This window comes from Ruegeria sp. ABM4_193 (genome assembly GCF_056158705.1).
The window spans coordinates 1-57,671 of sequence record NZ_JBSWTT010000004.1 but is presented as its reverse complement, the minus strand read 5'-3'; the positions used below and the strand labels follow the sequence as shown (position 1 = coordinate 57,671).

48 protein-coding genes (1 of these 48 running past the window's edge) are annotated in these 57,671 nt (G+C 55.6%); 27 read left to right on the top strand and 21 right to left on the bottom strand.

Annotation, left to right across the window (positions count from 1 at the left end):
• The 6 genes from ACXADZ_RS22925 to ACXADZ_RS22900 form a co-directional block, all read left to right on the top strand.
• Positions 1 to 109: the 3' end of a glycosyltransferase family 2 protein gene (locus ACXADZ_RS22925; RefSeq protein WP_475200242.1), read on the top strand. It extends 818 nt beyond the left edge of the window; 109 of the gene's 927 nt are visible here — the last part of the coding sequence; its start codon lies beyond the left edge, outside the window; its stop codon occupies positions 107 to 109.
• 13 nt (positions 110 to 122) lie between these two features.
• On the top strand, positions 123 to 1,085 hold the full coding sequence (locus tag ACXADZ_RS22920) for a lysylphosphatidylglycerol synthase transmembrane domain-containing protein (protein WP_475200240.1): 963 nt from the start codon (positions 123 to 125) through the stop codon (positions 1,083 to 1,085).
• A complete protein-coding gene (locus tag ACXADZ_RS22915) occupies positions 1,082 to 2,518 on the top strand; it encodes a protoporphyrinogen/coproporphyrinogen oxidase (RefSeq protein WP_475200238.1) in 1,437 nt (478 codons plus the stop codon). Before ACXADZ_RS22920 ends, ACXADZ_RS22915 begins: the two co-directional genes overlap by 4 nt.
• Positions 2,519 to 2,521: 3 nt before the next feature.
• A complete protein-coding gene (locus ACXADZ_RS22910; RefSeq protein WP_475200236.1) occupies positions 2,522 to 3,265 on the top strand; it encodes a polysaccharide deacetylase family protein in 744 nt (247 codons plus the stop codon).
• Between the two features lie 93 nt (positions 3,266 to 3,358).
• On the top strand, positions 3,359 to 4,330 hold the full coding sequence (locus tag ACXADZ_RS22905) for an NAD-dependent epimerase/dehydratase family protein (protein ID WP_475200233.1): 972 nt from the start codon (positions 3,359 to 3,361) through the stop codon (positions 4,328 to 4,330).
• A gap of 34 nt (positions 4,331 to 4,364) precedes the next feature.
• Entirely contained in the window at positions 4,365 to 5,894 is a 1,530-nt protein-coding gene (locus tag ACXADZ_RS22900; RefSeq protein ID WP_475200231.1) for a GMC oxidoreductase, read from the top strand.
• A gap of 16 nt (positions 5,895 to 5,910) precedes the next feature.
• On the opposite strand, the gene ACXADZ_RS22895 is transcribed toward ACXADZ_RS22900, so the two are convergent.
• Both ACXADZ_RS22895 and ACXADZ_RS22890 read right to left on the bottom strand, forming a co-directional pair.
• On the bottom strand, positions 5,911 to 7,020 hold the full coding sequence (locus tag ACXADZ_RS22895; protein ID WP_475200229.1) for a formylglycine-generating enzyme family protein: 1,110 nt from the start codon (positions 7,018 to 7,020) through the stop codon (positions 5,911 to 5,913).
• On the bottom strand, positions 7,010 to 8,308 hold the full coding sequence (locus ACXADZ_RS22890; protein ID WP_475200227.1) for a glycosyltransferase: 1,299 nt from the start codon (positions 8,306 to 8,308) through the stop codon (positions 7,010 to 7,012). The genes ACXADZ_RS22895 and ACXADZ_RS22890 overlap by 11 nt, the downstream gene beginning before the upstream one ends.
• A gap of 240 nt (positions 8,309 to 8,548) precedes the next feature.
• Between ACXADZ_RS22890 and ACXADZ_RS22885 the strand changes: the two genes are divergently transcribed.
• Positions 8,549 to 9,694, top strand: coding sequence for a glycosyltransferase family 4 protein (locus tag ACXADZ_RS22885; protein ID WP_475200225.1), 1,146 nt, complete (start codon positions 8,549 to 8,551; stop codon positions 9,692 to 9,694).
• A gap of 4 nt (positions 9,695 to 9,698) precedes the next feature.
• On the opposite strand, the gene ACXADZ_RS22880 is transcribed toward ACXADZ_RS22885, so the two are convergent.
• The 3 genes from ACXADZ_RS22880 to ACXADZ_RS22870 all read right to left on the bottom strand — a co-directional run bounded on the left by ACXADZ_RS22880 (position 9,699) and on the right by ACXADZ_RS22870 (position 13,404).
• Entirely contained in the window at positions 9,699 to 11,330 is a 1,632-nt protein-coding gene (locus ACXADZ_RS22880) for a GMC oxidoreductase (protein ID WP_475200222.1), read from the bottom strand.
• A gap of 3 nt (positions 11,331 to 11,333) precedes the next feature.
• Complete coding sequence (locus ACXADZ_RS22875) at positions 11,334 to 12,254, bottom strand: glycosyltransferase (RefSeq protein WP_475200220.1); 921 nt, start codon at positions 12,252 to 12,254, stop codon at positions 11,334 to 11,336.
• Positions 12,255 to 12,351: 97 nt separating this feature from the next.
• Positions 12,352 to 13,404: a Gfo/Idh/MocA family protein gene (locus ACXADZ_RS22870; RefSeq protein WP_475200218.1), complete on the bottom strand. Its 1,053-nt coding sequence runs from the start codon at positions 13,402 to 13,404 to the stop codon at positions 12,352 to 12,354.
• Between the two features lie 155 nt (positions 13,405 to 13,559).
• Here ACXADZ_RS22870 and ACXADZ_RS22865 point away from each other — a divergent pair, with 155 nt between their 5' ends.
• The 4 genes from ACXADZ_RS22865 to ACXADZ_RS22850 all read left to right on the top strand — a co-directional run bounded on the left by ACXADZ_RS22865 (position 13,560) and on the right by ACXADZ_RS22850 (position 18,080).
• Positions 13,560 to 14,648 carry an NAD-dependent epimerase/dehydratase family protein gene (locus ACXADZ_RS22865; protein ID WP_475200215.1) on the top strand — a complete coding sequence of 363 codons (1,089 nt, stop codon included), beginning with the start codon at positions 13,560 to 13,562 and terminating at the stop codon, positions 14,646 to 14,648.
• A 67-nt stretch (positions 14,649 to 14,715) separates the two neighbouring features.
• Positions 14,716 to 15,891, top strand: a complete 1,176-nt coding sequence (locus ACXADZ_RS22860; RefSeq protein WP_475200214.1) for a glycosyltransferase family 4 protein — start codon at positions 14,716 to 14,718, stop codon at positions 15,889 to 15,891.
• A 221-nt stretch (positions 15,892 to 16,112) separates the two neighbouring features.
• Positions 16,113 to 17,483, top strand: a complete 1,371-nt coding sequence (locus tag ACXADZ_RS22855) for a nucleotide sugar dehydrogenase (protein WP_475200213.1) — start codon at positions 16,113 to 16,115, stop codon at positions 17,481 to 17,483.
• A gap of 384 nt (positions 17,484 to 17,867) precedes the next feature.
• Positions 17,868 to 18,080, top strand: coding sequence for a hypothetical protein (locus tag ACXADZ_RS22850; RefSeq protein ID WP_171236680.1), 213 nt, complete (start codon positions 17,868 to 17,870; stop codon positions 18,078 to 18,080).
• Positions 18,081 to 18,083: 3 nt separating this feature from the next.
• Here ACXADZ_RS22850 and ACXADZ_RS22845 read toward each other — a convergent pair whose 3' ends face one another.
• Positions 18,084 to 19,091 (bottom strand): replication initiator protein A, encoded by a 1,008-nt coding sequence (locus tag ACXADZ_RS22845; RefSeq protein WP_475200211.1) that lies wholly within the window; start codon positions 19,089 to 19,091, stop codon positions 18,084 to 18,086.
• 386 nt (positions 19,092 to 19,477) lie between these two features.
• Between ACXADZ_RS22845 and ACXADZ_RS22840 the strand changes: the two genes are divergently transcribed.
• Positions 19,478 to 20,905, top strand: coding sequence for an AAA family ATPase (locus tag ACXADZ_RS22840; protein ID WP_171136238.1), 1,428 nt, complete (start codon positions 19,478 to 19,480; stop codon positions 20,903 to 20,905).
• A gap of 77 nt (positions 20,906 to 20,982) precedes the next feature.
• Positions 20,983 to 22,005, top strand: coding sequence for a ParB/RepB/Spo0J family partition protein (locus ACXADZ_RS22835; protein ID WP_475200210.1), 1,023 nt, complete (start codon positions 20,983 to 20,985; stop codon positions 22,003 to 22,005).
• Positions 22,006 to 22,027: 22 nt separating this feature from the next.
• On the opposite strand, the gene ACXADZ_RS22830 is transcribed toward ACXADZ_RS22835, so the two are convergent.
• From ACXADZ_RS22830 to ACXADZ_RS22810, 5 genes are all read right to left on the bottom strand, one after another.
• The gene (locus tag ACXADZ_RS22830; protein ID WP_475200208.1) at positions 22,028 to 23,830 is read right to left on the bottom strand and encodes a hypothetical protein; all 1,803 of its coding nucleotides are present in this window, start codon (positions 23,828 to 23,830) and stop codon (positions 22,028 to 22,030) included.
• Between the two features lie 297 nt (positions 23,831 to 24,127).
• Positions 24,128 to 25,057, bottom strand: coding sequence for a tyrosine-type recombinase/integrase (locus ACXADZ_RS22825; protein WP_475200206.1), 930 nt, complete (start codon positions 25,055 to 25,057; stop codon positions 24,128 to 24,130).
• A 442-nt stretch (positions 25,058 to 25,499) separates the two neighbouring features.
• The gene (locus tag ACXADZ_RS22820) at positions 25,500 to 27,488 is read right to left on the bottom strand and encodes an acyltransferase family protein (protein WP_475200205.1); all 1,989 of its coding nucleotides are present in this window, start codon (positions 27,486 to 27,488) and stop codon (positions 25,500 to 25,502) included.
• A gap of 250 nt (positions 27,489 to 27,738) precedes the next feature.
• A complete protein-coding gene (locus ACXADZ_RS22815; protein ID WP_475200203.1) occupies positions 27,739 to 28,059 on the bottom strand; it encodes an arylsulfotransferase family protein in 321 nt (106 codons plus the stop codon).
• A gap of 403 nt (positions 28,060 to 28,462) precedes the next feature.
• Positions 28,463 to 28,876, bottom strand: coding sequence for a hypothetical protein (locus ACXADZ_RS22810; RefSeq protein WP_475200201.1), 414 nt, complete (start codon positions 28,874 to 28,876; stop codon positions 28,463 to 28,465).
• Positions 28,877 to 28,899: 23 nt separating this feature from the next.
• Between ACXADZ_RS22810 and ACXADZ_RS22805 the strand changes: the two genes are divergently transcribed.
• The 6 genes from ACXADZ_RS22805 to ACXADZ_RS22780 all read left to right on the top strand — a co-directional run bounded on the left by ACXADZ_RS22805 (position 28,900) and on the right by ACXADZ_RS22780 (position 34,336).
• Positions 28,900 to 29,088 (top strand): hypothetical protein, encoded by a 189-nt coding sequence (locus ACXADZ_RS22805; RefSeq protein ID WP_475200200.1) that lies wholly within the window; start codon positions 28,900 to 28,902, stop codon positions 29,086 to 29,088.
• Positions 29,089 to 29,199: 111 nt separating this feature from the next.
• Positions 29,200 to 29,520, top strand: coding sequence for a hypothetical protein (locus tag ACXADZ_RS22800; protein WP_475200198.1), 321 nt, complete (start codon positions 29,200 to 29,202; stop codon positions 29,518 to 29,520).
• Between the two features lie 37 nt (positions 29,521 to 29,557).
• On the top strand, positions 29,558 to 31,021 hold the full coding sequence (locus tag ACXADZ_RS22795; RefSeq protein ID WP_475200197.1) for a glycosyltransferase family 39 protein: 1,464 nt from the start codon (positions 29,558 to 29,560) through the stop codon (positions 31,019 to 31,021).
• Between the two features lie 215 nt (positions 31,022 to 31,236).
• Positions 31,237 to 32,601 carry an arylsulfotransferase family protein gene (locus ACXADZ_RS22790; protein ID WP_475200195.1) on the top strand — a complete coding sequence of 455 codons (1,365 nt, stop codon included), beginning with the start codon at positions 31,237 to 31,239 and terminating at the stop codon, positions 32,599 to 32,601.
• Positions 32,598 to 32,861 carry a hypothetical protein gene (locus tag ACXADZ_RS22785; RefSeq protein ID WP_475200194.1) on the top strand — a complete coding sequence of 88 codons (264 nt, stop codon included), beginning with the start codon at positions 32,598 to 32,600 and terminating at the stop codon, positions 32,859 to 32,861. Before ACXADZ_RS22790 ends, ACXADZ_RS22785 begins: the two co-directional genes overlap by 4 nt.
• Entirely contained in the window at positions 32,858 to 34,336 is a 1,479-nt protein-coding gene (locus ACXADZ_RS22780; RefSeq protein ID WP_475200192.1) for a sulfotransferase, read from the top strand. The genes ACXADZ_RS22785 and ACXADZ_RS22780 overlap by 4 nt, the downstream gene beginning before the upstream one ends.
• A 105-nt stretch (positions 34,337 to 34,441) precedes the next feature.
• On the opposite strand, the gene ACXADZ_RS22775 is transcribed toward ACXADZ_RS22780, so the two are convergent.
• Together ACXADZ_RS22775 and ACXADZ_RS22770 are read right to left on the bottom strand one after the other, a co-directional pair.
• Entirely contained in the window at positions 34,442 to 35,695 is a 1,254-nt protein-coding gene (locus ACXADZ_RS22775) for an arylsulfotransferase family protein (RefSeq protein ID WP_475200191.1), read from the bottom strand.
• Between the two features lie 198 nt (positions 35,696 to 35,893).
• Complete coding sequence (locus ACXADZ_RS22770) at positions 35,894 to 36,892, bottom strand: glycosyltransferase family 2 protein (RefSeq protein ID WP_475200304.1); 999 nt, start codon at positions 36,890 to 36,892, stop codon at positions 35,894 to 35,896.
• Positions 36,893 to 37,038: 146 nt separating this feature from the next.
• Between ACXADZ_RS22770 and ACXADZ_RS22765 the strand changes: the two genes are divergently transcribed.
• Positions 37,039 to 37,707, top strand: a complete 669-nt coding sequence (locus tag ACXADZ_RS22765; RefSeq protein ID WP_475200189.1) for a GtrA family protein — start codon at positions 37,039 to 37,041, stop codon at positions 37,705 to 37,707.
• A 125-nt stretch (positions 37,708 to 37,832) separates the two neighbouring features.
• On the opposite strand, the gene ACXADZ_RS22760 is transcribed toward ACXADZ_RS22765, so the two are convergent.
• On the bottom strand, positions 37,833 to 39,605 hold the full coding sequence (locus ACXADZ_RS22760; protein WP_475200187.1) for a glycosyltransferase family 39 protein: 1,773 nt from the start codon (positions 39,603 to 39,605) through the stop codon (positions 37,833 to 37,835).
• Between the two features lie 799 nt (positions 39,606 to 40,404).
• Between ACXADZ_RS22760 and ACXADZ_RS22755 the strand changes: the two genes are divergently transcribed.
• Entirely contained in the window at positions 40,405 to 41,772 is a 1,368-nt protein-coding gene (locus ACXADZ_RS22755) for an arylsulfotransferase family protein (protein WP_475200185.1), read from the top strand.
• A 468-nt stretch (positions 41,773 to 42,240) separates the two neighbouring features.
• On the opposite strand, the gene ACXADZ_RS22750 is transcribed toward ACXADZ_RS22755, so the two are convergent.
• Entirely contained in the window at positions 42,241 to 43,542 is a 1,302-nt protein-coding gene (locus tag ACXADZ_RS22750) for a right-handed parallel beta-helix repeat-containing protein (RefSeq protein WP_475200183.1), read from the bottom strand.
• 430 nt (positions 43,543 to 43,972) lie between these two features.
• Here ACXADZ_RS22750 and ACXADZ_RS22745 point away from each other — a divergent pair, with 430 nt between their 5' ends.
• Together ACXADZ_RS22745 and ACXADZ_RS22740 are read left to right on the top strand one after the other, a co-directional pair.
• Positions 43,973 to 46,048 (top strand): right-handed parallel beta-helix repeat-containing protein, encoded by a 2,076-nt coding sequence (locus ACXADZ_RS22745; protein WP_475200181.1) that lies wholly within the window; start codon positions 43,973 to 43,975, stop codon positions 46,046 to 46,048.
• 126 nt (positions 46,049 to 46,174) lie between these two features.
• Positions 46,175 to 46,972: a sulfotransferase family 2 domain-containing protein gene (locus tag ACXADZ_RS22740; RefSeq protein WP_475200179.1), complete on the top strand. Its 798-nt coding sequence runs from the start codon at positions 46,175 to 46,177 to the stop codon at positions 46,970 to 46,972.
• Positions 46,973 to 46,978: 6 nt separating this feature from the next.
• On the opposite strand, the gene ACXADZ_RS22735 is transcribed toward ACXADZ_RS22740, so the two are convergent.
• Positions 46,979 to 47,839 carry a capsular polysaccharide synthesis protein gene (locus ACXADZ_RS22735; protein WP_475200177.1) on the bottom strand — a complete coding sequence of 287 codons (861 nt, stop codon included), beginning with the start codon at positions 47,837 to 47,839 and terminating at the stop codon, positions 46,979 to 46,981.
• Between the two features lie 253 nt (positions 47,840 to 48,092).
• Between ACXADZ_RS22735 and ACXADZ_RS22730 the strand changes: the two genes are divergently transcribed.
• Together ACXADZ_RS22730 and ACXADZ_RS22725 are read left to right on the top strand one after the other, a co-directional pair.
• Positions 48,093 to 48,812, top strand: a complete 720-nt coding sequence (locus tag ACXADZ_RS22730; protein WP_475200175.1) for a sulfotransferase family 2 domain-containing protein — start codon at positions 48,093 to 48,095, stop codon at positions 48,810 to 48,812.
• Positions 48,813 to 48,844: 32 nt separating this feature from the next.
• Positions 48,845 to 50,188: an O-antigen ligase family protein gene (locus ACXADZ_RS22725; protein WP_475200173.1), complete on the top strand. Its 1,344-nt coding sequence runs from the start codon at positions 48,845 to 48,847 to the stop codon at positions 50,186 to 50,188.
• Between the two features lie 14 nt (positions 50,189 to 50,202).
• Here ACXADZ_RS22725 and ACXADZ_RS22720 read toward each other — a convergent pair whose 3' ends face one another.
• From ACXADZ_RS22720 to ACXADZ_RS22700, 5 genes are read right to left on the bottom strand one after another with little or no spacing between them, the layout of a single operon-like run.
• Positions 50,203 to 50,883: a polysaccharide deacetylase family protein gene (locus ACXADZ_RS22720; RefSeq protein ID WP_475200171.1), complete on the bottom strand. Its 681-nt coding sequence runs from the start codon at positions 50,881 to 50,883 to the stop codon at positions 50,203 to 50,205.
• Positions 50,880 to 51,923, bottom strand: a complete 1,044-nt coding sequence (locus ACXADZ_RS22715; protein WP_475200169.1) for a lipid II:glycine glycyltransferase FemX — start codon at positions 51,921 to 51,923, stop codon at positions 50,880 to 50,882. Before ACXADZ_RS22715 ends, ACXADZ_RS22720 begins: the two co-directional genes overlap by 4 nt.
• On the bottom strand, positions 51,923 to 52,867 hold the full coding sequence (locus ACXADZ_RS22710) for a sulfotransferase (protein WP_475200167.1): 945 nt from the start codon (positions 52,865 to 52,867) through the stop codon (positions 51,923 to 51,925). The genes ACXADZ_RS22715 and ACXADZ_RS22710 overlap by 1 nt, the downstream gene beginning before the upstream one ends.
• Positions 52,864 to 53,934 (bottom strand): glycosyltransferase family 2 protein, encoded by a 1,071-nt coding sequence (locus tag ACXADZ_RS22705; RefSeq protein ID WP_475200165.1) that lies wholly within the window; start codon positions 53,932 to 53,934, stop codon positions 52,864 to 52,866. Before ACXADZ_RS22705 ends, ACXADZ_RS22710 begins: the two co-directional genes overlap by 4 nt.
• Before the next feature lie 14 nt (positions 53,935 to 53,948).
• Positions 53,949 to 55,460: an oligosaccharide flippase family protein gene (locus ACXADZ_RS22700; RefSeq protein WP_475200163.1), complete on the bottom strand. Its 1,512-nt coding sequence runs from the start codon at positions 55,458 to 55,460 to the stop codon at positions 53,949 to 53,951.
• 353 nt (positions 55,461 to 55,813) lie between these two features.
• On the opposite strand from ACXADZ_RS22700, the gene ACXADZ_RS22695 reads away from it, so the two are divergent.
• Positions 55,814 to 57,076: a nucleotide sugar dehydrogenase gene (locus ACXADZ_RS22695; RefSeq protein ID WP_475200161.1), complete on the top strand. Its 1,263-nt coding sequence runs from the start codon at positions 55,814 to 55,816 to the stop codon at positions 57,074 to 57,076.
• Positions 57,069 to 57,671, top strand: a 603-nt coding sequence (locus ACXADZ_RS22690; protein ID WP_475200159.1) for a glycosyltransferase, incomplete at its 3' end; no start/stop codon positions are given. The genes ACXADZ_RS22695 and ACXADZ_RS22690, both read left to right, overlap by 8 nt.

Here is a 57,671-nt window from a genome sequence, read left to right as displayed (position 1 = left end):
CTACTGGAACCTCAGTGAAACGGCGGTGTTCTCGTTCCTGGCGGCGATCATGATCTGGTCGCTGGGGCTGATCGCCGACATGATCTCGCGGCTGCATCTGAGACCCTGACAGGAGCGGCGGTATGCTTTCCGATCCAAGTCAACGGCGCTGGCTGATCCGGGTTGCCGGATCGGTCGTGGTGCTGGCGATCCTGTTCTGGATTCTGCCTGCTGATGCAATCGTGGCCGCGCTGAAGGCAATCCCGATCTGGGTATTTCTATGCGTGCTGGTCCTGTTCCTGCTGGCCCATGTCGCGGCGGCGCTGAAATGGTGGCTGCTTCTGGGGCGCGGATTTGCGGCCCCGCTGGCCATCCGGGCGCATTTTGCCGGGTTGGCGGCCAATCTTTGCCTGCCCGGAGCAATCGGAGGTGACACGGTACGCGCCGGCCTGGCGCAAGCGGCAATGAAGGACGGCGCGCGGGTTGTTGCGGGCGCAACCGTGGATCGGCTGATCGACATGGTGGCCCTGCTGACACTCTCTTGTCTGGGGTTGGTCCTGACATGGGGAAGCGCTGCGGGCGGGCATATGATCTGGCCTGTAGCTCTGGTCTTGCTGGCGGCGCTTGCGGGGATGATCGCTTTGCCGCGCCTACTGCCCCTGCCCTGGCGCTATGTGCCGTCCCTGCCCGGCAAGGGCTTTGCCAACCGTCTGGCCGAGGCGCTGGCCGGGATGGGGCGCAAGCCCGGAACGCTGGCTGTAGCTTTCATCGCATCTGTGCTGATTCAGCTGTTGCTGATCCTGCTGGCCTGGTGGCTGGCCATTGCGGCGGGGGTCGATGTGGCGGCGGGCCCATGGATATTCGCCTGGCCACTGGCCAAGATCATTGCCGTGCTGCCGGTATCCCTGAACGGGCTGGGCCTGCGCGAGGCGACGCTGGCCGGTTTTCTGGCCCCCTTTGGTGCCAGCGCCGCCGCGGTCGTGGCCGCCGGGCTGGTCTGGCAAGTTGTTTTGTTCACGGCGGGCGGGTTAGGCGCGCTGGTTCTGACCATGTCCGGGATGCGGTTCAGCACCCCGGCAAGTTCCCAGAAGGAAGAGTGCAAGTGACGGATGTTTCCCGACCCAATGGCGACAAGCCAGAAATCATCATCCTCGGCGCCGGACCGGCTGGTCTGGCCGCTGCCCATGCCCTGACCGGGCAGGCCAAGGTCACCGTGATCGAACGTGCGCCTGTTGCGGGCGGCAATTCGGCCTCGTTCCCGGTTGAAGGCGTGATCTGCGACTATGGCTCGCACCGGTTTCATCCGGCGGCCGAGCCCGAGGTTCTGGCTGATGTAAAAGCCCTGCTGGGTGACGATCTGCTGCTGCGCCCGCGCCATGGGCGCATTCGGTTGGGCGGCAAATGGATTCACTTTCCGCTGAAACTGACCGATGCGCTGATGCGCCTGCCCAAACCCTTTGCCGCGTCGCTGATCGGGGACATGGCGCTGAAACCCTTCCGCAAGAAAAGCGAGGGTCCCGAGACATTCTCGACCGTGCTCTATGACGGGCTGGGACCAACGATTTCGGACAATTTCTATTTCCCATACGTGCGCAAGCTGTGGGGGCTGGATCCGGACAAGCTGGCGGTGAAACTGGCAGAACGTCGGGTCGGCAGCGGCTCGGTCGGCAAGATCCTGATGAAGATGCTGCGCCTGCTGCCGGGGCTGCGCAGCGAAACGGCGGGGCGGTTCTTTTATCCGCGCAAGGGGTTCGGACAAATCTCGGACGCGATGCGGAACAGTGCGGAAAGCAACGGTGCCAGCTTTCTGTTCAACACTGAAATCACCGCCATCGAGCGGGATGGCAATCGTATCACTGGGTTGACGATCCGTGACGAAGATGGCGAGCGGCACATGACCGGCGATCTGATCCTGTCGACCATCCCGCTGACCGGGCTGACGCGCCTGATCGGCGACGCTCCGGCCGAGGTGGTCGAAGCCGCCCGCGCGATCCGGTTCCGGGGCATGATCCTGCTGTACCTGGTGCTTGAGACCGACCAGTTCACCGAGTTCGATGCGCATTACTTCCCCGAACTGTCGATCCCGATCAGCCGCATGTCAGAGCCCAAGAACTATAACGCCAGTGGCGCGCCGAAGGGCGTCACCGTTCTGTGTGCCGAGCTGCCCTGCGACCCGGATGAGAAATGGTGGTCCATGTCCGACGAGGAACTGGGGCAGGAATTCACCAAATGGCTGGGCCAGCTGGGCCTGCCCGTCACCGTACCGGTGCGCCGCTGCGAAACCCGACGGCTGAGCCATGCCTATCCGGTTTACGATGTGGGCTATGAAGAGCGGTTTGATACGGTGGATCAGTGGCTCTCAGATATGGACGGATTGCTAGTATTTGGACGGCAGGGGTTGTTTGCCCATGACAACACCCACCACGCTTTTGCCATGGCTTATGGCGCGGCGGATTGCATCGACAGCAAGGGCCATGTCGACCGCGCGAAATGGAACAGGTATCGCGAGGTCTTTGCCACCCATGTGGTGGAAGACTGACCCATGCCCGCCTGGCAGGCCGATATCCTGATGTATCATTCGATCTCGGATGCGCCCGGACCGACCTCGATTGCGCCCGAGGTGTTCAAAGCCCAGATGAAGGCGCTGGCGGCATCCGGCCTGCCGGTGGTCACACCGGATGCGCTGGCCAACCCGCCTGCCCCACGCGTGGTCATCATCAGCTTCGATGACGGGTTCGAAGATTTCGCCGACACCGCCTGGCCGATCCTGCGCGATCATAATTTCACCCCGATCGTCTATCTGCCTTCGGGCCGGATGGGCGGCAGTGACAGCTGGGCCGGCGGACATGTCCCCCCGCGCCCGCTGATGGGCTGGGACAAAGTTGCGGCATTGGCCGAAGAAGGGGTCTGTTTCGGCGCGCATAGTATCAGCCACCCCGACCTCACCACGCTGGACCCTGAGGCGCTTGAAGACGAGATAACCGGCCCTGGTCAGGACATCACCGCCCGGCTGGATCAGCCCATTCGCCATTTTGCACCCCCTTATGGGGCATCGAACCCGGACATACGCGCGCGGGTCGCCCGGAATTACGACACCTCGGTCGGCACAAGGCTGGGCGTGGCAAAAGCGGGTGATGACATGCACGATCTGCCGCGGCTCGAGATGTTCTATTTCACCGACATCGCCCGCTGGAAGGCTCATCTTGCCGGGCGCGGCGGGCCCTATCTTGCGGCACGCAAACTGATGCGCAACGTGCGGGCCGCCATTCGGGGGAAGCCTTGGTGAGCAAACCTTTTTTATCCGCGACTATAGCCGGAGGCGCGGGACAGATTGTACACTTCGGCACAGTGGTTCAGAACAAGTGACAGGTATATAGATATGCATATTCTGGTGACCGGCGGGGCCGGGTTTATTGGCTCTCATCTGACGGAAAGGCTGATCGGGGATGGCCATACCGTTACGGCTCTGGACGATCTGTCAACGGGGCTCATGTCCAATCTGGCCAGTGTTGCGGATCACCCCGGTTTCACCTTCGTCAAAGGCAGTATTCTGGATCGCAAGCAGGTCGCCGATCTGGTCGGACCAGCAGATGTGGTGTTCCATCTGGCGGCGGCCGTTGGGGTCAAGCTGATCATGGATGAACCCAGCCGGTCGATCCTGACCAATGTTGCGGGCACGGAAAACGTTCTGGATGCAGCGCTGGTGGACAAGACACATACCTTCATCGCCTCCAGTTCCGAGGTCTATGGCAAAAGCACCAATTTCCCCTTTCAGGAAGAAGGTGACCTGACCATCGGCGCCACCCGCAACCTGCGCTGGTCTTATGCTTGCGCCAAGACGCTGGACGAGTTTCTGGCACTGGCCCATGCACGGGAATCCGATCTGCCTGTCACGGTGCTGCGGTTCTTCAACACCACCGGCCCGCGTCAGACCGGGCGTTACGGGATGGTGCTGCCAAATTTCGTCAAATCCGCGCTGGAAGGCGCGCCACTGATGGTACACGGCACTGGCGAGCAATCGCGCTGCTTCGGCCATGTGGCGGATGTGGTCGAGGCCATGTGCCGTCTGATGACCCTGCCCGAGGCACGCGGTGACGTGTTCAATGTCGGCACCGATCAGGAGGTCACGATCCGCGCACTGGCCGAACAGGTCATTCGAACAACCGGCTCGACCTCGGAAATCCAATTCGTCCCCTATGACACCGTCTATCCCGAAGGGTTCGAGGACATGCAGCGCCGCCTGCCCGATGTCTCGAAACTGCAACGCGTCACCGGGTTCCGCCCGATGCGGACGCTGCAGCAGATCATCGATGATATCGTTGCCGAGATGACCCGCCCGGTTCCCGCATGAGGGCGCATCTGTCAGTGCAGACGGGCCGCACCCCGTGACCGATCTTGTCATCGGGTCGGGGCCAGCAGGCGTATCGGTGGCCATTGCCCTTCTGAACCGTGGCCGTCAGGTTTTGATGATAGACGGAGGGGAAGAGCTTGAAGCCTCTGAACGGGAGCGCCGCGACCGGATGGCGGCCTCAGATCCTGAGGACTGGTCTGCGGCAGATATTCGGGCCTGGCAGGCCCCTCAGTTAGACACGCCGCCCGGACAGGTGCGCCGGTTCGGGTCCGATTTTGCCATGGTGCCGGGTACAGACACACTGGTTGCGCCGGATCAGATCGGATTGCGTGCCTCACATGCGGCGGGGGGGTTATCCAACCTTTGGGGCTCGGCGATCCTGCCCAACCGGGATGCAGATATCACCGACTGGCCGCTGAGCGCGCAGGATTTGGCACCGCATTACCGGGCAGTTGCCAAATTTCTGCCGGTCAGCGGGCGAGAAGATGCCTTGCAGGCCCTGTTCCCCGCCTTTCCGATGCAGCACCGGGTTCCGCTGACCCCATCACCTCAGGCCGGGCACATTCTGCACCGTCTGGAGCACCACCAAAGCAATCTTGCCCGCTTGGGAGCCTCTGCCGGGATGGCGCGCCTGGCTGTGGATCCGGGTTGTCGCTACTGCGGCCAGTGTCTGCATGGGTGCCCTTGGGGGCATATTTATTCGGCCAGACAAACACTTGAGGATCTGCGCCACCACACGGCGTTCCGCTACCGCAGCGGCCTTGCCCATGCTTTCGAGGAGCAGGCCGATCATGTCACCGTCCGGCTGGATGGCGGCGAGAAACTGAAAGCTGATCGCGTTTTTGTCGCCGCAGGCGTTCTGGAAACGGCGCGCCTGCTGTTGCTGTCTTCGGCGGATCCGGCTGCCCGCCTGCAATTGCAAGACAGCCAGCATTTCTTCCTGCCCAGCCTTCACCGCTGGCGTGCCCCACGCCGCCCCGATCAAGTCCCCTATCACACCCTGCCGCAGATTTTCATCGAGCTGGATGACCCCGATCTCTCTCCCCATTTGGTGCACAGCCAGATCTATACCTGGAATGAGTTCTATGCCCAGGATCTGATCCGCAGTTATGGCGCAAAGCTGCCCGGCTCGGCCCCTGTTTGGCATATGCTGGCACGCCGGCTGATCGTGGCGCAGGCATTTCTGCATTCCGACCATTCCGCACGCATAGATCTGACCCTGGCCCCTGACGGGCGGCTTGTGTCCACGATCCAGACCAATGAGGCCACCGAACAGATCATGGCGCGGGCCACATCCCGCCTGGCGCAGGTACTGAAGCTGGCCGGGTTGGTACCGCTCAAATTTGCCCGCCGCCCCGGTGCTGTGGGGTCCAGCTTTCATGTCGGCGGCTCAGTGCCCATGGCTCAAACGCCGCACGCCGGACAATCGGATATACTGGGTCGACCCAAAGGGCTGGCGCGCGTGCATCTGGTCGATGCCTCAAGCCTGCCCAGCATTCCGGCCACCACAATCACCTTCTCGGTCATGGCCAACGCCCACCGGATCGGAACACTGGCCCCCTGACGCCTAACCAACCAGCCTAGTCCAATTCCCGAACGAGGCGAATGGCATGCCCATAGCCACGGTTGTAGTGATGTGGCCCAACACGGAAAGCCGATCGGTTCTGCCAGCCCGGGGAAGCCGGACCGCCTCCACGAACTGTCCGAAATTCGCACGCATCCTGCACATAAGGAGAGCCGTCGATTTTCACGGGATCGTGATAGGCTTCATAGCAATCCTCGACCCACTCAAATCCGTTGCCATGCATATCATAGAGCCCAAAATCATTGGGTGGATGCTGACCGACGGGTCCAGGCTCGCGCTCAGACCATATAGAGGAACAGTTGACACAGATCGCGTTGTTCTTGCCAATGTCGTTGCCCCATGGGAACCGCGTTACCGAGCCGGCCCGGGCCGCGTATTCCCATTCGGCATCCGTTGGCAAACGATAGGTGTACCCGGTCTTCGCGCTCAGATAAGCGGCATATGCTTTTGCGTCACTCCACTCGACCTCGGTCATAGGCTGATCGTCGCGATAGCTCGCTCCCAAGTCGGGAAGAAACGAAGCACGCCCGGTTATTGATGACCATTCCGGGTCTTCCTGGGCCTGCCGCCACTGCCCATACGTAATCTCATAGCGAGAGTATGCCAACGGACGTGAAATGTGCACCAGACGCCTCGGACCCTCGCGGTTAACCAGCTTCAACTGAGCCCGAAGGGGCGTGTGACTAAACAGATGTGCATGGCGGCCCTTTTCAAAAATCGGGGAACCCAGCAGGAAGTAGCCCTTTGAAACCTCAATCATTTCTGGGCAGTCTGTGCAGTCGCGAAAGACTCGGCCGGGTGTAACCATCTGAAAACCAGGCTGATGCAATGGAAGAAACTGAGATGTTATAAAAAGTGCGGTTCGTTGCAGCGTTGAAAGATCTGGTTCAGGCAACTGGTCCTGATCCGTGGTTGCGCGCATGGTGGTTTCAAGATCGCGCAGCGCGGTGTTGGCAACAACGATCATTAAGATGACCCCAGCCAGCAGCACAAGGACCACCAAAAATCCCGACAACATAATTCCGAACAATTGCAATACCCATCGGGCAATTCGCCACCAAATAGAGCTTTTCTCCGGGCCGATCGACATTCTATTACGTGTCATTGAAAAGCCTTTCCTGATTGTCCCGAAGGTTAGCAGGCATTTGATTTGCGGATCCGAACTCAAACGCCCCAGCCTCCAGCGCCGTGGCCAGCGCGCGGTTACCTTTACCATGCGCCGCGCGGGCTAGAGCGGCCCCATACGCCTCAAGCACCGAGGTTTCGTGCCAGATAGCCAGAAACGCCTTGCGCGCGGCAGCACCCTGTCTCGCGCGTCGGTCGGGATGATGTTGCAGGTAGCTCATCGCGGCGATCAGATCGTCCTCGGTCTCAAACAGCGATCCGCCGCTTGCGCGCTCGACGATTTCAGGGAAAGGTCCCAGTCGGCGGGCGATGACGGGCGTGCCAAGTCGGAAACTTTCGATCAGGATGATGCCGAAGGTCTCATAACACACCGACGGCACGATCAGCCCGATGGCCCCGCGGTAATAGGCGTTAAGCTCTTCCAGTGTCTTGCGGCCCAGGAATTTGATCCGGTCATTGTCAGCGGCCTGTTTCTTTAACTCGTCCGCATAATCTCCGTCCCCAAGGATCAACAGATCGGCATCCGGGTAACGATCAAAGGCAGAGAATACATCCTGCAACCCTTTGATCTTTTCCAACCGCCCGACAAACAGGAAATAAGGCCGCTCCTGCGCCGCCGGTTCCGGCAAGGCGTTCTGGTCGAGATCGGGCAGGAAATAGGGCAACACCTGCATCTCCTGACGCAGGCCAAACTCGCGATGTTTGGAACGGCTAAATTCGCTTTTGGCGATGATCAGATCCATGTGGTCCAGCGCCCGGTCCAGCGCACCGGTATAACGCCACAGCTGCGGCGGGCGTTTGTAATTCAGCACACAGCGCAGGCACTGACGGTCGTCACACAGCTCGCGCCCGTGCCGCCATAGAACGTGGGTTGGACAGACCAACCAGTGTTCATGCGCTTCATAAACCTTCAGCCCTTCGCCCATCGGCAATAGGCCCGGTCCGCCGATCAGGGATGTGTTGTTGTGCCAGATGATATCCGGCTGCCGTTCGGCCAGTATCTCGCGGATGCGGGCAGCATGGACAACCGGTCGGCCAAGCTGCTGGGTCAGCAGGTTCGACATCATGCCATTGCGGCTGCGCAACCCGATCCGGCGAATTCCATCGGGCTCGCCCGCGGGCTGGGGTTTGCCGCCGAGGATCAGATAACTGTCTTCGTCATGCACCACGGTCACGTCATGACCTCGTGCCACAAGCGCCCTTGCCATACGCTGAATCCCGACGGCGTCACCGCCAAAGGAATAGGGTGGGTAAAATGTGGTGAACATTAAAATGCGCAAAGACTGCATGCGAATTATACCGGGCTACTAATAACTATCCGGTATGAAACACGATCTCTGCGGCAATCGAAAGGCACAAGTCACGCCTCTATCCGGTTGAAGACTGGTGTTGCGGGCTTGCTGCAGATAAATGCAAGCTGCACCGGACCGTCATCATGACATGGGCAAATACCCTGCGCGTGGTATGATCGCGCGATTGTTGAGAAATTTGGCCCAGACCCACATCCGATGCAGACCGCCCCTTCTTCAAACCCCCTTCATGTCGTCGAAATGGGCTCTCAGTTTGGCATGGGCGGCATCACCCGGCATATCCTGGGGTTGAGCGACTGGCTGGAGGCCAGAAACCATCGCATCACGCTGGCAGGCACCGCCGATATCTGGGCCGGTCCGGACCGGGGGGCCGGATTTCTGGACCTGCCCACCCGCTATGTCGCGGGCGAAGGCGGCAGCATCGTCAACCGGCTACGCCATACGGCTGGCGCGGCCTGGCGGTTGCGGCGCTGGCTGGCGGAAAATCCGGTCGATCTGATTCATTGCCATGAATCCGCACCTGCTCTGGTCGCCAATCTGGCCCGCACCGGACGGCGCATACCGGTCGCCATCACCTATCACGGGTCGGAGCCCGAACGGATTGCCGCCTTTGGCCGCATTGCCGCCAAATGCGATCTGGTGATCACACCCAGCCATCGCTCGGCTGAAGATCTGGCAACCATCGGCAATGTGCCGAAGGACAGGTTAAAGGTCATCGGCCTGGGTGTATCGCCCCCATCCGAGGACAGCGCAGAGGATGTCGCCGAACTGCGGGCCAAACTGCTTGGGGACGGTGAGCGGGTGATCCTTACACTGGCGCGCCTGCAACCACAAAAAGGGATCGATATCCTGATCGATTGCGTCACCCGGATGCAGGAAACCCACCCCGGTTACCGCTTTGTCGTTGCAGGCGACGGACCGGATGAGGCTAAGCTGCATGCTCTGGCGCAGGAAAAAGGGCTAGGCAAACATCTGCAATTCATCGGGCGGACCGATAAACCGATCCGCCATCTGCGCGCGGCGGACCTGTTCCTGCTGACCTCACGGTGGGAGGCTCTGCCCTTCACCATCGCCGAGGCGTTTCAGGCCGGAACACCAGCCGTGGCCACAGCCTGTTCCGGCGTGGTCGAACTGATCGACGACAGCGTTGGTGCGGTGGTGCCCATCGGCGATATTGATGCGATCTGCACGGCTGTGGCAGATGTGCTGGCGGATGAGGGGCGCCGGCAAACTCTTGCGGAAAACGCCCTGAAACGCAGCCGGGAGGATCGGTTCGACCCGGATTGGGTGCATCATCAGTTTGAGAAAACCTATTACGATCTGGCCGGGCGGCACCGCAGCTGACGCATCATATGCCGCGCGCGCGCTCTGCTGTGACCTTCTTGGCAATCCGCGCCCCTGCGCGGGCTGACAAGGCCATGATGGTCAGGCCGGGATTCTGGAACGGATTGGTCGGGAACGACGCTGAGTCCGTGACATGGACATTGGGGCAATCAAACACTTCAAGATTCCTGTTAAGCACATGTCGGGCAGGATCATCTCCCATGCATGCCCCTCCGGTTTCATGGATCGATGACCCCGGCCGCAAGGCGCCGTCGGGGGTATAGACCAGCGGCCCAGCCATCTTGTAGGCCAGTTTCGACACCAGGCTTTCGCGCCCCAGCAGGTCATCGGGCAGGCCGAAGGTTTGCGACACGTCCTTCAGGGTGTCTTTCATATCCTGCACCATCGCGCGTTCATTGTCGGAATGGCGCAGCGTGACTTTTGGCGCGGGAACGCCCCAGGCATCGCGTTTGTTGGGGTCAAGCTCTATCCGGTTTTCAGCACGCGGCAGGACCTCTCCGATTGCCATGAAAAACCAGCCGGGTTCGATCCGCCCGACGGACCCCAGCAGCGAATAGCTACGCAGAAACCGGCAATCCTCGCGCTTACCGCGATTGCGAAAACCGGGTATATAAATGCCGGATTGGGCACCGAAATCATACGGATCATGATCCGACCCCAGCCCTTCGATCTCGGACATAGTGCCTGCCCGAAAAACCATCAGATGATCCGACAGGTAGCGCCCCAGATTACCTGATGAATTGCCCAGACCCTTCTCATGACGCGGCCCGTGGGAATTCAGCAAAAGCCGCACGGATTCAATGGTCGAGGCGCAAACCGCAATCACCCGCGCCCTCACGGTATGCTCCTGCCCGCTGGCCGCGTCGATATAGCGAACCCCGGTTGCCAGACCCGTCTGCGCATCGGTTTCGATTTTTGAGACCACCGCCCCGCTGCGCAGCTCGAAATTCCCAGACGCCTGTGCCGCCGTCAGGGGCAGAGGCGTCCGCGCCGGCACATGGCGGATGATCCGACAGGTGGTGGCGGGGCGATCCGGCCATTTTTGCGCAAGCTCGGCCATGAGCGCGCGTTCGGCCTTGGTCAGCAGGTGTGGGGCGTCGTAAATTCCATCGGGCAGGTTTTCGATTTGCGCCGCCTCGCCCGCGACACCCAGAAACTGTTCGACCCGGCCATACCAAGGGTCGAGGTCGGCATAGGAAATCGGCCAGCTGTCCCCGAACCCATCCTGTTCGGCGGCCTTGAATTCCTGATCCGAAAGGCGCAACGCATTGCGCCCCCACAGATGCAGCCGCCCGCCGACCTGACGGGACCGGAACCAGTTGAAATGGGCGCCGGATGGCGTGGTGTAGGGATTCTGTCGGTCATTGACGAACAGATGTCCGGTCAAAGGCGTGAAGGACATGCAGCGCGCCTGAACATGCTGCCCACGCAGGATCGCCATGACACGACTGAGGATGCTGACGCGGGATCCGCCTGCCCGGTCGCTGTCGGGAAAATCATCCTTGGGGTCCAGCGCGCGCCCGGCCTCCAGCATCAATGTCCGGCAGCCGCGCTCGCTTGTTTCCTTCGCAACCCATCCCCCGGCGGCGCCGGAGCCAATAACGATAACGTCGTATTCTGGCCCGGGTGCCTGCATCGCTCAGGGCCTGCGCGTGATGTAGCCCCAGACCTCACCACAGGTCCAGGCAATGGTCAGGATGATGATATAGGGCAGCGCTGTCAGATACCGCAGAAACCGCCCCTTGCTGGCTTGTGTCAGGCCATGGCGCACCCACAGAACCGGCGGGATCAGCGGGCTGGACACGATATAGGCCAGCCGTTTCGGACCGCTCATATGCATCGCCCGAATATGGCCGAACAGACGGCCCCAATGAAACCGCTCGGGCAATAGCTGGCCCAGCCGAGCCGGAGGGCGGACATGATCGACAACCAGCTCATTGGACAGCAACAGCTCTTCGCCCTGTTCGATCAGAAACCAGTGGACGACCGGCTCGCGGAACCGCTCTTTCCACAGATGGCGGGTCGCCTCGAGCGCCTTCCGACTGTAGGTCACGTTCACGTCCGAAACCCATTCCGCCGGGCCGCTGTCAAAGGGCAGACCATAGCGGCCAAAATCGGTCACATAGAACGCCCAGTTGAGCAGCGAGACCGGTTCCTTGCAGTCGATGGCCCCGCCAATGACATTCTTGCCGGTTTCCGCATGCAGGCGCATGACGGTGCGGGCCCAGTCAGGATGCGGATGCCCGCGATCTTCAAGGATCGCAATCACGTCGCCGGTGGCGGCGGCAAGCCCTGCCGCTCGTCTGCGGTCAAACAGCTCATGCTGACCCGCTTCGGAAGTGATCGGGTGGGCGGGCGTGATCGGACCAAGGTCCAGAAAATTCACATCCGGAAACTCAACCGCGTACTCGGCGGCGTCTGATACGCTCGCATCATAGGGCACGATAATTTCCAAAGGCGGCGGAGCTTCGAATGCGGCGACCGACACCAGGAATTCGCGCAGGTCAGTGCCGCCATCAACAATTGTCACGACAATGGAAAGCGTTGGATGATCTGTCACCGCAAGCTCCTACAACTGGAAATACCCTGCCTCTTCACAGCAGATACTGACAAGGCCCGGTCGGGATGCCAAGCGCCGTGTGGAAACCGATCAGATGTCATGCGACCATGTCCCCCAACGCCTCGAGCGTGACCTGCTGGCCGGTTACGCTGCTTTCGCACAGTGCATCGGCAACCTCGATCGCCCGCAGGGCAGCGTGGCCGTCAGAGATGCGCAAACCCGTCTGACCCGCACAAAGCCCGGTAAATTCCTGCAGCTCATCAGCAAAGGACAGCAGCGCCGTGGTTTTCCAAGATTTCAGCTTTTCCCGCAGCATGATCCCGGGATAGCGGCGATTCTGGCGGATGGGCCTGCCGCCCGGACGATCCATGGTGATCAGCAGCGCTTCCATCGGCGCGTAGGCGCCGCGCACCATGCCTTTGCTGCCATAGACCTCGACCTGACTTTTGTAACCTTTCCAGTCTGTCCAGGTCGCCTGATAGATCGCCGGAATGCCCTCAGGGCTTTTGAAGATCGCCATCGCGTTGTCCTCAGAGCCGGGCTCGTTCCAGACCTTTTCGGTAGCGACACCATAAACGCTGGTGATTTCCCCCAGCATGTGGCGGGCCATGTCGGTCATGTGAATCCCTACATCCCACAGCGCACCGCCCCCGGAAATCTCGGCCTTGTATTCCCAGTCGTGCACAAATTTCGTCAAACCCTCATGGCCACCATATATACGCACATGATCGACCTCGCCAATCTGGCCTGACCCGATGACATCCTTCACGTATGAGAAGGCGGGGTAATAGCGCATGTTGAACCCGCCGCCCAAGGCCCTGCCCGCCGCCCGAGCCGCCGCAACAATCCTGCGGCTGGCCTCGGCCGTGGTCGCAAGGGGCTTTTCCGCCAGCACATGTAATCCCCGGTCAAATGCGACCAAGCACAAAGGTTCGCGCACATGCGCTGGCGTCGAAATAATGACCGCGTCCATGCCAACATCGAAAAACCTTTCCACATCTGTAAAAGCCGGCGCGCCATTGGCCACGGCTTCGGCACGGTGCATGTCCGTATCCATAACTGCGGCAAGCGTGGTGTCGGGGTTGTCGATAATGGTCTGCACGCGCATCTGCCCGATCTTGCCGGCTGCGCCGATCACACCGATCCTCATAAAATTCCTCACTCAAAACCATAGGGTGTTACACCCCGGACATCTATAACAGCAGATCATCTGTTAGCGGAGTAGCATGCGCAACCACCTTGCGCTAGGCTTCTGAGGCGCAACGATTTCATGCCTTGATTTGAATTGAAGAAGGATTGGCAACAGTGAACTTCACCGGCTCGGATAAACTGAAGGGGCGGACGGTATTCGTGACCGGCGCGACAGGATTCCTTGGCGCGCGCCTGGTTTCGGCCCTTCTGGAAAACGGGGCGCAGGTCACGACCATGTTGCGCAGCCGTCATGGCGCGAAGGATCTGGAGGCGAGGGGCGCTCGTGTGGCGACCGCCTCCCTTGGCGACCGGGCCACTGTCGCAGATGACCTGCGCGATCACGATATACTGATACATCTGGCCTATGACGTGCGGGCCACTTCCAAGAAGAACCTATCGGATTTTACAGCGTTATTTGGCGCGGCGCAGGATGCTGGCATCAAAAGGATCATCCATACCAGTTCCATCGTGGTCTATGACAGCTGGCCCAACGCGGATTTGGATGAAACCAGCCCCATGCAACGCCCGGGCGGCAGCCCATATCGCCAGGCCAAGATCGAGATGGAGAAACAATTGATGGCCGGCCCCATCCCGGTCGCCATCCTTCAACCCACCTTGATTTATGGACCCGGCAGCGCCTTGTGGACAGATCAGCTGACAGGAAATCTTGCGGCAGGAACGCAGATTCTGCCGCAACCCGAAGGTCTGTGTAACGGCGTGTTCGTCGATGATGTGGTGCAGGCCATTCTCAGGGCGGCCCTAGTCGACGATCTGGGCCAGGAACGGTTCGTCATCTCGGGCCCTGAACCAGTTGCCTGGTCTGCCCTGCTGACAGGCTATTCCCGGATCATCGGCAAGGGCGACATCCGCCTGGAACCTTATGGGGCGCTCTCGGACCGGCTTGGGCTCGAGCCAGATCATGACACAGGCACCGAGACCCTTTCTGCAGCAGCCCGGATCGGGGCGCTTGGCCGCACGCTGTTGGGGCGCGAGCGGTTTGAGACGCTGGTACGCACTATTAAAAGGCGCGTGTCCTCCGGCGATGGTGCTACCTATCCCGACCGACACCTGCTGGAGCTTTTTGCCTCCAAAGGCGAGTGCAGCATCGCACATGCACAGGAACGGCTGGGCTATCAGCCCGACTATCCGCTTGAAAAAGGATTGGCGGCGACAGCAGACTATTTGCGGAGCCGGTATGGCTGACGCCATGCCCGTCATTTGAAACGCAACCGCATGGTCCGGATTTTAGGACCGCTATCAAGGCAAGAACATGCTGCATATCGGTGTAGATGCCAGTTCCTGGGAAAATGAACGCGGCTTTGGACGCTTCACCCGCAATCTGATCCCCGCGCTCGCGGCCCGGCAGACAGGGTTCCGCTATACGCTGCTGTTCGATCAGGAACCGACACGCCCCGTGCCCGAAGGAGTAGATGTCAGGATCGCCGGATCGGAAAAGTCGATGTCAGAGGCCTCCTCTGGCGCTTCGGCACGCGGCGGGGCGGATTTGATGACCATGGCCAGATCCGCGCGGCAGATGGACTGCGATCTGTTCTTCTACCCGGCGGTCTATTCCTATTTCCCGCAACTGACCTGGCGGCCGTCGGTCGTGTGTTTTCACGACACTATTCCCGAACGCTTTCCCGATCTGATCTTTCCCAAAAAGCTGAACTTCCGCCTGTGGCAGGCGAAATGCTGGCTGGCTAAGAAACAGGCTACGCGGATCATGACAATCTCGCAGGCGTCCGCCGATGATCTGGAACGCATCCTGCGCATTCCCGCCGCGCACACCGACATCATCACTGAAGGGGCCGAGCCAGTCTTTCGGCAAATCCAGGACACACAGCTTCTGGCGCAGACGCGTCAGGCATATGGCCTTCCGCCCGATGCCCGTTTGCTCGTCTATGTGGGCGGGTTCAACCGACACAAGAACGTGCTGCGCCTGATCGAGGCGATGCCGGCCATTCTGGATCATGTGCCAAATGCACGTCTGGCCATTGTCGGACGTACCATCGGCGCGCGGTTCTGGGACAATGTCGAAGACCTTAAGGCCAGCTCCGCTGCTGACGCCGCCCGGTCGGAAAGCATCGTCTTTACCGGCGAGATCGATGATGAGCAACTTGCCGCCTTGCTGAACGCCGCCGACGCACTAGTCTTCCCGTCGCTCTGGGAGGGCTTCGGCCTGCCCGCGCTTGAAGCGATGTCCTGCGGCACGCCGGTTCTGTCCTCGGATCGCGGCAGCCTTCCGGAAGTAGTGGGCAATGGCGGGCTGTATTTCGATCCCCTGTCCAGCCAAGCCCTGGCCAACCAAGCCATCCGCCTGCTGCGCGAACCGGGCCTGCAAAACGACCTGTCGCAAAAGGCACTGGTACAGGCTTCGGGCTTTAGCTGGGACAAGGGCGCCGAACTGGCCGAGGCGTCGTTTCGGAATGCGTTGCACCCGAAATGACAAAAAATCCGCCCGGCCTGGCTTTATCAAAGGTCTCTCAACAGTATTGCCGTGACTCAAAAATTAAGCCCTTTCGGGAAACACGGCACTGCAGCCTAGGGCCGGGCGGACAAATATGTTGGATTCGCACCCGTTCCGCCCTATCCGTGGAAAAGGCGGGGCCTTCCGGCGTCCGCACCTCGAATTGATTTCAGTGTGACTTTGTACGATCAGGATAGATTATGAACTACGAAACCTCGCACCATCAGTCCCTCAAGCAGCTTATCGCGGCGCGCGATGCGCGGGTTGCCGTGGTGGGGCTGGGTTATGTCGGCTTGCCGCTGGCACTGACGGCTTATGATAAGGGGTTCGACACGACCGGCGTTGACCTCAACCCTGATCGGGTGGCGCGGATCAATCAGGGCGATCAGGTCATCTCGTACCTGGAACAGGACCGGATCGCGCAGGCGGTAGCCAACGGCAAATTCCGTGCGACGCAGGACGCCGCAGCACTTGCCGAGGCCGATATCATCCTGATCTGTGTGCCGACCCCGCTGACTGACGCACAAGACCCGGACATGCGTTTTGTCGCGGCTGCCGCACAAACCATCGCACAGCATTTGCGCCCCGGTCAGATGGTAGTGCTGGAAAGCAGCGTCTGGCCCGGCGCCACAACGACACTGGTTCAGCCGATCCTCGAAGCGGGCGGTCTGCGGGCGGGTTCCGATTTCTTCCTGGCCTTCTCGCCCGAGCGCGAAGACCCCGGCAATGACAAGTTCGACACGCACAGCATTCCCAAGGTGGTCGGTGCCGACGATCCGCAATCGCGGCAACTGGTCGAGGATTTCTATCGCGCCATCGTCACCAGCGCCGTGCCGGTGAGTTCGGCCGCCACAGCCGAGGCTGTGAAGCTGGTCGAAAACAGCTTTCGCACCGTCAATATTGCGCTGGTCAACGAGTTGAAGACCGCGCTTGAAGCAATGGACGTGGATGTCTGGGAAGTGATCGAAGCTGCGGCGACCAAGCCGTTTGGCTTCATGCCCTTCTATCCCGGTCCCGGAATTGGTGGGGCCTGCATCCCCGTGTCTCCGGCCTATCTGGCCTGGCGCGCCGCGGATGCAGGATCTGATACACCGCTGATCAATCTGGCCCGCACCAGCAATGACGCGGTGCCCGAGATGTTGGCGGCACGGATGGCGGCAGAACTGGCCGCGCGCAACGGGTCCGCGCTGGCGGAAACCGGGCAGCCCCTGACCGGACAGCGCATCCTGCTGATGGGCATCGCCTATAAGCGCGATGTCGAGGATACCCGCCGCAGCCCGGCGCTGGTGTTACTGGACGAACTGGAGAAACTGGGCGCCGAGGTTGACTATCACGATCCGTATTTCCCGCGCCTGCCCGAAGGCGGCGAATACCCGCAACTGGCGGGCCGGACCTCGCAGCCGCTGACGGCGGACAACCTGAAACGTTACGCCGCCGTAGCTGTAATCACCGACCACAGCGCGCCGGATTACGATCTGGTCGCACGCGAGGCGGCGCTGGTCTTCGACACGCGCAACGTTTTTGAAAAGCAGGGGATCAAGGTGGCGGACGGGCGTTTGGTCAAAATGTGACCCTCCGGAGCCATCCATCAAACCTTTGATCCTTCAATGGCCAAAGCGCACGCTCATCTGCCATTCCGTCCAAATGATCGCGGATTGACAGTGCGGTGGCATAGGCGGACCTTTGCACATTTTCAGGGGTCCTCGGCGTTCTATATTGCTGTCACAAAAGTTTTAAGGAACTATCTGTTCAGACATATTCATGTCTCAATAAATTATAAGCAGTGTCGCGCGAGTAGTGGAGCAAAGCTCCATCAGGTAAAAATAACCAAATTTTAACCCTTAGTGGTCCAAAGTTTTGCCATGATTTCATCGCGGAATCATTTTGGGTATTTGCCCAATGGCATAGCTGCACCCGCTCGGGAACTAGCCAGACCAAGACCATAGCTGGAGGACTTGGAAAACATGATCGGAGTTATCGGAATAGCCATTCTTGTCGGCCTGTGCGCCGCTGGGGTTGCTTTGTTCTCCGGCGCATCCATTCTTGTGGCACTGGGCAGCTATATCCTCTTTGGCTGGTTGTTCATCATTGCTGCCCTCATCGTTGTTGCCGCGGTTAATGCCGTGAAGGCACGCGGGCAAAAACAAAACCCCGCCTATTCCAGCTGACCCCTAGTCCGGTCCGGCGACCCGCTTGGCCACATAGCCTAGAAACGCCCGTTGCGGGTTCCTGATCTGTGGGCGGCCCGACGCGGCCCAATAGGCCAACCAGTCCGCCTCCAGCGCATAGACATCGCGGCCCGGCGCCATCGCCCGGGCTTCTTCCAGCGCATCTGAGGGCAGGATCGGCTTGTCCGGTCCCTCGACCACCTGCCCCCTGCGCGAGAACCGGATCAGGTCGCCTGGCTCTTCACTCATCTCGTAATCAGGCAGGTGATCGGCCGCGATCATGTCGCGGATCATCTTGCGGAACACCCGGCGGGGCGAGGCTGACCCTGATTTCTTCAGCAGCACCTCAACCGAGATCCGCCACTCGGGCTGACGGCCACAATGTTTGCGCGCCAGTTCATAGATCCGCCGCTCGAGCGGTTTGCGCAGGCGGAAGTAATCACGGCTGAGGGTCAGAACCGATTTCGCCAGCACCGCCCGAAACAGCCAGTCTGACAATTTCACGCTGACGCTGACCATCCGGCCTGCCCTTGTGTGACGGACGATCTCCCAGCTTTCGATCAGGCCAAAGCCGGTGGTGGTTTCCTTTTCGCCGGTAACGATGTTGGTGGTGATCCTTGTGCCCGCCAACCGCTCGAACGCTTCGCGCAGACGCTTGTAGCCGTCACCGCTGGTTTCGCGATTGGTTGCGACCAGCAGATCATGCGCCTTCAGATGCAGCACCCGGCTGACCGTCCGGCCCGCATTGATCGCCGCCATCAGCTGGCTGATACAAAAGATCAGGATGTCCTTGTCATGGATCGTCGCCAAACCGCGCACCGAAGGCGTCACCGTAATCTCGACCCCGTTATGTTCGTAATTCAGAATCCGCCGGTCCGGCCGGGTCGAGAGCGAAAACATCGGATGCTCCATCGATCCCATATCTGTCTTGGGCAGCGCATCGAAGATGTCGCATACAAAAAAATCGCCCGTTGGGTGCCGGTCGGGCAACAACGCCCCCGACCCGCTCATACTGCCCTGCCCATATGTCCTGCCCGAATCTTTGTTCGTGGTTTTATTGACGCTTACCGTAGAGTTATCCACAGGAGGCGTAAAGCCGCCGGAACGTGGGTTCAGAGTCACTACAACGTGGGATCAGAGTCACCTTATCGTGGGATCAGATTCACTGTAGACATAAAAAAACACAAAAATCTCTTTTTTTTCTTATACTTAAAGAGAGCAAGGCTTACCCGTAACTAATAAATTAACAGGATTCTAACTGGATATTTTTTGACCACTCACCCTAAACCTGCCTTTCAAAGGGAATTTACCCCTTATTTTTGCTTAGAAAATTCGGTTTTATGCTCACAATGCTTCCACATGCCCCATTTTGTGGTATATTGACCAAAACATAGCACATGAGCAGATTTTCAATGCGAGCAACACCGTCCGAAGGGCTTCCCCCTTATTTCAATATCGATCCCGATCTGGCCCATGCTGAACTGGGTGAACCAACCGGAACACATGAATTTTCGCAGATTGCAGATGCCTGTGCCCGAGGACGGGCAGATCTGGCGAACCGCGGTCTGGAAGACGACGGGCAAAAAAAGCTGCGCCTGTTTTCAACATGGGAGATTACCAAATATCTGATCCCTGTGGCGCCTGCCCATTTTAGGCGTGTGCTCAAAGGTAACCCGGATTTGCCGCAAGGGCAGTCTGAAACCGAAGGCGGGGCCAAGTGGTTCACGTTGGATGAGGTTCTTCGGCTGCGGACATATTTTGCTTCGGAAGGATCCAAGGCGAAAGAATACCGTCCCTACCGTCCTGAAGGGTTGCCAGCCAAAATCGTTTCGGTGGCCAATTTCAAAGGCGGCGTGGGCAAAACCTCGACCTGCGCGCATTTGGCCATGTCCGCCGCATTGGACGGCTACAAGGTGTTGGTCATCGATCTGGACAGCCAGGGCTCGATGACGTCGATCTTCGGCGGCAAGGTCAGCGATGAATGGCAGACGGTGTTCCCCTTGCTCGCCCGTCATTACGCCACCCATCTGCGCCGCGACAATCAGGGGCGGCTTGACCGGGGTGAAGCGCCGCATCCGATTGACGACACCCTGTCCGAGGCGCTGAAAACCCGCAGCAGCGATCTGATCCAGACCACCCACTGGCCGAATATCGATCTGATCGGTGCTCAGCTGAACCTCTATTGGGCTGAATTCCAGATCCCGGTCTGGCGGATGCAAGGCCGCAGCTGGAAGCTTTGGGATGCACTGACCGATACGTTGGACGAGGATGGGGTGCTGGACGACTATGACATCATCTTCATCGATACCCCCCCTGCCCTGGGCTATCTGACGATCAACGGGCTGGCGGCCTCGGATATCCTGCTGGTGCCCATGGGGGCCTCGTTTCTGGAGTTCGATTCCACCGGCCGGTTCTTCGACATGCTGCATTCGACGTTCCAGTCCATCGAAGATGGTGAGAACATGGCCGCCCGCGCGTTGGGGCGCCCTGAGATGGCGTTTCAATGGGACGCAGTGCGCACGATCATCACCCGCTATGACGGCAGCCAGCAGGCCGAGCTGGCCGGGCTGATGCAAGCCTATCTGGGCCGCACCCTGTCGCCGCACTGGCAGGGCTACACGGCGCTGATTGGTCAGGCCGGGGAACAGGTCAACGGCATCTACGAGGCGGATTACCGCGATTTCAACCGCGAGACCTATGTGCGCGGGCGGGAAACCTTTGACGCCACTTATGCCTCGTTCAAAAAACTTTTGATTGGCGTCTGGCGAGGCGAAGAGCGGGCCCAGCAGGCTGAAGAGGCAGGAACACCGGAATTGTCGCTCTGAGCGCGATGTTTCGCGCGCGAAACACGTCTTCTGTGCCCCGAAACAGAGGCTGATCCGAGCAGGAAAAGGAAAAAGTGATGGCGAAACGCAAACGACTGACCCCAGCCCGGCCGGATTATCTGGAAGACAACCGCCCTGCCCCCGGGTTGAACCCCATGTTCCCTGCTGAGACGCCCCGCGCTGCACCGCCGGTTGCACAGGTGGCCGGAGCCACGGCAGCTCAGGCCGCTTTGGAAGAGCTGTCCGGAGAATTGCGTGCTGCCCGCGCCGAAGGTCGTTTGGTGCAGGACCTGCCGCTGGACGCCATCGAGGAAACCTATCTGGTGCGCGACCGGATGACGGCTGATGACGCGGATATGGAGGCGCTGAAGGAAAGCCTGAAGGCACGCGGGCAGCAAACACCGATCGAGGTCGTGGAATTGACCGAAGGGCAGTATGGCCTAATCTCGGGTTGGCGGCGCATGACCGCGCTGCGAGCGCTTGTGCAGGAGACGGGTGAGGCGCGCTTTTCAACCGTGCGCGCTTTCCTCAGGCAACCACAGAGCGCATCAGATGCTTACATAGCCATGGTCGAGGAAAACGAAATCCGTGTTGGTCTGAGCTATTACGAGCGCGCCCGGATCGTGGCCCGTGCGGCTGAGCAGGGCGTTTACCCGGACGAGGCTGCTGCCCTGCGCGGTCTGTTCGCATCGGCCAGCCGGGCCAAACGATCGAAGATTGGCTCGTTCATCGCGATCTATCACGCGTTGGATGATTATCTACAGTTCCCTTCGGCCATTCCTGAACGATTGGGGCTGTCGATTGCCAAGGTCCTGAAGGACGATCCAAAGGCGGTATCTGCGCTTCTCAAAACGCTGGGTAAAGTCGGGGCCGAGACATCGGATGCAGAGTTGTCTGCCCTGACACAGGCAGTAAATAGCAGCAGCTCAGAACGCGGGAATTCATCTGTATCAGACTCTGATACATCCCCTAAAGAGACAATAGGAAACATTCAGCTGAAGCCGAACCGGAACGGAACGCAGATCATTCTTTCCGGTCGGGGAATGTCTGAAGCATTCCTGGCGGACCTGCGGGCTTGGTTACAATCCCGCGACAGCTAATGTTTCGCGCGCGAAACACTGGTCAGGGTATGGTCTGAGCCTCGGTTGTATCCCATTCCTTTCCATTGAAGCGTTCGACAGCAACAGCGTTATACTCGAACCTGCCAAGACGCTGCGCATAGTGGCATCGCCCGTCGATTGGAATGCCCGGATCCTCAAGCGTGAAGACAGCCAACTTTTCCCGGCCATCACCATTTTCCAGTCGAAAGCGCGTGGCGGCACCTGCAAGGGGCAGAACCTCGCAGGCGGGGCGTTGCCAGACAAGCATGTCTTCGGTTCGACACAGTGCTTCATCATGTCCGACATCGATACAATCGACCTGCTCTTTCAGGCCGGATGAAGATTCTAAACAGACGTGAATGGTGTGGCCGTCGTGAAAGACCGCGCCTGGTTCCGGAAAGGCAGGGCACGGTATGGGGCTGTCAGCGACAAAGACCGGCTCCATCGGGCGACCATAAAGCTCGGTGAAGATACCCGGCATTGGGTTGTTACGATGAAAGACGGTCCATCCCAGAAGTCCACCCCAACTGAGTTCGGGATAGCTCAGCCCGCCCGAGATGCGAAAGTTCCTGCCATCAAAACCTGGGGTTTCAGAGACCTGTTCAAAGATTGCATGCGCGGTTTGCGTGTCACGTCGTCCAGTTTCTACTTGGTCCATCCAGACGATGAGACTCAGCGCTACTGAAACAGTGACCAGCCCTACTGCGCCACCCCTGAGAAGCGCACCAATGACAGAGCCGCGTTGCCACCAGCCGCATAACTGGCCGGAACAGACCAGAACGGAGAATATCGCGAAAGGCAGATAGGCCACCACGCGCCCTGGCATCCAGAGGCTTGTATACGCAAACCATGCGATCACCGGCAGAATGAAGAGACCCGCAAAGGCGCCCAATGCCACCCGCACCGCAGGGACAAGACCAGCTGTCCGCAAAGCGCAGAGCGCCGCCCATCCGGATGCCAACAGTGTCATTGCCAGAGTGGCTGCGTAAATCAGTTGAATAATCCAGGGGGTGTATTGCAACCCGCCTGAGTGCAATCGTTTCCAGAAGGATGGCAATGCCGCCAGTTTTTGCAGAATCTGGTCTGAGCTTGGTTGGCTGAAACGGGTGACTTCTCCGGTATGGGAACTCAGGCCTACAGCGATCCGCCACTCCAGCAGATAGACGAGAATGGCACAAACAGACCCAACTAAGGCCATGAGGACAGCAAGCGTAACGATTTTCAGGGGAAACTTGTCGTACCGAATGATCTTCAGTGCGATGAACAGGGCCCCGAATGGGGCGAAAGGCTGATAGATCGCGCAGGAAAAAGCCAGCATTTGTATTGCGAGAAAGGCGCGGGCAAACCAGCCCAGACCGATTGGTCGTTCGGCAAGATACCAGAAGATGCGGTACGCCTGCAGAGACAGTGCGAGTGCCAGTGGAAACGCGAAGACGTGCGACGAGAAATTCAGCGCATCGATCATGTAGAGGTGGCAAATGCTCAGGCTGAAAATCACGGTCGCGGCGAGTGGGGCTTGGGGCTCATCGATGACGATGCGTGCTAGGACCCATGAAATCCAGAACAGGCAGACAAAGGCGAGGGGAGCCTGAATGGGTGTCAGGAACTGTTCTCCCATGGCAAATACATAAAGCGCTTCCATTGCCCATCTGCCTTCTTCAGTGGTCCAGTTGAGAGGCATGCCGCCTGCGGGTGCCCCCTGAAGTTGTCGCCAGTCATCAGGGTTGTACCCGTCCAGCAACAACCCCGGCAGGGTTGCGATGCAGAAAACAACTGCGCTTATCACAAAGGACTGCAAAACGGTCAGATTGACATTATTGAACACTTAAATACTCCGAACCCACTCAATCAATTAGCAGCCTATTGCCAGGATATGCGCTTGAGAAGCTTTGGTTTCCTAAGCCTCTTTTGCTATGCTTTCACTCTGCTTCATTCGTGGTCGTGTTGGGAGGAGGGGCAAAACAAATTTCGCTGTGCTCTCCCCATTACTTCATTCAAGAGAAAACAAAATCATGAGATGCGTAACCAGATTGCTGAGGGGTAGGTAGCGAGAATATCAAATCTGGTAACCAAAATATTTGCCAGCGAATGCCCGTAGGGTTGGATTCCAAAAAGCGGGTTTTCACCCCAGCAAATCTGCGGCCGGGTTTTCTGCGATGTCGACATCGTCATAATATTTCTGCGCCTGTGCCATCGAGCGATGCAGGGACAGGCGCATGGCGGCCTGGATCGGCGCTCCGTCGAGTGCGGCCTGGGTCAAAAACCCAGAGCGCAGCCCATGGGGTGAGGCGAAGTCGTCCGGTAGCCCGGCCAGTTTCAGCCGGTGACGAACGATCTGTGCGATCGCATCCGGGGACAGACGGCGACTTAGTACCCGATCGGCCTTGGAGACAGGGCGGAAGAGGGGCCCGCCCTCGATCTGCCCCACTTCAATCCAATGCACCAGCGCCTGCGCCGCACGGCCCTTCAGGACCAGCCGCGGGGTTTCGCCCTTGGCTGTGGTCTTAGTCTCCAGCAGCGAGAGCCAGACCAGCCCCTCTTTTTCGAATGCTTTCAGGCTGACATCCTCGCGCATCAGCCCGGTTATCTCAGATCGCCGTCGCCCACCGCTGGCCCAGCCGAGCATCAGGAGCGCCCGATCCCGGCAATCGCGCCGGGTGCCCCGACACGTGGCGAGCAACTGCTCCAGCACGTCCCGGGTAATCGGGTGCTGCGACTTTGGGGCAGGGGGCCGGGCGGCGGCGCGGCGCGCCTTGGCCCGGGCCTGTTTCACCTGTGGCGCCTCGAATGGGGAGGGGAGGTTCTTCATCCGGTGAAACGCCAGCCAGGAGGCGATGCGTCGGTCCAGTGTCGATGGGGCCGGGCAGACGAGGGATCTGCGCAGCCCCTGAACAATCAGCGCTTCTGCGGTTTCGCGCGCCACATCCGTTTCTGTTGCGTCATTCAGATTGCGGGCGTGATCGAGAATAAAGGCAAGTGCAGTGGTCTCGGATTCCGGCCAATCCAGTGCCGCGCCGAACCGGGCGGCCTTCCAGGCCGTTACATAGAGCAAATCGCGCTCATAGGCCCTGAGCGTGTTGGCGGGTGTGCCGCGGACATAGAGATCGGTCAGGGCGTCCTGGTCAGACTGCGACAGGGCAGGGGAGGGGGCGGGGAGATAGGGCTCAGGGGTGCTCATACGGCCCACTCTGCGCCCATTTTCCCGCAAAATCAATTATACTTGATAAGGAATACTTATCGGGTATAAATTAAGGTTTTCAGAACTGCAAAAGAAACGCGCAAAAAGATAGTATATTGCACACTAATTCTATTGATCTTTTAATATACCGAGTTTCCGGGGAACTATCACAGATATATCCGCCGACAACTCAACTACATGGATGCCTCCGGTCAGGTTGTCTGCAAATCCGCAATGGAACATTGGGGTCAGCAGGAGGGGCCTACATCTTCAGAGCCTAAAACAGAGGTTTGTAGAACGTCAGGCGCCAAGAGCCTTACTTCCGCTCCAGCCCAAGCACCGCACGTGCGTTTTGAACAACCTGCATCCTTTTTCCAAATCGTTCTTCACCAGCGTTGCTGAAGTGATCGCCATCCGACCAGAAAAGAACATCACAGGATAAGAAGTCTTCCGGGAAAGACAGTTTGAGCAAGTTGTGCTGTGACATGAACTCTACTGGCGATGCTGAAAGTGTTTCGGCGATTGTAGCTTCGAGTTTCAAAAATACCTCTTCCGTTCCGGGCCGAAGCATATAAGGGTATTCACATCCCACCTTCCGAATATAAGTCGGCTGAATATGTGGCTCAATCCGGGGGGATAGCCAGACTGTCGGAATATGGGATGCAATGTGTTCCAGATAGTCCTTTACGGCCTGAACATAACCCATGTGGGGTTCAAAACGGGGTACAGGTTCATTTGGCGACAACCTTGTGAACATACGCCTTCCGCCTAAATCAAACCCGGCCCCGTGCAATAGATAAAAACCGGCCTGCTCAAAGATGGCGAATTCAAAGACATTTGGGTGATCTTCAATGAACTCGGCAAGTTCTATGTAGGCGCAACCGGGCAAAAGCGTATGCGGGCGACAGCCGCCTGAGACAACTCCGATTATGAAGGGCTCATTGGTCTGTGATGTGGTTATAACCGCGCCATAAAGATCAATTGCGTGACTGTCGCCCAGAACGAGAATTCCGGGGCCATACTTCTGTGCGCAGTCGATGACACGCTGGCGTACGGTCTCATCAACCATGCGGACGTCGAAGACGCAGTTGCCATTGTCAAATCGCGACAACGCATTGGCGAGTTGTTCGTTATATGCATGCTCGATCAGGGTAAGCATGCGTTTTTCTGCCTCAGGCATCCGGGCCAGATAGGCGTTGCGCCAGCCTTTTGTCATCTGTCCCCAGACGCCGAATGCCACAAACAACAATGAGACCGTGACTGCCAGGATGAAAACCGGCCTCCGGGGAATTGAATGCGGCCCAGAAGTCCGGCGGAACGGCGTTTCAATGTAGCGCCAGCTTAGATACGCGATCACGAATGTCAAAATGATCAGGCAGACGAGAACGGTTGGCGATGGGTCCCATGGTGTCCAGAGACGGGCGAAGGCAAAGAGCGGTTGATGCCAAAGATAGGCACTATAGCTGATAAGCCCGAGACCGACAAATACAGGCTTGGCCAACAATTTACCCGTTGCTGTTGTCGATCCGGCAAACAGGATCACTAAGACTGTACCACCGACCGGAAGCAGGGCTAAGACCGATGGAAATGGCGTTGCCTCACTAAAGGTGAAAATGGGGACCCCGATCATCACGACACCCAATGCGGCCAGCACATCATGGGAGGCAGAGCCACGTCGAAGGATCATGGCGCAGAACGATCCAGCCAACAGCTCCCAGACACGCGCCGGCGCAAGAAAGAATGTGGCGCTTGGTGCATTTCGCGAACCCCATTCGCACAGCACAAAGCTGAGCAGGGCCAAAAGCACTAAGATGGGAACAAGCAGTCTTCTTCTATAGGTCCACAACAGCAGCAAAAGCAGCGGGAATACGATATAAAACTGCTCTTCGACCGCGAGACTCCAAGTGTGAAGGAGCGGCTTCTTTTCCGAGTCGAGATCGAAATAACCGCTCTCGACCCAGAACAATACGTTCGAAGCAAAAAGTCCGGCGGCAGCGACGCTTTGCGCAAAATTCTTTGCTTCCGTCGGGGTCATTAGGAAAATCGCCACCGGTATGCAGGCGGAAACCATAACCGTAAGAGCGGGCAGAATGCGCCGTGCGCGGCGCTCATAGAATTTCAGAAGAGAAAACGTGCCTGTTTCGAGTTCCTTGAGAAGGATTGAGGTAATCAGATAACCCGAAATTACGAAAAATACATCGACGCCGACAAAACCGCCTTTGAAGAATGAAAAACCAGCGTGAAAAAACACAACTGGCACCACCGCGATCGCACGTAATCCATCTACTTCGGGGCGGTAATTCATTTCTTCGGAAGCTGAAAACTGATTACTGATGACGAGGAGTCAGTAAGAATATAAAAGGGGTAGATGAACGTAACCTGTCGGACGTCGTCACGCCACGTTCATGTGCGTAGCGACTCAACAAATTTACACGGTCTAATTGTGCCCAAAAGCGAGCCTGCACCTTCAGAACCCTATGCAGTTTAGCATCCGCTTTTAGCGATAGCCTTTAGTGCCTTCTCTCCAAGAGATCGTGATACATAGCGTGACCATCCTAAGAAGTAAGCTGCTCTGTTGATAAATGTCGCCACCATTTCACCAGCGCCATCAAGCACGAAAATACGGCCACGGTTTTTGCTTCTTCGAAAATCACGTGCCCGGATGGTGTGAAATCCTGCAAGCCCTCGGAAACAGTTGCGGCCCCCACGCTTTTCAGTGCTTCTTGAAATGGGCTTTCTACTAAGTCCGTCTTGAGATCGTATATCAAGATTTCACTGACACCTTCCACTCGTGCACTAAGCCCACGCTCATAGGCGCTGTTGTTGAATACAGCAATCCGGTGATCATTGAGGATGTCAACATTATGTTGTGACAACTACGGCTCCGCCTTTGACCAGATGATTTTTCGAGTTGATGGGCGACAAGTGACGGAATGCGAAGACTCAAAAACAGGTCGCCTTTTTACCAGCGTGGCCTGCTGGTTAGGACGGGCTCAATGTCGTTCAAGTGCATTGGATCGCTGTAGAAATGAGCGGTGGGAAACAGCAGATGGCGCAAACCGTTCTGGACCAAATTCTCATCCAACGCTTTTTAAAAAATCACTTCGCCTTCGGGGCTCACCCGCACCAAAGCGTCGCGGGCAAATTCCGGTGACAAATTCTCGGGCCGCTCGTCTAGCTGATAGCTTGGAATCCAGAAACCGTCTTAACCGTCTGAACTTGTCGAATGATGAAACAGATATTCACTTAGTGACCACTGGATGTCACCGCAAGGTGACATCATAAACAACGGTGCATTATGGTCTTTGACCGAAGATGGCCGTCTTCGGTCAAGTAGGGTTGAATATAGCGAAAATAGACATTGTTCCAGTTTTCGTAGTGTGCAACCCTATCAAATTCCGGAAGCCGATCGACGGTAGCCAATAGCGTTTTAGGTTTTGGCGACCAGGTTCGGTGAACTTCTCCGGTTTCAAGCGACATCAATTCAATTTCGTGCTGAGTTTGATCGCCGTTATACCGGCTCAGCAGCAAATACCCGGTTAGTCCACTAGAACCGGGAGGCTGTATCCAGGACCACCCATCTGGCAAATCGTCATCGGGAGGAAGACGAAGCAAGGGCATCATTTTGGTGTCAGGCTGCCCAAATTTCTTGAAGGCTTGCCATGTGTTTTCGGGTATTTCGGCAAGCGTCATCGCTGCTTTCCTATCTCTCCGAAATGAGCACCGCCAAGTTCTTTTCTGCCCCGCTCTTCATTGAGAACGATAGCGCCAAACAGGAGTATGCAAAAAAAGCCCGCGACCAGACACAGCCCCAGAATCCAAATCTCGACTTTCTTAAAAACCAACCTTTCCATCAAGGTTTCATCCTTGAGATGCTGGGGTTTTTGGCAACAAAAGGGGCATAATTTCGGGTTTGGATCGAAGTTTAATACAAAAACATCTCTGTCAAAAGCGGAACGGCATTGACTTTAAAACCTGCCAGTCAAACCATCAGTTGTTCCCTTAGAGGCTTTAGTTTGAGTGATGCATTGATGATGAGTAATTTCCCCGAATTTAAGGAAAATTATAGTCTGGTAAGCTCTGGAGAACCCGATGCATATGGAAATATCCGGTTTGCAGGTCTGTGGTGTTTCCCATCGATGCGAGGAAGAGCTGTCGGTGCTGATGCCTCAACAATACAAAGAGAATGGGCGAATTGTCAGGGATTGGGGGACATTTTCCATATGAAATCGTCTGCGCTAGCATTCTGTTTAATTGCACTGCCTAAGTGCGGAGCGCTTTTGCAAGATGGTCGGCGAACAGTGGCGACGAACCCTGATATTGTTGGTTTTGATTAATGCCCCGGATCGAGGCAAATGTGACCGGAGACGCCCTATGACCCAACACTCCCGAGAGATTGGCCGTCATGATCTGGCCGTGCTTCTGTTCATCCTGCTCTTTGCCGCAGTGCTCAGAACCGCCGGGCTGAACGCGCCGTTGTGGTATGATGAGATCTGGACAGTCGATACGCATGTTCGTCTGCCCTGGGGTGAGATGATGGGTGAATATTCAATGAACCATCATTACTTCTTCAGCATGAAGGCCAAGCTGTTTTCCCAGATCTTTGGAGAAGAAGCCTGGGTCTATCGCTTTCCGGCTGCTCTGTTTGGTGTTGGCACCGTCGGGGCGATCTGGTGGCTGGCAAAAGACGTGGCCGGAACCTGGACCGCTCATATATCCGCCTTGCTGGTAGCGCTTTCCTACCATCAGGTCTGGTTTTCACAAAATGCTCGCGGATACACCGAACTGGCGTTCTGGAGTGTGCTGGGCCTCATTCTGTTTCTACGGGGTGTGAAACGCCCGGTCATTGGCATTTGGGTCGGTTTCGGGCTGACGGCGGCTGCAGCGGTTTTCACTCATCTGACGGGTGCGTTTTTCTTTGTCGCTTTGGGGTTTGTCTGGCTGCTGTCTCTGACGACCGGATTTGGCCGGGGCGGCTTGACCCGGGCATGGGTGGTGCAGCCGCTAATCGGTGTGACCATCGCGGTGGTTCTTATCCTGTTGGCGTATCTGCCAATTCTGCCCAGCCTCGTGGGTACCATGAGCGAGGTTTCGGCGACCTCTGCTGTTGATCCTATGCAGGAATATCAAAATCCGCTCTGGACTATTATTGAGGGCTTGCGGACGGCCGTTGGAAATACAGGGCCGCTGACTCTGGTCGTTGCTATTGGCGGGCTGGTGGCTATTGCGTTTGGTGCGGTAGGCACACATGCGACACAACCGCTATTTTTCCCGTCCATCGTGGCGCATGTCGTGGTAACACTGATCATCTTGTTGTCGCTTGAGATGCGAATCTGGCCGCGGTTTTTCTTCGTTGATATTGCGCCTGTCATCCTTCTTGTTGTGGTTGGTTGTGGGTTTGGCTCGCGTGTTGTGGCGGGGACGCTCAGGCGTCCCGGGCTCGAGCAACCGTTGTTTGCCATTGGTGTTCTGGCAATAACTGCTCTCTCCGTGGTGTTGGTACAGCGGAACTACGTGGCCCCCAAGCAGGATTTGGCCGGGGCTTTTGCGCTGGTTGAGAACACACGACGCACGTCCGAGCGGGTCTATGCCATCAATCCAGGGGGTCCGATCTTCCAAAACCATTTTAATGCAGACTGGACGACTATCGGCGATTCCACACATTACAGCAAGGCGATGTCTCAGCCCGGACCTGTAGCGCTGGTCGTTCTGTTCCCCAATCGGATGTTTCGCACCATCCCGGAGCTGGCCCGCGATGCCGAAGGGAGGCTGGATTTCGTACACGGTTTTGCCGGAACACTCGGGGATGGCGACGTGTTGGTCTATCGGCGCAAGTAAGTGGTACCTGGGGGTCCAGGCCGTCCCCCTGTCATGGCATCCTATTTCTTCGTTGCTATTAAGATATGAACATGTTGCTTTAAAGTGGGATTAGAGGCACGATTTCTTGAGCGTGTATTTTTAGTGTAAATGTCTATGAGGTTCTACAAGAGTCGCTCTTGCTAAACTAAAATTTGGGTGATTTCTGGCTAAGTGAGACAGGGCTTTCGCATGGTATGAAGCGTTTTTTTGAAGAGTTACCCGCGCGCCTGTTTTGGTCTTGCCTGATTTTCACCGTTTTGTTCGGTGCCGTGTTGTACGGCATCTTCGCGCAGATAAAACACTGGCCGCCTGTGCCGCAACTGCGGACTGCGTATAATTTGCTGTTTATCGAGAAAACCCTGACCAGTTTGGCTGATGAGAAACATCTCCAGCCGTCCCGCGGGCAAGGCGAAGGCGTTACCGTCAACACAAAGCCCGACAGTTCCGACACCATCCTGATGCTTGGTTTTTTTGAGGGCGAGAACCAGGCGCGGCTGGTTAATCGCAACGGTAATGTCATCCGAAAATGGTCGCTGAATTACCATGAGCATTTTCCGGATGCTGAGACCCGCCCGTGCACAATGTTGACACCACTATTGACGGATGTGCATGGTGCCGTGCTGACCCCGCGCGGAGATTTAATCTTCAATTATGAGTATTGTGGAACTGTTAAGTTGGATCAGTGCAGCAACATAATCTGGACGATCAATGAGAAAACACATCATTCGCTGATCGAGGCCGAAGGCGGGGGGTATCTGCTTCTCAGCCGCGATGAATGGAAGGCAGCGGACGAGCCGGAACGCTTTCCGCCGTTTTCTACCCCAGCCACCAATCAGCTTATTTCCGAGGATCTTATCCTGAGGCTCGACGAACATGGAGAAATACTTGAGCGGTTCTCGATTCCAGAAATCATTTTCGACAGCGGCTTATCCGCCCTGCTTACGGCGTCTGGGCAAACGTTCAAATCGTCTAAAGTTGCACGGGGAGAGCTTGTTCATGCTAACAAGATCGCCGAGCTACCGACCGCACTGGCCGAAAAATTTCCCCTGTTCACTCCTGGGGATTGGGCTATTTCCATGCGCGGTCTTAACCTGATCGTAGTGGTGGATTCCAAAACTAAAGCTGTGAAATGGTATCAGACAGGCCCCTGGGTACGTCAGCACGATCCGGAGTTTCGCCCGGATGGTAAGATATCCGTCTTCAATAATAACGCCTATATGACGTCTTATGATGAACTAGAAAAGACGCGGCTGAGTGCTCCTCGCGATACCAACATCATACTGATTGACCCTGTCAGCCGCGAAACGGAAATCGCGTATGGCAGCAGACCCGGCCAAGAGATGCTTTCGGTTGTTCGCGGCCAGCATGAAATTTTGAGTGATGGTGGTATGCTGATAACAGAATTTGACGCTGGACGGGTCTTAGAGGTGACGGCGGAGGGCGATATTGTGTGGGAATATGTCAATCGTTTCGACGACGATTTTGTTGGGGAAATAACCAACTCAAAATTATATTCCGCGGAATTTTTCCAAACGAAATGGGGAGAGTGCGAGTCATGAATTGGTTTTTAAAACATCACATCGGGCGCCATCCGACCATGCTATTTAGATGCCTCGGGATGCTGTTTCTTGCTCTGCCGAGTCCGGCTTTTGCTTATATAGGTCCTGGAGCGGGCTTGGGAGCGATTGCCGTTACGATTGCCGTTCTCTTGGGCGTTCTATTTCTTATTGTCGGGCTTGTGTGGTTTCCGCTCAAACGGCTGATAAAAAAACGGAAAGAGAGCGCCGAACAGGATAACGAGCTAGATTCGTCGCAATGATAATAATTCTTGCTGTTTCATTGCTTGCCGTAGGCGGGTTTGCATTTGTTCTTTGGCGCACGAATATTTTTGAGACCGCAAACGATGTTGTAAGCACCAGCATGACGGGTGTGACGTCTTTGATGGACAGCCAACTTTCCGATTACGCTAAAGAACAAGCGGTACGGCGTGCCGGACTAAAGTTGATTGTTGGAGGTTTCAACATTGCCTGGCGTGTCGTCTTGGCGTTGGCTGCTGCGGGCTTGCCTATTTTTTTGGCTGAGTACTTTGGGGTGACGACCAGCAGTGCAGTTTTTGATGTCATGCTGCGGCTTGATTACATTGTTATTGTTTCGATTGTTGCCATTGCGGCGGTGAAGACCATTCAGTGGCTTCGCCCTGTCGCGGCAGCGCATGATGCGGATAACACGCTGTATTCCCCTGTTGAGCAATTCGTTCATAGTATGGCGTTTTCTGGCCCTGTAGTTCTGAAAGCAGCTGCGTGGGCCGAAGAAAAACTGTCCTCCCAATCTCATGCCGAAGAAGTCACACGGCCTGTTTTTGTAACGTCGCTGGCCCGCGGTGGTACCACAGCGGTTTTGAATGCGCTGCATGATGCGCCTGAAATCGCAACACATATTTACCGGGACATGCCTTTTCTGACGGCCCCCCTTCTCTGGAACCGGCTGGCCGGTGGACAGCGGAGAGGGGTGCGTCGTCGCCAGCGCGCGCATGGAGATGGTCTTGAGATTGATTTGGACAGCCCGGAGGCTTTTGAAGAAGTCATCTGGAAAATGTTCTGGCCGCAGCATTATCAGGCTTCTTCAATCCCGCTCTGGACGGCAGAAAACACTAACCTCGAAGCGGATCAGTTCCTCCGTCGGCACATGTCCAAAATCGTCCGCGCACGGTCTGTTCAGGCCGGTCCGGAGGTGCCGCGCAAAACACGCTATTGCTCGAAGAACAACGCCAATATCGCCCGGATTCCCTATCTGCTGAATGCCTTTCCGGATTGCAGGATCGTTGTGCCGGTCCGGCGCCCGGAAAGCCATGCTCATTCTCTGTTACGGCAGCACAGGAATTTCTGCACACAACAATCCGAAGATGCCTTCATCGCACGTTATATGGCGGATATCGGCCACTACGAGTTTGGTAAGATTCACAAACCCTTTCTGTTTTCGGGGTTTGATCCTGAACGGTACAGCGCGGATACGATCGATTACTGGCTTGATTACTGGACGCATGCGTTTCGACATGTACTCAGACATAGGGATAAGTGCATCATTCTTCTTCAGGACAATCTGCGGTCGTCTCCGGGTGGGACAATGACGGCGCTATATCAAGCTCTCGACCTTGAACCGGGCGAGCATGATTCCGGGCGTTATTTCCATTCGAAACAGGATTTGGCTGATACGAAAATATTCGCCCAAGGCAAGTTTCGCGATGCGTTGGACGTATATGACGAACTGGAGAAATGCGCTCTCAGCTTTTCCTGATTGTTATCTGCAGGGTAAACTGACGTCGCTGGATTTTGGCTGCCTTAGAAACCACCTCTGAAACCCTGACCCTGTAGCAGACTGGTGACGATCCTTTTTGCGGTTTTACTGTTCGCAGGACGGTATGGCGTCAAAGTAATCGGGCGGAACGTGAACGGCCGTCGTGATGATAGAATTATGCTTGTCAGTCAGGATATTCGATATTTCGCGAACCAGTTCGCCATCTACCGTCACCTCAATGACCCTGCCCTCCATCGGCGACGCAATCAGCCAGTTTCCATTTGGCAGTCTTTCCTGCTGCCCCATGATATGACTGTCGAAAACCAGTTCAGTCCCACCAAACTTGTCTCGTACTTTGCCGGTGTCCATGTCCATTTCGATAATAGAAGACCGACGGCGTTCGGTGTTGTTTGAGTATACCGTAATCGTGCCGTCAGGATGGAAATCCGCATCATGCTGATGCTCCCATGGACCCGCCTGAAACCACTTCAGACGTTTTGTCTCGCGGTCAACAACCCCAACAAGATCAATTGATCTATGTGACATTATAAGATCGCCTGCAGAGAACTCAGGGAAGGCGTCGGCCCATGCCGCAGGTAGAACTTCCACATCATTGGGGTGAATGATGTCGGGGATTTCATCTACACCAGCGTCCCAACGCCATTTGAAGCCGTGCGGAATGCGAAAGGCCAGTTGTGCGCTAGGGTCAGGAAGAATAACGTCTTTTGCCAAGTCGATGCTCTCAAGCGTTTCTCCGGTTTCCTCATCGATCCGAGTCATCTGCTGATCATGGCCGCCATCCCAGAATTTGGATGTCCAGGTCCAGAATCCGCCAAGGTCGGGATCTTGAGTCAGCGAATGGTGAAACACCATATCTGTCCGTCGCCAGACGATACCTCCGCAGGCGTCAAACCTTGCCATACCCATGTTGTCGTCGAAATTGGCAAGGATCGAACCATCAGGTAGAGGGCGAATGGCATGAACGAATTCACCTTCTTTTCCACCATCGATAACTTTGGAATGGTCGATCTTCCATGTGTGCAGCACGTTGCCTTTGGTATCAATGAGTTCGGTAATATAACCTGGGTCAGGATTTGCGATCCGATTGATCAACACAAATCCGGGCGCGATTTTGTCGGGTCGATGGGCGACGTATGCATCCGACGGCATTCGATCTGGGCGGCGGAGATAAGTTCCGTCAGGGACAACATATCCTGTGGACATCCATGACTTTGCGGCTTCCCGGGACTGATTGAGGATTTTCCAAGGTGCCCACTCCTTGTGGGTCGTCCACATGCCGACAGCGAATGAAAAGATGGCAACCAGTAAGATCGCTGAGATGTATGAAACAATACGCATTCGCAAAATCCGACTTTAAATAGCCTTTGTATTTGTCCTCTGCTGTTCGGACCAAGTCAACGCGGGAGTTCTGGCGTGATGAAATTGTTTCGAAGCACCGTGCTCTTTGGGCCGAATATATCAAATTGTTCGTAATATGGAGCTCTTTTTAGTGGTACGAAAACCGGCGTTATCTAACTATACGCAGCATCCGTGTGCTTACTTGTTTTCATCGAATCTCAGGCCAAGGCTGCTTTCAACGACGTACAGTGGGCGCTTTCGGGCTTCTTCATAAAGGCGTCCCAAATATTCTCCGATCACACCAAGTACGACGAGTTGGAGGCCGCCAATGAGCAGAACAGCAACCATCAATGAGGCATAGCCGGGCACGTCTACTCCGTGGGTCAGGGTGCGCATGATCAAAAAGAAGCCATAAATGATCGCCCCCAATGCCGTCAGCATCCCGACATAGCCTGCTACTCGCAAAGGAACCGTGCTAAATCCGGTGATGCCGTCCAATGCAAAGTTCCAAAGGCGCCAATAATTGAACTTGGTCTGCCCAGCTGCGCGCTCTGGCCGGTCGTAAGTGACTTCGGCATGTCGAAACCCGACCCAGGCAAAAAGACCTTTCATAAAGCGATTCTGTTCGCGCAACTGAACGATAGCGCGCACCACGCGCTGATCCATAAGACGAAAATCACCGGTATTGGCCGGGATAGGTACACCTGAAAGTCGGTTGATGACTTGATAAAACTTGGTCGCCGACCAGCGCTTCATCGCGGTATCGGTGTCGCGGCGGCGCCGGACGGCATAAACAACATCAAACCCTTCACGCCATTTCTTGAGGAATGTTTCAATCAGCTCGGGTGGGTCTTGTAAATCCGCATCTATAGGGACAACAGCCTTTCCAGAGGCAACATCGAGTCCAGCGGTCAATGCAATTTCTTTGCCGAAGTTGCGAGAAAAATTCAGAACCTTGATGCGATCATCACGCGCGTGTGCTTCCGTCAAAAGCCCCGCTGTTCCATCCGTGCTACCATCATTCACACAGATGATTTCATAGCTTTCCTCCAAATGTTTGAGGATACGATGCAAACGATCAAATAAGACCGGCAGGGCGTCTTCTTCATTGAACACGGGTACAACGAGGCTGAGTGTGGGAACGTCCTGATCCGCAACGTTTGCCTGAGGCGAAGATGTGGGGGTGTTCTTATTCAGCGGCTCCATGGCGAGTGTCTTTTCTGTTGGGTCTAGCTTACGTGATCATGGATTCATGGCAGGCTCAAAGAGTTCCGTGTTGGATCTCGAATTTTCAATTGTCAGTGTCTGTTTACAATCACAATATTTGCAGCAGTTGGCCGTCAATGTCGTTACTGTCTTCTCTATCGTTCCACTGTGATTGGCTACATGGCTGGCACTTTTTACAACTTTTCTGGGGTACTACTCATTGTCCGGGTTCTGTTTTAGTGGTCTACTGGCAATGTGGTTTCGGTCTGGTCTTCGGTTATGATAGTCGTCCTGCTGATGAGCTCAGTTCAGCTTTTGACGATCGGAAACCTTGGCGAGTATATTGTCAGATTGTATTTACAGAGCAAACGTCGTCCCTGCTTTGTTGTGGAGCCCGTCATTTCAGTTTCGGAAGATTCATTGTGAAACCCATTGATTTAAGAAACATTGTAACCTTTGGAGTCGTTGGCATTCTTGCCACGATCGCCCATGTTGCGGTTGCGATTGCGTTAATAGAAATACGGTTTCTGCAACCGTTTTCGGCAAATGCAATTGGTTTCGGAGCTGGGTTTTTAGTGTCCTATTTCGGACACCACCGGTTTAGCTTTGAGTCCGGGGCGGATCACCGGCAGGCCATGCCACGGTTTCTGACGATTGCGGGGTTTGGTTTGTTCCTAAACCAGGCAATCGTCTACGTAATGGTCAATTTGGCCGAACTCAGCTATTTCTTTGTTCTCGTGGTGATCATTGCGACAGTTCCACCGCTCACCTATCTATCGTCACGCCGGTGGGCCTTTGCCACTTAGCGCTCAAAAGTATGGAGCCTGCACTCAGTTGATTTATCGTTCAGCTTAAAGCGTTTCGGGAAGCACTTCAGACAGAGATGTGGGAGCTTCCATGATGTGTGACGGCGTGGCTAAGCCATTTCTATCTAGTCAGGTATTAGCGATAATGGTTGTGTCCTAGGCTCAAAGAGTTCCGCGCTAGCCCGCAATTTTTCGATTTTTAGTGTAGGCTTATAATTACTGAGCACTTCGCGTCGGGCGTCGGATATAGTGGGTTTTTCTTCAAAAGGCCATGTGATCAGCCAGACGCGGGCATCTGGGTGCGCGCGCAAGGCTGCCTCATGCTCTGATACAACAAAATTAGCATTGTTGATGTAATAGAACAGAGGTGTATCAACCCAGTCGCGCGCCTGCCTCATAAACACAAGATCATCCGGGCGCATTTTAGGTAGTATTGCCTGCGCAATTCCCTGGTAATCGTTCGGAGTGCCGGGCTTTTGGGCTGCATAAGGCACACTGAACGCAAACACGATAACACATGTCCCTATTGACGCCAGCCTGAGGGCGGTATGCCGGAACATCCAGACGGCACCCGCTGCACAGAGGATCAGAAGATAGGGTATGAAGAGTAAAAAGGCCCGGTTGGCCAGAACATATATCTCGTACGATGTCACAAAAAGGATCAGCGGTGAAACTACTGCGAGAAGCCACAAAAGTAAGGTTCTTTCCTGTGGGTAGTGCAGGGTCTTCGATGGCAATCTGGGGATCAGCGCGCGCCAAATCGTGCCTATCACAGGAATAAGGAGCGCCAAAAAGGGCAAAATGGACATTGCCATCAGCGCTTCGGTCCGGCGGTGTGCGATAGAGGCAAGCCAAAGCATGAAACAGGCTGAACAGGCGGCAGTAAAACCCAAAACCCAAAAGGGGATGTTTTGTTCTACGCTTACGACCGGCGCTTCGCGCTTTGGTGCTTTTAGACTGGCTGCTAGTAGCAGCAGAGAAAAGGCGAGAAGAAGCCAGATCCAGACCGGCTCAACCTGCAGCATCGGAATGACGCGGTGATCTTTTGCAAAAAGGAACCCGAAGGAGAAATACTCAATCAGAAAATCAGGTTCTGGATCGCGGGTTGCGGCTTTGCGCGCGCGGTAGGCCACATGGGTCAGCGCTGGAGCGGACAGTATGAAGGCAAGAGCCTGAATCTGAAACAGTCGAGGCCCCCGTCTTAGATTAATCCAATGTGAAAGTTGCCCCGCTTCCTTCTCGGGTCGGGGTAAAACAAGTATTGTCCAGAACAGGTGAAGCAAGATTAACGGCCAGAAGAACTCGACTGTCAGAACTCCTGCCAGGACTGAAGCGATATAAGCTATCTCGATTTCAGGTCGTGGCTTGCGTGTCCGTACAAGAGATATCAAAAGCCAAGTTGCCAAGAGTGAAAGGAAGGCGCCTGCGACATACATGCGTGCCATCTGGCTCCAGAAGATATGGAAGCCGTGAATCGCTAGCAATAACGCAGCCAGACATGCGACGGTCGATCCGAACACGCTCCGCGCGATCAAGAAAATCAGCGGGATCGAACTCAGAGCAAACAGAACCCCCGGAAACCGTAGCGCCAAATGAGAGGTTCCGAATGTTTTGGTCCAGCCCAACATGGCCACATACCACCCCATGGGATGCGGCTCGTCATGAAAGTGCCACCAGATCGTTGCGGTAAAGCCAAGCCGTGGGGGTGGTTCGGAGATGTCGGGAACAAGATGGATACCGGGAACGTAGATTTCCGGATGAGAAAGACTGCGGGTTTCAATTCCCCATACCCGTAGAATGATTGTCAGTACAATTATGATTGCCAACGCAATGAAGACGACCAAGTTTCGGTGCTCACGCCTAATTCGGAAAACACTATTTTTTTTGTGTATGCTCATAATTTCAGTCTGGCAAAAAACCAAGTGTAGGTTGTTGATCATTAAGTCGAAGAAATTTGAGCAATATTACGATAAGTGTTGCGTATTGGAATACATTAGTGTTCCAGTTCACGAAGCCAGCGTGATAGCTGGAAGGCATTAGCAGTTGAGCCCCCATGAGATACAAGCCCAAGAACGGGTTGTCTTACAATAACAGCTTGAGACGGCTTGGATCCTTATCAACTCGGCGCGATCCTGAGATGAACCAGGCGCCAGCGCTGGCAGGCGGTTCTGGTTTGCCGGATTGGACTTTGCGGTGCCGGATTTCTGAACTCTGAGCGCCGTCAAAAGACGCTGAACTTGAACCTTCCATACCGTGGAGGGTCAGTTCCTAATGACAAGGAACTTCAACAAACAGGTCGAGGAAATCCAAATCCGCGTAGCTATCTTCAACTGCTACAGCGCGCTTGGCATGCCCATTGCAGAGGCTATAGAATAAGACTGCCGCACACAACAAAAACTCCTACCTCTGGGAAGACAAATTGAAAACTAGACGGACATTTGACAAAGGATATACAAAATAGCCCCAATTGGATGATGCTGTGGGTAATGGCGCCAACAGATCTCCAATTTGGTACGATTGGGCATTACCAAAAACGAAACATTCATTTGCGTTCCCGTCAATTTAGCGCCCGATATCGCTTGCGGTGCAAGTTCTTGTTTCCACAACTTGGCAATGTCGAACTCTCTCTGTTACGCTGCAAGAGCACAGTATGTTTTCGGTGGCTGTGATTGCAGTTTGCGTTTACTTGAGGATGAAATGACCTCAAATTTTTTTGATAAGTGGTTGAGGCGCGTTTTTCTTTTGTCTTTGGCTTTAACCATTGTGGCAGTTGCCTTCGCATATGGTGCCCTTGCGGCTTGGAAAAACCTTCCACCGATTCCCCAGATCAAGCGCATATACAGAACGATGACTACTCTAGGGGACCCTGACGTGATCAGCGGACCGGTTTACCACCATCTGCAGCCTTCTCGGGGCCAAGGAGAGGGCGTTACTGTCAATTCGCTCCCAGACGATAGAGCGCTGGTCTTTATGACCGGATTTTTTGAGGGTGAGAACCAAGCGCGACTAATTAAAAGAGATGGAACAATCGTCCGAAAATGGTCTCTTGATTATTTCAAACATTATCCAGACCCGGCGACCCGTGTTTGCGAGATGGGCTCACCACTTCGAGTGGATATACACGGGGCGCATGTGACATCGCGGGGCGAGTTGGTATTCAACTACGAGTATTGCGGGCTCGTAAAGCTCGACCAATGTGGTGAATTGATGTGGCGCCACAGCAAGCCGGCGCACCATTCCTTGGTGCCATCGGAGGCGGGAGGTTACTGGCTTCTCGGGCGCTACGAATGGCTTGCGAGCGAAAACCCGGGCCGCCTGCCTCCATTCTCTTCTCCGGCAACCAACGATCCGATTGCTGAGGATACGTTGCTCCGGGTCAGTGAAGACGGACAAGTGCTCGAAGAATTCTCCTTTCCACAGCTTCTAATCGATAATGGCCTAGAAGCGTTGCTGACAGCAAACGGTGACGGTTTCGGGCTGGAAGCTGTAAAGCAACAAGAGGTAATGCATACGAACAAAGCGGCAGAGTTACCATCCGCAATAGCCAGCGCCTTTCCACTCTTTGAGGCAGGGGACTTGGCGGTTTCCGTCCGAGAATACAACCTTGTGGTGGTCTTCGACCCTGTGAGTAAAAAAGTAAAATGGCATCAGACTGGCCCATGGCTGCGCCAGCATGATCCTGAATTTCGTGACGATGGAAGGATTTCAATCTTCAACAACAATACTTACCGAACGGCCTATGAACATGAGCGCACCATTCTGAGCACACCTTTTACAACGAATATTATCGCCGTCGACCCGGTTAGCCGTGAAACAGAAGTAATTTTCGGAGAGCAACTTGGGGAGGAGATGCTGAGCGTCGTTCGAGGCGAGCATCAACTGCTAGAAAATGATGGAATGTTGATCACTGAATTCGACGCGGGGCGCGTGTTGGAGGTCAATGCTGACGGGCAAATCGTCTGGGAGTACGTCAATTTCTATAACGATGATTTTGTAGGTGAAATCACTAATTCGGCTCTTTTTCCTGCAGATTATTTCCAGGATGAACTAAGAAACTGTGGGTAATGCACTTAGCCAACGCATAATGTTTAGCGCTTTATTTTAAGCATGTCGCACTAGGTGTAGGTTATTAAAAAAGAGGCTGGCGTAACCTAGTTCTGGGAAGCATCAAAACATTTTATTTCAGTTTCCCGAGATTTCACACGTATCGCTGTACCTAACTTTGTTGCATAAATCCCATGTGCTGTGTCACTAGTGTTTCACTTCACGAGCCCAGTATGTCTGCTGGAGGGCGTGAGCGGTTGAGTCCCTGTGAGATACAAGCCCAAGAACAGGTTGCCTTACAATTACGGCCTGGATCCTTATCGACTTGATTTAATCCCGAGATGACCCGGACGCCAGGCCCCGGCGCTATAGCCCGAACCGAAGCCATCGACGCTTCAAGATATCTGAGCCACGCCGTGTGGCTGCGATTGAGAAGATACCACCGCCGAAGCCGCAACTAAACTAAGATACACTGTGTGAAATCGTGGCTTAATTACGAGTTGGGTATTTTTTTACCAGCGACGAACCGGCATTAAAACGGTCAATTTCACTATCGGGGCGCACACCATATTCATGAAAGCCGTTTTCCTGTCCAGTTGCGTAGTAGATGAATTCACGGTCGTAGTACCCCGGAGCCGAAGGAGACTGATCCTGAATGATGACGTTGTTGAGCACCACCCAATCCTTTTGGTTTTTATATCCGATGATGCCTCCGACGGCGTTTTGTTCGATCACCACATAGGTGGACCCTGAGACATTGATACGGGGAACTGTGACATTCCCCGTTTTGGCCCGGCGAACCCGGATGACTGAATTCTTACGTATCGAAAGATTGTCGATTCCATGAACGGAAATCCCGTGTGTCTGAGCATTGTAGATGACGTTGTTTTCGATCAGCACATTCTGGTGGCGTAACATTGGATTGCTCAGGTCTTTCTTGTCGCCGCCCATCCAGATCGTCTGCGTATAATCCCCCGCGCCCATATCAAGGATATTGTTCCGGATGGTAATCTCTGTGCTACGCCGGTTAGAACTGCGCATGATTTGTATCATGTCTGCATGATCTTTGTTACCCTTCGGTCTACGGAAATTGTGCATGTGATTGGCTTCGATCAACAGCCCATCAATCGCGCCGAGGCCAATGCCGTCCGAGCGGATGTTATAGAAATTGCTGCCGCGAATTTTGAGGTCGACAACACTGTCTCCGGTCAAACCTTTCCACCAGGAGCGGAATATCGAGCTTTGAATGGTGATTTTGGCGCTGTCCCGGATACGCATCCCACGCCCATGCCCAATTCCTGACCGATCACCCCCATCGAATACTGAATTGGCAATGGTTATTCCCCGGCTATTCAGAATACTGAACCGATTGGTCGTGTCCTTGTCGCCCTTTGAGTAAGCATAGTCGAAGTACAACCCGTTTAATGTAATATTCCCAGATTTGTTCAGGCGCAATTCGGTAAAGCAGGCTGGCGATATCGAGTTCGCTGAGCTGATTGTGACAGGGTTCTTGAAAGCCTTTTTGATTTTCAGAGCGCCGTAGTTTCCGCCTTCCAGAATGAGCGTTTCACCGCCATTTGCATTTTTGATCGCGTTGGATAGTTCAGAGGCATTGCGAATGGTCTGTCCACTTTCCGTACCGGGGGCATTTGTTGTGATCTTCCCGCCGGTGCAGGCCGGTGCGGCAAATGACAGCGTTGAAAGGGCCAATAGAAATATACAGCCACATGCCAGTATCCTGATAGAGCTGTATCCGTTCCTCATAAGAAGCCTACCACTAGTTACACCCATCGCAACAAAAGGCTACGGGTATGGATGAGTTGAGTCTACAGAGCCGTGTTGCAAAGGTTGTTGAAGGTGTAGGTGGGGCAATCGCGCAAGTTTACGCTGCGGCACCGGGCAACTCGTTGCCTATTCCCTTTAAAGATACGCGATGACACGCCGGAATAGTGGCATTTCTGTGACCATTGTTGCGATAAGAGAATCAATTCGTAGAACCTGATGTTACCGCCAAGGGAAGGGGAACAATTCCCGGTATCGAGTATCGAGTTCACTCGGAAATGACAGCAATTGGGCAATATTGTCCCAATACAGGCAACAGTTTCCAAACATAGCCATATTCTGGCCCCTCTGTCGCCTTCGTGCGGCTGTTCCTTCTGTCCTGGGTGTGCGGGATCTCGTGCGCTGCCACTCACAGCGCCTATGAAACAGAAGGTGAATTATGTCTACGACAATCACGGTAACCTCTGCAGCGGAACTGAATCAGGCTCTGTCTCAGGCGAAAGGTGGGGAAACAATACTGCTTGCTGCAGGCGATTACGGATCGCTCAGGCTCAGTAACACGCAATTTGCTTCAAACGTGACAATCAAGTCTGCTGATCCGAATGTGATGGCGAGTTTTTCCGAAGTGAAGCTTCAAAATGTTTCGAACATTTCGTTTGACGAAATCAAGTTCGATTACACCTACAGTTCAGGAAATTCGAATTCCACGAACAAGTTCCGGATTGAAAACAGCAGCAACATCAGTATCGACAATTCGGTCTTTGACGGCGACTTCGCCAGTGGCACCGGCACAAGCGCCGACGGCACGGGTTTCGGAAAAGGTCTTGTAATCCGGGGATCGACCGGTGTCGACGTAACCAACACCGAATTTCATTCCTGGTGGAAAGCGTTGGGGGCATCCAATTCGAGCGATATCAACTTTGTTGGAAATAACATCCATACGATCCGCTCTGACGGTATTTCGCTCGGAGTAGTTCAGAATGTTCTGATCGAGAATAATTATATTCACGATTTCGGTGGTGCCGCGGGGTCCGGTGATCACCGCGACATGATTCAACTCCAGCGCTCCAGCGGAACTGGTAGCAGTGATATCACCATTCGCAACAACGTTCTTGACATGGGATCCGGCGACCTGACCCAGAGTATTTGGGCAGGTAGTGACAAGGCCAGTTACTCCGACCCGGCGGGCTGGCACTATAATATCGTCATTGAAGACAATGTTATCTACAACGCCCAGGCTAATGGTATCGGTATGTACATGACCGATGGTTTGACGATCAATAGCAACACGCTGGTTGCGGTGCCTTCGTCTCAGACCGGTGGCGTTGCCATTCCAAAGATCCTCGCGTCGGGTTCCAAGAATGTGACGATCGAATACAATGCGGCATCCGCTATCATAGGAGATAATGGACAGCCGGACTGGAACGTTCAGAACAACGTCTATATCCAGAATACGGATTCAAATGCGCCCGGCTATTACGACACTCAGTTCGTCTACCACGCAACCGCTGCGTCGGATGGGTATAACCAATATGGTGTCGCTCCTGGCAGTACGCTGGATAACATGCTTGCAGGGTCGAGCTTGGTTGATCTGTTTCCGCTTGACTACGACAGCTGGGTTGGAAGCTCCAGTACCACAGTGGTTAACCCCGGTGGTTCGGGAACAAATAACACGGGCACGACCTCGCCTGACAGTGGTACATCGACCCCGACAGCGCCCGATAGTGGTGGCTCGCCCCCGACCTCGCCTGACAGTGGTACATCGACCCCGACAGCACCCGATAGTGGTGGCTCGACCCCGACCTCGCCTGACAGTGGTACATCGACCCCGACAGCGCCTGATAGTGGTGGCTCGACCCCGACAGCGCCCGATAGTGGTGGGGCATCGGCTCCAACCGGATCGCAGTCTCCGATGGTCTTCGATGATTTCGTTTTGGATATTGCCGGATTGCCGCACAATGATCAGGCAGAACTGAGAGACGATGCCCAAATCGTCGATACGGTAGATGGCCCTGTCGTTCACCTCGACGGTCATAAGGATCAGGTAAAGATTGGGCGGCTGCAGGAGTTCGAGAATTCCGACCAGCTTGCCTTTACCGTTGAGTTCGCCCGCGATGAAGCCGATGGTGCCGCACAGCGACTGGTCTGGAATAAGGGCCATGTGGGACTGACTTTGCATAAAGATGGCTTGAAGGCGCATGTCAAGAACAACGATGGCAAGTTCCATGAAGGCTTCTACGTACCTGATCTGGGACTGAATGACACTGAGACACACGAGATTACTTTAAAGGTGGATCAGGTTGAGGACCGCTTGCAGGTTCTTGTTGACGATCAGGTTGTGCTCGACAAAACGGATGTCGATTTCGATTTCACCGGTGGCCGGGAATGGGGTTGGGACATTGGTTTCAGCCACGGGCGTTATGCTGATGGCAACCTCAGCGCTTTTGCGATCGATGACGAGGTGCAGTTCGTCGATGATACAGCGGTGGTTGACGATACTGTTTGGCTCGGATGATCTGATCATGGCTTCTTGCCAAAACACATAGGAAAAGAAAGGATGGATTGAGATTTCTCGATCCGTCCTTTCGGTTTTAGTTGTATTGGCAATCTCGTACGACGTCCTGCATAAGAGTTTTTTGTAATGATTGTCTCTGACCAGTACAGATTTGTATTTATTCACGTCCCCAAATGTGCTGGAACGTCGGTCAGATCTGCGATCCTGCCATACCACGACGCAGACAAGCAATTCTTAAGAACAGTCGAAGTGCACCCTGAACTTGGTCCAATCGACTTCAGGCATCTTCCTTTGCCGCTGTTACGTGATCTGGATTCCGAGGTTTTTGAGAAACTAAAAACCTATGACAGCTATGCCTTGCTGCGTGATCCGTTTCAGCGGTTTCGGTCTGCGATGTCACAACGGGCAAAGATGTATCTGGGTAAGGAATTCGCGCAACTTGACACAATAGAACTGCGGGACGAGATCAACCGTGTACAGGATTATCTGCTGTCTGCGCCTATTGTGATTAAGCCGGAATTCATTCATTTCACGCGCCAGTCGGATTTTGTGGAGATTGAAGGCGAACGCATGGTGCGGAACATATTTTCGGTCGACCATCTTGATCGGTTTGCCCGAGCGATCGCCCGTCGGATTGGGGTTGACGAGCTGCCGATGGGGCACGCCAATAAAACAACAGTGTTTCGCTACCCGCAGTTAAAACATGTGGCACAAACCGGGAGCGCTGTCGCCCGTCGTGTTCTTCCTGGAACACTACATGAAACGCTGCGACGGTCAGCGAGAAAGATGCTAATGAAATCAGGGGCTAAAACCGAACAGCCGGTTTTTGCTGAGGCACAGGTTCGTAACTTTATTGCCAACTACTACGAAGCTGATATTGCGCTTTACAAAGAGGTTGTATCGGATGTGGTCGTTCACTTGTGAAGCCGCTCAAGTCCCGTCTTCTCTGATCCCCAGTAGCGCTCTGGCGGTAGCAATCTGATCCTTGTCCCAGTTCCAGCGCAGCTTCTGCACAGGAACTGAGTCGGATTTCAGCAATTCAGCGATCTCACCATTATGTTTTCCATTTGTTACTGCATCATGCACCAGATGTGGTCCAAAACAACCGATCTGTGGGATCTCATGGTAAGCATGGCGAAAGGACCGGCTGGTCAGAAACAGATAGTCGAGCATGATATGTGGCCAGAAATAATTATGCGGTTTGACTCTGTCTTCCCAATAGGCAAAGCTGGCCTCTTCCCAGAGTGAGATGAATTGGCCCGCCGGTTCGGAGGCAAGAAACCAGTTTGTCATTGTGCGGCGAATACCTGGCCAGATGAACCACGCGTCGTTTTTGGTCCAAGTGAAGGCAAAAAATCCCCGCTGCGCCACAACAGGAAGCCAGTTATCCAGAGGAGCAAGGCAATATGTAGTTGCATCCACCCAGACACCCCCATACTGCCTTAGAAGCCTCAGGCGCAGCAGATCGGCATAGGACTGGACCGGCAGTTTTGATGGGTCGTGGGGCAAATCGACGATCTGAGATGCGCTTTGGGCATCCAGAACACGAATGTCCCAACCCTGGTTGTGCGCGCGCCATGAGGAGATACAGTCCTTGACGAGTTCGGGGGCGTTTTCTTCACCGCGATCCCAATATATCCAGATAGTTTTTGGGATTGAGCGGGGAGCGGAGCGTGTAAAGTAATTGGGTTTTCCGTTCAGCTTTCTGCGAGCGCGTCGCCCGATCGACGGCAGCGTCCGGGCACCTACAATCAAAATGAACAACCATGTCCAGGGCTTAACAGTGCGCATGCATACTCCACTACACCTTCAAACTCATCTTCTAATCACCACCCGATTATTGCACCAGTCATGCTTGGCATATCATCGGATTTCCAGCTTGGGCGTCACCTCATCGTGATGGGGTGGCAACAATAAGGGGTAAAATAGATCATTGTTGGATGGTAAGCCTCAAGATAGCGTCACATCTGTGGCTCTATTGTAAACGGCTGTTAGAAACGTATGATTCTGCGGAGTTGGGGTTTGAGCCCGAAGGGTAGATATTATGGCGGTCGTTTCGCAAGTTTTAAAAGCCGTTTATTTTGATATTACAAAGGTTGGTAGCAGCAGTCTTAAAGAGATGCTGTGGGAGTTGGACCATGGCGAACCTTTTAAAGGGCGCGGGGTCAAGCGCGCCGTTAACAACCTGCATTGGCGGCTCGCGCGCGCCAAACTAATTCAGCCGCGCAATATTCATGAGCAGGGCGGCTATCGTACACAGATATTTTCCCGAGCCATTGTCCCCGACGGCTATGTGACATTCACTCTGGTTCGCGACCCTGTTGCTAAAATCAAATCGGCTTGGCGGGACAAGGTGCATCGCAATCAGTTCCGGTGGCGCAACGAAGAGATGGATATCGAAAATGAAGGCTTGCCGTTGGATCCGTCGTTTGGCGAGTTCATTGATCATTTCTATGAGTACCGCGCGGTTAGCCGCCCGGTGCGCGTACACACGACGCCCTATGCATGGCACCTAGGGGGCGACATCAATCTGTTCGATCATGTGTTCCGGTTGGAAGCGGTGGAAGAGATGAACGCGTTTCTGAGCAAGCGTCTGGGAAAACCACTTCCGATTCATCATGTGAACAAATCCGAGTTAGGCCAGCGAGATGGTAAGCTGACACACCAGCAGATTGATGCTTTGTTGAACATCACTCAGGCGGATTATGATCTCCTTGGGGGTATGTATGACATCAAGGCTGCAGAGGAGCGCCTGGCCGCCTGACAATTCAGGCGCGAACGAGGAATAGTGACGCAATGACGCTTGCAGTACGATCCAATACCAAAGCCGTTGGGGCCGCGAGCGCAGCATCGCCAAATCAGTTTCTGATTTTTCTCTTGGTTCTTTCGCTTGTGATGCCCTTTTTCTTTTTCATGGGTGGTCTGCGGTTGAGCATGTATCGGCTCTATCTGATTTTGATGGCGTTTCCCATATTGGTCCGGTGGCTCAACGGATCTGGGGGGAGCGTACGCCTCCCGGATATTCTAGTGATTATGGCTAGCCTTTGGATGACGGGTTCTCTGATGAAAAATCACGGGCTGGTCCAGTGGCAATTCGCCGGCATCCTGATGTTGGAAACATTGATTCCTTATCTTACGGCGCGCGTACTGATTAGGGATCTCGCGTCTTTCCGGGTCTTTGTACAGTATTACTTCGCGATCATACTGTTAATGCTACCCTTTGCGCTTATCGAAAATCAGACTGGAGATCCGGTCCTGATGGAGCTTTTTCGTGGGGTGCTAAACGTCTATCGCAATGTAGCGCAGGAGCCCCGGTTGGGGTTAGAACGCGCTCAGGTTACTATGCAGCACCCGATCCTGTTCGGAGTGTTCTGTGCTCCGGCCTTTGCCCTGTGTTGGTATGTCATCACCCCGCAGGGATCTCTCTTTAAAAAAGCAAGACGCCCGTTTGTTGTTAGCGTTGCGGTTTTCAGTTCACTCTCTTCTGGTGCGTTCCTCGGTATTCTATTTCAATCGTTCCTGATTGGCTGGGACGAGTTGCTGAAAAAAGTCAAAAACCGCTGGAAAATCTTCGCGTTTATCTTTGGCTCACTTTATCTCGTGCTGGAACTCGCGTCGAACCGGAATGCCTTTCAGATCATTGCCAGTGAGTTGACCTTTTCCGCTGGATCTGCCTGGAACCGAATTAATATTTTCAGAAATGCCATAGATGACATTTTCAGGAATCCTGTATTGGGCCTTGGTCTCAAAGATTGGACGCGCCCCGGTTGGCTGAGATCAAGCGTCGATAATTTCTGGCTGCTCATTGCATTGCGCTATGGCATCCCAACCTGGTTTTTATTGACATTGTCCACACTGGTTGTTTGCTGGAAAGCAGCGACCGCTCCTTTGACGAACGAAGTTGCTTTGGCTCGGCGCGGATATATAATTGCTTTCATCGGTATGAGCATCTCGGCGTTTACCGTCCATCTGTGGGACGCTACATATTGCATATTTATGTTTCTTTTGGGGGCTGGGGTATGGTTTTCAGATTCAGCCTGCACACAGAACAATGCTGAGGAAAGCGACCCGGATCAGACGAAAAGGAGGGTAGTCAGGTATACAAGATTTGCCGACTACCCTGCTGGAACACAATCCTGAAACTGAGGGTTGATTTAACCAGTCACCATCCATTGTCGCCTGATCATTCCAATCATACGGCGCAGCTTCTGCGGTCGGGACATCCGCCCGTCCAGAATCGCTCGCATGTCGCTCTGGGTCATATCGCCACGAAGGGATGTGCGTGGTCGAAGGAAAGCCTGATGCCGGAACAACCCGCCGTCGCTGGACCATGCTGCAGTATATCCGGCTGTCCGCAAGGCTCGCAGAACCCGCGCATCGTACCTGCCAAAGGGTATGCCAGCCTCGGTGACCTTATATCCGCAGATATCCTCGAGTTGGGCGCGCGAACTCCCTAGTTCCTTTTCAAGATCAGTATCGCTGAGACTGGTCCAGGCGACATGGTTGATCCCATGACTGCCGATCATCATACCGGCGTCCGACAGGGCGCGTAAATGCGATGCATCCAATGAGCCTGGCTGTCCGATCCGCTTGGTCAACACAAAAAACCGCGCCTGCAGTCCATGGGCCGCCAGCGCTGGTAGGGCGATACCGTGATCCGACAGATTGCTATCATCGAAGGTGATCGTGAAACGGGCCGGGTCAGACGCCGCCGCGATCTGACCGATCACATCATGGAACTGGTCGGCGGACAGCCAATAGGGGGCCTCACCGGGTTCCAAATCGCGCTCAGGTGTTCCGATGCCGTGAAAGTTGATGCCGATCGCGCCTGTCATTCACGAGCTTTCTTCAACCGCGCATGCGCCGCCTCAGCCGCACCGATCAGGGCAGAAGTTACGCCCGAGGGGCGGAATTCATACGGGCCTGCCGCCTTCAGGTCGATCCCGCCGGTGCGCAGCTTGAATTGTGTAACGGTGGGATTGCTGTCGGGGTCCACACCGTTCAGATCGTACCACTTCAGACCCAGCTCGCGGCAGCGCAGTATCGTCTGCCACATCAGGAAATGACCTGCATTGGGGCGTCGGCCTGCCTGTGAGGTGGCGCCAAATATATACACGGCCCGGCGCCCCGTACGCCCGATGGTCATTGCGGCGATATCGACCCCTTTCTGCTGCGCAAACAGCACCTCATGGGGAAAATCGGACCCTTTCAGCGCATAGTAGAACTCAGGCGGAATGTCCGCCTCAAAGCCCTTGGTCTCCTGTACTTCCTGGTAGAGTGTCTGAAACCGGTCAGCGGCTTCGGCGATCGGTACGATATCAAGCGTCAGACCGGCCTTGAGGGATTTGCGCAGGCTGTTTCGCCACTTGCCATGCAGGCCCCGTATCAGGGCGTCTTCGTCCTGATCGCAGTCGATAAGAACGGTGCTGTGGGGGGGCGAGCGATCTGTCGGGTGAAAACCCGCCTCCTGCGCCACAAGGTCCAGTTCGGCAGGATCAAGTGCCGCCGAGGTTGGCAGGCGCAGGCGCAGAATATGCCCGCTGTCCTGCGCATAGCCGCGCAGCGCGGCAAAGACCGCGCGCTGCGCTTCTAGTGTGGGGGTCGCGCCGTCCGCAGTTACCATCATGGGTCCAGCGGCGATCCAGGCGATCCCCCGGTTCAGTACCGGTACCCGCTTGATCCGCAGGCAGGCTGCGGCAACAGGGGTGTCCTGTGCGTCATGCAGGCTGATAAATTCGGCCTCTGCACCGATCCGTGCAGCGGCGGCCTGCGCATAGGTGAGACACTGTTCATAGGTCAGGTCATCGAATCTAGTGCACAGCTCGGGCCAGTATTCGGGCGCAACCCGGCGCAGGGAAAGTGTACCGTCCGTCATCAGGTTTCAGCCGCCTTTGACCGGGGGTGCAGCATTTGTGCCAGAAAGGTTTCTTCGGTATCCGCGAGCGGTTTGGAGGCTCGCAGGGCAAAGTGTTCGGGAACTGGGGGGCGGGGTTGCGCCGACACCGTAACACCCTGCGCATTCAGAAAGCGTGCCACGTCGGACAGAACCTGTTCCGGGCTGGCGCATAGGGCCTCGTAGCCTATCTGGAAATGCCGCGTACGCCCGATATGGGCGCAATCGCGTTCGATATCCTGCGCAACGCCGGTAACCTGCCGGCAGGCTCTTTCGATATCGGTATCGCCGCCAGCATTTGATGGGCGGACGGACCACCATTCTTCGTGATCCCGCTCGGGTCCTTTGTTGCGCCGCTGCGCCCGTATGATCGACCGAGCGGTGTCGCTGGCATCGCGACGGACCTCAAGAAACAGGCAACCGGGAAACAGCGCATCCAGCAGCCGCACACGATTGGAATGCATTACGTTCTTGTTGATGAAGGGGGCGTTTGCCAGCGCTGACATCCCGGCCAGCGTGGCCCGAATTTCGTCGGCAGGCAGCGTGGGCAACAGGCGCTCATCCTTCCAGGGGCCGTCTTCAAGCCAGCGCTGCCAGATCCATCCGCCCTCATTTGGCGCGGCCCAGCCCGCAATATGGCCGTAGTCGCTTTGATAGGCCGGTTCATGGGGGGCAATCAGGTATCCACCCACGCGGGTCGCAGCCAGAGGTGTCTTGTAGAAGCGGTGCGCAAGATTTGAGAAATAGGCAAAATCGAACCCAGTGACCATTAGTTCGTAAAACAGCGAGGTTCCCGAACGCGGTGCCCCAAGGATGAAAACATGCGGCCATTGGGCATCTGCTTGCCGGGCAAGCATCCTAGTCTCTAACGGGGCGAGGGCGGTGTGAACCGCCCCGCGCAGGATCACTTTGGCAAGGGTTTTCATGCCGCCATATCCGGGTTGGGCTGTGGCGGCGTCTGCCCGCGTGGGGGCCGGAACAGGGCGCCAAGCAGAAAGGCAAACCGTGCCCGCCAGGCCTTGGCGCCTTTATGGTCGGGCCGGACCAGGCCGATCGGCAGGAACCAGACGGCCCGCAGCAGATCGCCGAACGCCATCAGCAGCGTTGCAATCCAGGCGATCAGAGGCCCGCGTGTGAAGCGCAGGAACAGAATATGACCCTTAGAGATTTCGATGGCCTTCCACGGGGCCACCTTGCCGGTGGACACCGCCCCGTAATGCATCAGTTTGATCTCGGGGTTGTAGCGAATTTTCAGGCCGGCCTGCCTGATCCGCCAGCACCATTCCGTTTCCTCGCTATACATGAAGAACCGGTCGTCCATCATGCCGACCTCATCAATGACCCGTTTGGGGACCATCATGAAACAGCCGGCAACGGTATCGACATCTTGTACCGTATCGCGACTGCGCAAGGTATAGCGCTGATCGCCAAAAAGCCGGGTTTTGCGGATGAGGCGATTGGGGATCAGCGTGTTCCAGAACACGCTGCCGAGCGAGACCTGACGAAACAGCGTGGGTTGCTGCGCACCGGTCTCAAGCGCGACATGCCCGGCCAGAACGCCGACTTCCGGGTGGGCGTCCATATAGGCCACGGCGCGGTCTAGTGTGCCCTCGTAAACCTGTGCATCGGGGTTGAGAACCAGGACATAGCGGCCCTGGGACTGCCGGATGCCAACATTGTTGCCCCAGGCGTATCCGCCATTCTGGCCGGTCGCCAGAACGCTCACCTGCGGAAACGCCGCGCGCAGTGCCGCAACGCTGTCGTCGCTTGATGCGTTGTCGACCACGATGATCTCAAGCCGCAGGTCGTCGCGATGATCCAGCAGCGACTGCACTGCCTCAGAGGTCACATCGCGGGTGTTGTAGTTCACGATGACGACGCTCAGATCAAACAAATATTTGGGGTCCACATTTGTGGGGTCGTGCGTGGTTTCGGACATCTCTCCAACGGCATAATCCACAGGCGTATGTCTCAATGTATCAGGGTCGTGCATTGATTTCTGCCTGTTCATATCTGCTGGCGGCGCAGACGCCTAATCAGGGAAAACATCAGGGTTTCAAAGCCATCCGGCCGCCCAGCCATGACCCACAGAGCGATATGGCTTGTCGTGTAGACTACAACCCCGACAAGGACTTTCGTTGAGACAATGATCAGAAGGCGGGGCACATGCACGCCGGACCGCAACGCGAAATCGGTGGCCATAACCGCAACGGCCATGATGGCGCAGGCCAAAAAGCTGCGCCAGCCGACGGTCAGTGGTTCAAAGAACCCCCCGTTGCCGAAACGTTGGGCGATGATCAGGGTCGCAGTCAAAGCTGCCAGATTGGCCAGCCCGGTTGAAACCAGCGCACCGGTGAACCCGTATTGCACGCCGATCCACATCAGGGCGCAGACGACGACCAGCAGGATCGAGTTTCTGACGAACAGGATGGATGTCGATCCCTCGATATAGACCGCCGAGCGAACATTGGCCTGCAGCCCGTTGAGTGCGTAGAGGGGGGCCAGAATCCAAACGACCTGCGCGGCGGCGATCCATTTATATCCCAGTCCGAACAGGATCGCATCTTCGGCAACCAGCGCGAAACCGACGGCAACCGGCAGCAGGATGGCCAGAAAACCGGCATTGATCTTGCGGAACCCTTCCCGGCTTTGGCCGGTCTTTCGCGACAGGTCGGCCAGCCCCGGATACATGACCCGTAAAAGCGGCGTGAACAATTGATGGGTGACGACATTGACCAGCCGGGTGCCTACCCGGAACAGACCGGCATCCGCCAGGCCCAAAGTGGCGCCGATGATAAGCTGTGGTGCATTGGTGGTCAGAAACTGGGTGAATTGAGCCCCGATGGACCATGAGGAAAAGGACAGGCTGTCGCGCCACCGTGACAGCGAGAATCTGGGAACCATAGGGGCGATGGAATAGGTGCAGATGCCGCGTGCCACCTGACCTGCAAAGCTGGCAACGACAACCGCCCAGTAATCCCGCCACAGCCAGGCCAGGGCGATGGCTGATATGGCGTAGACAAAGCGGCTGACCGTTTCTTCGATGGCAACATATCCGAACCGTAGGCCGCGTTCGAACAGCAAAAAACGGGGGCTTCGGATCGCGATGACCAGTGACAGCGCCGAAAGGACCGGCATCAGTTTCGTCAAGGCAGGGATCTCGAACCACTCCATAAGGGGCTGAAGCGCCCAGAACAATGCCGCGGCAACAAGCCCGAAGATGATCTGGAAGGAGAAGATCGTATCCAGATGTTCAACCGTTACATTTTCTAGCCGGATAAGAACCAGCCCGATCTGTCGCTGAAACATCTCCAGCAATGCGGTTGCGATCAGAAAATACGCGATGATACCGAAATCCGAAGGCGTCAGCAGGCGCGCCGTTACGGCAAGCGTTACAAACCCCAGACCTTGCCGGAACACACCGGAAGCAAGCAGTGTTGCTGCTCCGACCGCAAGCGCTGAGCGGCGCGGCAGCACACTGGGGGCCGGATCAGGATTGGGGAACTGCTGCACGCTCACAATATTTCCGTTTTTTGGATAAAGACCCGGCTGTCACGCCAATGTTTCCTTCATAGTTTTCACCAAGGTTTCGTAATGAGCCGCAGAATCTCAAATCTGGCCATCTGTCGAACTGACTGATAGTTAAATCAGGCAAGGGTTCTGTATATCGAGTGCTCATTTTTTTATTCATAGTTAGAAGGTTGTGTAATGTTTTTACGAACGTCTCCAATGCGTGTCAGAAATTTGCATCACATTGCAAGGTGAATTTTCATCAGTTTCTCAGATTGGACTCTAACTATACAAGGGTGCCAGATGTTTCTTTTTGGTGGCAATAAGAACGGGAGCCGCCAGTCATTAAACGGTAAAAGAGTATGAAGATTGCGATTTTTGGTTTGGGGTATGTTGGCTTCACGGCAGCGTGCTGTCTGACCCGCGAGGGGCATGAGGTGATCGGCGTCGATGTGAATGCCGACAAGGTCTCCGAAATCAACGCCGGGCAGCCCCCGATCAAGGAACCGAAAGTGGCCGAGTTGCTGACCGAAGCGTTGGCCAGGAACCTGATCCGCGCCTCGGTTGAAATGCCGGACCTCAGGGATGTGGATCTGGCCATCGTCTGTGTCGGTACGCCCAGTTCCACAGATGGCTCGCATAACATGAGTTTTGTGGCCGAGGTGACGCGCCAGATTGCTGAAACCGTATCGCCGGACCGGGTGCCGCCTCTGACGGTGGCGTACAGGTCCACCTTCCGGCCGGGCACCGTTCGGCAGCTGATCGAGCCGATCTTTCAAAGCTATCTGGGCGATCGGACGGCGCAGGCGGTCGAGATTGTCTATAACCCCGAATTCCTGCGCGAGGCTTCGGCGGTAGATGATTTCTTCAATCCGCCCAAAATCGTTGTCGGTACAGCAGACGGCAACCGATCCGCAGTGATGGATGAAATGCACGAAGGGCTGGATGCGCCGGTGTTCTATACCGCCTTTGAAGAGGCCGAGATCACCAAATTCGTCGACAATACCTGGCACGCCACCAAGGTGGCCTTTGCCAATGAGGTCGGCCGCATCTGCCACAGCATGGGCGTATCCGCCAAAACCATGCACGAGATTTTCGTCTCGGACACTAAGCTGAACATCTCGGCCTATTACACCCGTCCCGGGGGCGCGTTCGGGGGATCGTGCCTGCCCAAGGATGTGCGGGCGCTGCAGCATATCGCGGGCGAGGTTGGGGCGCATACCCATCTGATCGACAGCCTGTTGCAGACCAACCAGGCGCACAAGACCTATCAGGCGCAGGATATCATGGCGCGGTTGCCTGACGGGGGCCGGGTGCTGATGGCGGGGCTGGCCTTCAAGGCCGGAACCGACGATCTGCGTGAAAGCCCCAATGTCGATATTGCCCGGCGCCTGTTACAGGCAGGTTATCAGCTGTCGGTCTATGACCCGGCCATCAAGCCTGCCGATCTGCGCGGACAGAACCTGGGCTATGCCTTTACCCATTTACCCAATGTGGGCAGCCTGCTGGTGGATCGCGCTACGGCCGAGGCCGGACCCTGGGATCTGGTGGTTGGATCAAACCGGATCGTGAATGACCTGAACCTTGGCGATACAGAGGTGCTAAGAACTTATGAATATGACTAGCCCCGTATCCGCCATTCAGCCGATCTCGTTCGAGGAACTGCGCCAGAGCCAACCCCTGAAAGGGTTGAAGGTTCTGATTGTGGTGGAAAACCTGCCCGTGCCCTTCGACCGCCGCGTCTGGATGGAGGCCCGCACGCTAGCCGCCGCAGGCGCGCTGGTCTCGGTCATCTGTCCGACTGGCAAGGGGCATGAGGAGCGTGTCTGGGAAGACGAAGGCATCAAGGTCTATCGCCATCCGCTGCCTTTGGATGCCAGCGGCGCGCTGGGGTATCTGTTGGAATATGGCGCGGCGCTGTTCTGGGAAAGTTGGCTGGCACTGAAGATCAAGTTTACCCGCGGTTTTCACGTCATCCATGGCTGCAACCCGCCTGACCTGATCTTTCTGGTGGCGCTGCCCTTCAAGCTGTTTGGCGTGCGCTATCTGTTCGACCATCACGACATCAACCCTGAGCTTTATGAGGCCAAGTTCGATAAGCGCGGCTTTTTCTGGAAGCTGATGAAGACGTTCGAACGGCTGACCTTCGCCTCGGCCCGGGTATCGATCGCCACCAATGAAAGCTATCGCAAGATCGCCATCGAACGCGGCGGCATGGCG

Coding starts and splice junctions, on each gene's coding strand:
- ACXADZ_RS22720 (WP_475200171.1), bottom strand. CDS start 50,883: ATGACAGGCGCGATCGGCATCAACTTTCACGGCATCGGAACACCTGAG.
- ACXADZ_RS22895 (WP_475200229.1), bottom strand. CDS start 7,020: ATGACACGTAATAGAATGTCGATCGGCCCGGAGAAAAGCTCTATTTGG.
- ACXADZ_RS22750 (WP_475200183.1), bottom strand. CDS start 43,542: ATGGGTGTAACTAGTGGTAGGCTTCTTATGAGGAACGGATACAGCTCT.
- ACXADZ_RS22715 (WP_475200169.1), bottom strand. CDS start 51,923: ATGACGGACGGTACACTTTCCCTGCGCCGGGTTGCGCCCGAATACTGG.
- ACXADZ_RS22820 (WP_475200205.1), bottom strand. CDS start 27,488: ATGAATTACCGCCCCGAAGTAGATGGATTACGTGCGATCGCGGTGGTG.
- ACXADZ_RS22880 (WP_475200222.1), bottom strand. CDS start 11,330: ATGCAGGCACCCGGGCCAGAATACGACGTTATCGTTATTGGCTCCGGC.
- ACXADZ_RS22790 (WP_475200195.1), top strand. CDS start 31,237: ATGAAGCGTTTTTTTGAAGAGTTACCCGCGCGCCTGTTTTGGTCTTGC.
- ACXADZ_RS22805 (WP_475200200.1), top strand. CDS start 28,900: ATGAGCACCGCCAAGTTCTTTTCTGCCCCGCTCTTCATTGAGAACGAT.
- ACXADZ_RS22885 (WP_475200225.1), top strand. CDS start 8,549: ATGCAGACCGCCCCTTCTTCAAACCCCCTTCATGTCGTCGAAATGGGC.
- ACXADZ_RS22730 (WP_475200175.1), top strand. CDS start 48,093: ATGGCGGTCGTTTCGCAAGTTTTAAAAGCCGTTTATTTTGATATTACA.
- ACXADZ_RS22780 (WP_475200192.1), top strand. CDS start 32,858: ATGATAATAATTCTTGCTGTTTCATTGCTTGCCGTAGGCGGGTTTGCA.
- ACXADZ_RS22890 (WP_475200227.1), bottom strand. CDS start 8,308: ATGTTCACCACATTTTACCCACCCTATTCCTTTGGCGGTGACGCCGTC.
- ACXADZ_RS22695 (WP_475200161.1), top strand. CDS start 55,814: ATGAAGATTGCGATTTTTGGTTTGGGGTATGTTGGCTTCACGGCAGCG.
- ACXADZ_RS22760 (WP_475200187.1), bottom strand. CDS start 39,605: ATGAGCATACACAAAAAAAATAGTGTTTTCCGAATTAGGCGTGAGCAC.
- ACXADZ_RS22785 (WP_475200194.1), top strand. CDS start 32,598: ATGAATTGGTTTTTAAAACATCACATCGGGCGCCATCCGACCATGCTA.
- ACXADZ_RS22835 (WP_475200210.1), top strand. CDS start 20,983: ATGGCGAAACGCAAACGACTGACCCCAGCCCGGCCGGATTATCTGGAA.
- ACXADZ_RS22775 (WP_475200191.1), bottom strand. CDS start 35,695: ATGCGTATTGTTTCATACATCTCAGCGATCTTACTGGTTGCCATCTTT.
- ACXADZ_RS22910 (WP_475200236.1), top strand. CDS start 2,522: ATGCCCGCCTGGCAGGCCGATATCCTGATGTATCATTCGATCTCGGAT.
- ACXADZ_RS22920 (WP_475200240.1), top strand. CDS start 123: ATGCTTTCCGATCCAAGTCAACGGCGCTGGCTGATCCGGGTTGCCGGA.
- ACXADZ_RS22705 (WP_475200165.1), bottom strand. CDS start 53,934: ATGCACGACCCTGATACATTGAGACATACGCCTGTGGATTATGCCGTT.
- ACXADZ_RS22870 (WP_475200218.1), bottom strand. CDS start 13,404: ATGAGGATCGGTGTGATCGGCGCAGCCGGCAAGATCGGGCAGATGCGC.
- ACXADZ_RS22840 (WP_171136238.1), top strand. CDS start 19,478: ATGAGCAGATTTTCAATGCGAGCAACACCGTCCGAAGGGCTTCCCCCT.
- ACXADZ_RS22740 (WP_475200179.1), top strand. CDS start 46,175: ATGATTGTCTCTGACCAGTACAGATTTGTATTTATTCACGTCCCCAAA.
- ACXADZ_RS22735 (WP_475200177.1), bottom strand. CDS start 47,839: ATGCGCACTGTTAAGCCCTGGACATGGTTGTTCATTTTGATTGTAGGT.
- ACXADZ_RS22855 (WP_475200213.1), top strand. CDS start 16,113: ATGAACTACGAAACCTCGCACCATCAGTCCCTCAAGCAGCTTATCGCG.
- ACXADZ_RS22860 (WP_475200214.1), top strand. CDS start 14,716: ATGCTGCATATCGGTGTAGATGCCAGTTCCTGGGAAAATGAACGCGGC.
- ACXADZ_RS22810 (WP_475200201.1), bottom strand. CDS start 28,876: ATGACGCTTGCCGAAATACCCGAAAACACATGGCAAGCCTTCAAGAAA.
- ACXADZ_RS22845 (WP_475200211.1), bottom strand. CDS start 19,091: ATGAGCGGGTCGGGGGCGTTGTTGCCCGACCGGCACCCAACGGGCGAT.
- ACXADZ_RS22765 (WP_475200189.1), top strand. CDS start 37,039: ATGTCGTTACTGTCTTCTCTATCGTTCCACTGTGATTGGCTACATGGC.
- ACXADZ_RS22710 (WP_475200167.1), bottom strand. CDS start 52,867: ATGAAAACCCTTGCCAAAGTGATCCTGCGCGGGGCGGTTCACACCGCC.
- ACXADZ_RS22755 (WP_475200185.1), top strand. CDS start 40,405: ATGACCTCAAATTTTTTTGATAAGTGGTTGAGGCGCGTTTTTCTTTTG.
- ACXADZ_RS22745 (WP_475200181.1), top strand. CDS start 43,973: ATGTCTACGACAATCACGGTAACCTCTGCAGCGGAACTGAATCAGGCT.
- ACXADZ_RS22905 (WP_475200233.1), top strand. CDS start 3,359: ATGCATATTCTGGTGACCGGCGGGGCCGGGTTTATTGGCTCTCATCTG.
- ACXADZ_RS22725 (WP_475200173.1), top strand. CDS start 48,845: ATGACGCTTGCAGTACGATCCAATACCAAAGCCGTTGGGGCCGCGAGC.
- ACXADZ_RS22795 (WP_475200197.1), top strand. CDS start 29,558: ATGACCCAACACTCCCGAGAGATTGGCCGTCATGATCTGGCCGTGCTT.